Genomic DNA, 57,671 nt, shown 5'->3' on the forward strand with positions numbered 1-57,671 from the left:
CAGGTTCATATCGATCTGTTGCAGTTGTACCGCCATTTTTCCTCACTCTTGTCGCGCCCCTGTCGCCAGGGCTCGTCGAATGCCATTCCGACTTTTATTCTGAGTCCATCATCACCGCTGTGAATGATGGAATATTTACATAATAAACTTTGATGATCCAAATGGAATCGCTAGCTTTATCTCCCAGCGGGCCCCGGGATGGAATAACCCGGGACGTAATTCGAAACGGTCCAACCATCGTTTACTGTGCCAACCACGGGAGAGAGGCAGTGCCAGAGATCTTTGTTGTGCGCCACGGCCAGGCGTCATTTGGTAGCGACAATTACGACCAGCTTTCTGAACTCGGTTGGCAGCAGGCGCGCTGGCTGGGAGAGCACTGGGGAGAAGACGGGCACCAGTTTGACCACATTGTCAGTGGCGACCTGCAGCGGCACCGTGAAACCGCTCAGGGGATCTGTGAAGGGCTCGGCCTGGACAGGCACCGGGTGGAAGAGCTGCCGCAGCTGAACGAGTTTGATTTCAAGAAAGTCATGCAGGCCTACGGTGAGAAAGATCCGGATTCTGCGCCGGCCGCCAACGCGGAGCGCGCGGAATACTACCGGTTTTTGAAGCTGGCAATGCATGCCTGGTCGAGTGGTGAGATTAACGGTGCGGAAAGCTGGCAGCAGTTTGAGCAGCGAATCGAAGAGGTGCTCGGTGTACTCGCCGCCGGTGCACGGGGGGGCAGGACCCTGGTGGTCAGCTCCGGCGGTGCTATTGCGATGATGGTGCGACAGGTATTGGGGGCGCCGTCACACAGTGTGACCCAGCTGAACATGCAGATAAAAAACACCGCCGTCAGCCATTTTTTTGCCGGCCGCCGCGGATTGACCCTGCACAGTTTCAACCATGTGCCCCATCTGGATAACCGGCAGCGCCGCCAGTTCATTACCTACAGTTGACAGCGGACACCGACAACAACGCATAACGAAAAGAGTTGCCAATGAACTTTGAATATTCCGACAAAGTGCAGGGACTTCTGCAGCGCCTGAAGAACTTTATCGCTGAAGAAGTAATCCCTGCTGAGCAGACGTATTACGAACAGCTGGAACAAGATCGCTGGGGCGAGCCTTCGGTCATGGAGACCCTGAAGCGCAGAGCGAAGGAAGCGGGTCTATGGAACCTGTTTTTGCCGGACTCCGAACACGGCGCGGGTCTGACGAACCTGGAATATGCCCCGCTGGCAGAAGAGATGGGCCGGGTGCTGTTTTCTTCCGAGGTATTCAATTGCAGCGCGCCGGATACCGGCAATATGGAAGTGCTTGCCCAGTACGGGTCCCCCGAGCAACAGGCTCGATGGCTGAAGCCTCTGCTGGAAGGCGAGATCCGTTCGGCATTCGCGATGACAGAGCCAAAAGTGGCCTCCAGTGACGCCACCAATATTGAGACTGAAATCGTGCGCGATGGCGAAGACTATGTCATCAACGGGCACAAGTTTTATATCAGCGGTGCCATGAACCATCGTTGCCAGATCATGATCGTGATGGGCAAGACGGCACCGGACAGCGAGGATCGCTACCGCCAACAGTCGCAGATCCTGGTACCAATGAATACACCGGGTGTGAAGGTGATTCGTCCCATGACCGTGTTCGGATACGACGACGCGCCAGAAGGTCATGCGGAAATAATTTTCGACAATGTGCGGGTACCCAGAGAAAACCTGATTCTTGGTGAAGGCCGCGGCTTTGAAATTGCCCAGGGCCGCCTGGGTCCCGGCCGTATCCACCACTGCATGCGCCTGATTGGCCAGGCTCAGCGCGCGCTGGAAGCCATGTCCAGACGCGCAGAGCAGCGCGAAGTGTTCGGCCGCCCGATGATCAAGCAGGGCTCTGTGCGTGAAGATATCGCGCGCTCAGCCTGCGAGATTGAACAGGCGCGGCTGCTTACCCTGAAAGCGGCCGACCAGATGGATCGATGCGGCAACAAGGCAGCCCGGGATCTGATCGCCATGATCAAGGTCGTGGCACCACAGATGGCGTGCAACGTCATTGATCGCGCGATTCAGATCCACGGAGCCGCCGGCTTGGGACAGGACTTTCATTTGGCGCGGGCCTACAGCTATGCGCGAACTATCCGCCTCGCCGACGGTCCGGACCAGGTGCATATGATGCAACTGGGGCGCAACCTCGCGGCCGCTTACGCGGCGCAGGAGGACTAAATGTCGGAAGTGGAACAGAAACCGTCGCCGGATATATCTTCCGTGGATCAGCTGGACACAGACCGGCTGCTCGAATACCTGAAGCAGCAGGTACCTGGTTTCAGCGGGCCGATCACGGCGAGCAAGTTTTCCGGAGGCCAGTCCAATCCCACGTTCAAGCTGAAGACCGGTACCGGCACTTATGTATTGCGCCGACAGCCTCCCGGCAAGTTGCTGAAATCTGCCCACGCCGTTGACCGGGAATTCCGCGTGATGCGGGCTCTCGCCGATAGCGAGGTGCCAGTGCCCAGAGTTGTACACCTGTGCGAAGACCGGGATGTACTCGGCTCCATGTTCTACCTGATGGAATACTGCGAGGGGCGTATTTTCTGGGATGCCGCGTTGCCGGACCTGGATAATCGCCAGCGGGGTGCGTTTTACGAGGAAATGAACCGGGTGCTGGCCGCATTGCACCGCGTAAATGTTGAGGCGGTAGGACTTGCGGACTACGGACGTCCCGGGAACTACTTCGAGCGACAGTTTGGTCGCTGGCAGGGACAGTACCGTGCATCCGAGTTACAGAAAATTTCGGCGATGGATCAATTGATCCAGTGGCTCGCTGAGCACTTGCCGGAAGACGACGGCCGTGTGTCGCTGGTACATGGCGATTATCGTTTGGACAACATCATGTTCCACCCGACCGAGTCCCGCGCCATCGCAGTACTCGATTGGGAACTTTCTACCCTCGGGCACCCATTTGCCGACCTTGCCTACCAGTGCATGCAACTGCGTATGCCTGCGGAAAGCGGGAATATTTCCGGCCTGATGAATGTTGACCGGCAGAGCCTGGGCATTCCCTCTGAGCAGGAATATGTGGCGCGTTATTGCGAGCGTATGGGTATCGATCAGATCGACAACTGGGCTTTCTATCTCGCGTTCAGCTTTTTCCGCCTGGGCGCGATTATTCAGGGAGTGGCCAAGCGTGCCCACGACGGTAATGCGTCAAGCAAGAATGCCGCCGCGCTCGGCGCGCTGGTTGAGCCGTTGGCGATGATGGCACTCGATGTGATTAACACCGAACGTTAAAACGAAAAGTACAACGACTGTTGAGAGAAAATTATGGCGACTAATTTATTTGATCTGAATGGAAAAATTGCGCTGGTTACCGGTGCCAGTCGTGGCATTGGTGAAGCAATCGCCAAGCTGCTGGCCGAACAGGGTGCACATGTGCTGGTTTCCAGCCGCAAGATTGATGGCTGTCAGGCGGTCGCAGATGCGATTAACGAAGCCGGCGGAAAAGCGGAAGCCTTGCCGTGTCATATCGGCAATATGGAAGATATCGAGCAGGTGTTTAAGCATATCCGCGCGCAGTACGGCAAGCTGGATATTCTGGTGAACAATGCCGCTACCAACCCGTACTTCGGGCATATCCTGGATACGGATGTCGGTGCGTTCGAAAAAACCGTGGCGGTCAATATCCGGGGATACTTTTTCATGTCAGTAGAGGCCGGCAAACTGATGCGCGAGAACGGCGGCGGCTGCATCGTGAATACCGCTTCCATCAACGCGTTGCAGCCTGGTGTCGGGCAGGGCATCTACTCCATTACCAAGGCCGCAGTAGTAAACATGACCAAGGCGTTTGCCAAGGAATGTGCGCAGTTCAATATCCGTGTCAATGCGCTGCTGCCGGGCCTGACCAAAACCAAATTTGCCGGGGCGCTGTTCAGTCACGAAGAAATCTACAATACCGCCGTCAGTCATATCCCCATGCACCGTCATGCCGAGCCTGAGGAGATGGCCGGTACCGTGTTGTACCTGGTATCGGATGCCGGTAGCTACACCAATGGCGAGTGCGTGGTTGTGGATGGTGGGCTTACCGCCTGTGGAGGGCTGTAAACATGACGGACTTCAGACTCGACCCGCTACTGGATTACACCGGCAAGGTCGCCCTGATTACCGGCGCTGCCAGTGGTTTTGGTGCGCTGCTTGCGGAAGAACTGGGCCGTCGCGGTGCCAGCCTGGTGCTGGGTGATATCAATGAAGCGGGACTCGATCCGGTGGTGGACAAGCTCACCGCGGCAGGTGTCGCGGTGCAGGCGCTCGCCTGTGATGTCTCGTCCGAGACCGACTGTGCCGCGATGGTGGCGCTGGCGCGTGAAAACTTCGGCCGCCTGGATATTGCGGTGAACAACGCCGGCATCGCGCCGCCAATGCAGTACCTCGAAGATGTGGATGAAGAGACTTTTGACCAGCAGCACCGGGTAAACGTCAAAGGCGTGTTCTTTGGTATGAAGCATCAGCTAAAGCTGATGCGCAGCCAGGGGGGCGGCACCATTCTCAATGTGAGCTCCATGGCGGGTCTCGGTGGTGCGCCCAAGGGAAGCGCATATTCCGGTGCCAAGCACTCGGTTATCGGTCTCACCCGCACTGCGGCAGTGGAGTATGCCCGTCACAACGTGCGGGTTAACGCCATATGCCCTTTCTATACACTGACTCCGATGATTACTGAAATGGAGACACCGGAGGGCACGACGGTGGATCAGGTCCACACCCTGTTTGCAGCGGGTAGCCCGATGAAGCGCCTGGGCAAGCCGGAGGAAGTCGTCAGTGCGATGGTGATGTTGTGCTCACCGGCACTGAGCTATGTCACCGGCCAGGCTCTGGCGGTGGATGGCGGTGTATCCGCCTTTTGACGTTCCACGAAAAGATTACAGAAAACGTATAACAACTTTTAAGAGAGGGAGTTCACTATGCCCATAATCATTTCCCCCACGGATTTTGCCAGTGCCATCGGCACCGAAACCAAGGCCACTGACTGGTTCCAGATTGACCAGGATCGTATCAATGCGTTTGCGGACTGCACACTGGATCATCAGTTTATCCATGTCGACCCGGTCGCTGCAGCCAAATCGCCGTTCGGTTCCACCATTGCCCACGGTTTTCTTTCCCTGTCCATGCTGTCCTATTTCGCCGAGCAGCTGGAGGTCGTCATTGAAGGGGTGAAAATGGGCGTGAACTACGGCCTGGACAAGGTACGTTTTATCAACCCGGTCAAGGTGGATCAACGGGTGCGCGCGCGCGCCAAGCTACTTGATGTGACAGAGAAAAAGCCCGGGCAGTTTCAGCTCAAGCTGGAAGTCACGGTAGAAATTGAAGGCCAGGATAAGCCGGCGCTCATTGCCGAGTGGCTGGTCATGCAGTTTATCTGATCCACAGCCGACAACATTCAAAGATAACAAGCGTTAAAGGAGAGAACCATGTCTATTTCTTTCGAGGGTAAGGTGGCAATTGTCACCGGTGCCGGCAACGGTCTCGGCCGCTCCCACGCACTGGAGCTGGCACGTCGCGGCGCCAAAGTGGTGGTCAACGATCTGGGAGGTGGTCGCGATGGCTCTGGTGGCTCGCTGACCGCGGCCGAGACTGTGGTCGCAGAAATTGAAGCCGCCGGTGGCGAGGCGATGGCCAACGGCGCCAACGTAACCGATTATCAGCAAGTGCAGGATATGGTAAAGGCCGCTGCAGAGCGCTGGGGGCGAGTGGATATTCTGGTCAACAACGCCGGGATCCTGCGTGATAAATCGTTCGCCAAAGCGCCGATGGATGATTTCAACCTGGTAGTGAATGTCCACCTGATGGGCTCGGTAAACTGCACCAAGGCGGTTTGGGACATCATGCGTGAGCAGCAGTATGGCCGCATCGTGATGACTACATCTTCCTCCGGCCTTTACGGTAACTTCGGCCAGTCTAACTACGGTGCAGCCAAAACCGGTGTTGTGGGCTTTATGAATACCCTGTGCCTCGAAGGTGAGAAGTACGGTATCAAGGTCAACTGTCTGTCTCCTACCGCGGCTACCCGTATGACCGAAGACATTATTCCCGATCCAAAGGCGCTGGAACTGCTCACCCCGGAATCTGTGACCGCGGGCCTGATTGCCCTGGTCGCCGACGATGCGCCCAACCGTTTTATTCTGTGCGCGGGCGCCGGTGCCTATGCCAAGGCGCGTATTCTGGAAACCGAGGGTATTTATCTGCCTCCGGAGCAACAGACAGCAGAAAACGTACTCGCCAATCTCGATGCGATCAGCGACGAACGTGGCCAGCAAGAAGTTGTTGGTGGCCTCAATCAGACCGTGAAATTTATCCAGAAGGCTGCCGAGGGTACGGGCGTCAAACTGGACGGCTGATCAAACGGATATTGGGAGAAACTAAAATGAAAGAAGCTGTGATTGTTTCCACTGCCCGCACCCCGATCGGTAAAGCTTACCGCGGTGCGTTCAATAATATCGAGGGGCCGAGCCTGGCCGCGCATGCGGTGAGTGCCGCGGTCAACCGCGCTGGCGTCGACCCCAGCGAGATCGACGACTGCGTGTTCGGCGTCGCTCTTCAGCAGGGCACGACAGGTACCAATGTTGCGCGCCAGATCGCCTTGCGTGCGGGGCTGCCGGCGACCGTTGCTGGAATGACCATAGACCGTCAGTGCTCTTCCGGCTTGATGGCGGTGGCGACGGCGGCCAAACAGATCACCCAGGATGGTGTGCCGGTATCCATTGCCGGCGGAATGGAATCCATTTCACTTGTCCAGAACCAGCAGATGAACAGCTTCCGCGTTGCGGATCCGGCGCTGCTGGCTATGCACCCCGACATCTACCTGCCGATGATAGATACGGCGGAAGTGGTGGCAAAGCGATACGGGATCAGCCGCGACCTGCAGGATGAGTACGCGCTGCAATCCCAGATGCGTACCGCTGCGGCACAGCAGGCGGGCCTGTTCGCCGATGAGATTATATCGGTAACCTGTAACAAGATTGTGGTGAACAAGGAAACCGGCGAACAGTCCGAGCAGGAAGTGACCCTGGATATGGATGAAGGCAATCGACCCTCCACCACCATCGATGGTCTGCGTGGGCTGAACCCTGTGCGTGAAAATGGGGTGATCAGCGCCGGCAATGCGTCCCAGCTCTCAGACGGCGCCGCAGCCATGGTACTGATGGACGGCAAACTCGCAGAGCAGCGCAATCTCAATCCGTTGGGTATCTATCGCGGAATGGCCGTCGCTGGTTGCGAGCCGGATGAGATGGGTATCGGCCCGGTATTCGCCATTCCGAAACTGCTAAAGCGCACCGGCTTGTCGATGGATGACATTGGCCTGTGGGAGCTGAATGAGGCGTTTGCGGTGCAGGTGTTGTACTGCCGCGACAAACTGGGCATCGACAATGAAAAGCTCAACGTGAACGGCGGAGCGATTTCCATCGGTCACCCCTACGGGATGAGTGGTGCACGCATGGTCGGGCACGCACTGTTGGAGGGGAAACGCCGTGGCGTAAAGTATGTGGTGGTGACCATGTGTGTGGGCGGCGGCATGGGTGCGGCAGGCTTGTTCGAAGTCGTATAAAACGGGCGCTTGGAAAAATAACCAGAGAACAGGAGCGATCATGCGAGCATTGGTATGCGAGGCCTTCGGCCCGGTGGAAAACCTTAAAATCCGTGACTGGTCACTACCATCCCTGAAACCTCACGAAGTGCGGCTCGAAGTGCACGCCGCCGGGGTCAACTTTCCCGATGGCCTGATGGTACAGGGCAAGTACCAGGTGAAACCCGAACTCCCGTTTGTGGCCGGCGGCGAGTGCGCAGGCATCATTCGTGAGGTCGGTGACGCTGTAAAAGGCTTCAAGGTCGGTGATCGGGTTATAGCGATGCCAGGCCTCGCGGCCTTTGCCGAGTCCGTCAATGTGGACCATAAACTGTTAATGCCAATGCCTGCGGAGCTGGATTTCCCACAGGCGGCAGGTTTCTGTATCACCTACGCCACTTCTTATTACGCGTTCAAGCAGCGGGCGCAGTTGAAAGAGGGCGAAACCCTGGTGGTACTGGGAGCTGCCGGCGGGGTTGGTGTGACTGCTATCCAGCTGGGCAAGCTGATGGGAGCGCGGGTTATTGCCTGTGCATCATCGGACGAAAAACTCGCCTTCTGTCGGGATCTGGGGGCGGATGAAACCATCAACTACAGCAAGGAAAGCCTGAAGGATCGTATCCGGGAGTTGACGGATGGCAAGGGCGCAGATGTGATTTACGATCCTGTGGGCGGTGAGTTTACCGAACAGGCTTACCGCTCTATCGCCTGGGGTGGGCGCTACCTGGTCATCGGCTTTGCAGCCGGTGATATTCCGAAGCTGCCCCTGAACCTGCCATTGCTGAAAGCCGGCGACATTCTCGGTATTTACTGGGGTGGTTGGGCCGCGCGGGATCCCAAGGGGAACATGCAGAATTTCAGTGAATTGCTGGAATTTGTTCAGCAGGGTCAACTTAAGCCTCTGACGACCGAAGTCTATGCACTGGATGATTTCAACCAGGCATTTTCAGCCATTGGTGAACGACGCGCGCGGGGTAAAGTCGTGTTGACCATGGCGCAGCATCAATAAAGCGGACCAGTAATCCGTAGTAACGAAACGGCAGGCAAAAAAAGAGGGAGTGGCGCGGTATGCGCCACTCCCTCTTTTTTGTTCGACTGGACGTAAGTATTGGTTGTGGTCAGGGCAGAATACGGCAGTGCTGTCGCGCCCTGACAGCGAGATCAGAAGGCAGCTCTTTTTCGCCGGCATTGCGCTGCTGGCGACGCCACTGCGCACAGAGTTCCGTGTAGTTGCCGGCCTTGACGTCTGTACGCAGTGCATACCAGGCGTCACTCTTGGAGTGGTACATTCCCAATTTGGAGCGATATCGTTCAAGACCAAGTTCGCGGCTGTTGTTCTGCGGGCTGACTTGTTCCGGTGTGGCATTGATGTACTGCGCCGGGTGCAGGAGCACGATGGCTATCGCGATGGCGCTGAATCCCGAGGCGACCTTTGACAGCATTCGGCCGGTGCTATCGTTCACGCGGCGGAGTGGTTTGATGGCACGGGCACTCGAGAGTACTTTTTCATCCAGTGATGCCGGGGCCTCAAGTTGGGCTGTGGCATGCCGATAGGATGACTCCCAGTGGTTACTGTTCATGTTCAAGCTACCTCAACAGAACGGTGGGCAGCAGCGGGGGGGGCCGCCGCGGGATTCGGAGATTTTCCCCAGGGGAAAACCGGGTTGGACTCTTTCGGTGCAGGTTGCGGGCTACTGTCGCTCGCAGTCTGCGGCGTACCCGTTTCGCAGGTGTTCACAGCCGCTTCTCTAGCGAGGGTTGCGGCAGACTTCCAGGGCCTGCGCTCGCCGCCGTGTACCGTATGATCGATCTGCTCCCTGCTTTTTTGCAGGAGATCGCGGCAGGCCGACAGGGAGATTTGCTCGATGTCTGCCGCAGTCGCGAGAGACAGGCCACACTCGGTGAACAGAAGAAATACATTGCGCTGACGAAGCGGCAGTTGCTGAATCGCCTTTAGTACCGGGGAATTCTCCAGTACCTCGCGCAGGCTGGCATCGTTACTGGTGGACACCTGCTCGTCAGAGCCCGGTACACGCAGTCGTTTATTGATCTGAATATACAGCCAGTTTTTCAGCTGATGCTGATGCAGTTTTGGCGGGGCCTTCAGAAACGCTCCCCATAAGGACTCCATCAGGGGAATGCATCGTTGAGGCGCCATCTGCGCGCAGTAACGAAACAGTTCATCCTTGTAGCGTTGATAAATTTCCTGGAATACCTTGTGATTGCGTGTATCGCAATAGGTGGTCACCAGGTCTTCATCACTGAGACTGCACAACTTGACCGCAAACATGGGACTTGCCTCCTTGGCGTTACTTCCCAATGTCACTTACCCGGCTGCACATCTCCCGGAACATTCTGTTTCAGGCCGTCACTGGCCAGTTCAGGAGTACTTCGTAAATCGAGTAAATTATCTGTTAACGTTATTTTGCCCATTACCAATCGCGGGCAAATACCACACTTTGACTCAGTGTTTAACCTTGTTTTCGCTGGGATTCCGGCGTTTCTCCTGCGCCGGTCATTTTTTCTGCGGAGCCGGTTACGACCTTTTCCTGCCTGCCTTCACTGCTTTCGGTGGTGCTACCACTTTTTTTCCAGGAGGCAAGGAACAGGGTTCCCAGTCCGAGTAAAATTTCGTCCACAAACGGGACCAGGTCCGGAATGATCAGGTCAATTAGAAAGAATGCACAGATCCATTTGAATAGCTGTGGGTGCTTGAGCCCGTGGGCATATCTGAGGAACCAGCCCACCAGGGCGCTGGGAAGTACACGCTTCATATAAAGATTGAAACTGCTTTCGAGACCGTGTTGGGAGTATAGCCCGCGGCCGCTGGACCATCGGATACCGGAAAGGTTCCATGTGAAAAAATACGCAATGGATGGCGCAGTATTTATCTAACCGTATATCCGCAGAGGGAAGGGCAGGCGTTTCAGTAGTCTGAAAAGTGAGCAGTTTCAGGTTGTGGACGGGCGTTCGCCACGGAATGGCAAGGGCAATTGCTCCGGACCCAATTCGGCGCGTAAATCCTTGAGTTTGACGCCGACCCCGAGCAACCGGATGGGGTCGCTGCGCTTATCCCAACACTGCTGTAACAACTGTTTGAATTCGCTGATACGGCCGGCGCGGCTGGCACGCTCCTGGGTGGACTGGGAAAAATCCGCGTATTTCACCTTGAGGATTGCCGAGCTGATCTCATAGCGGTCGCCCAGGTTCTCAAGCCGTTCCTGAAGCCTTCCGTAAAGGCTTGTCATTTGTTCCTGCCAGTCTTCCCGGCTTTTCAGGTCTTCGCTAAACGTATGCTCCACACTCACGCTTTTGCGCGACCCATCGCCATTGACCGGCCTGTCGTCTTCGCCGCGGGCGAGGTAATAGAGGCGGTTGCCAAACTTGCCGTACTTCTGCACCAGCTCCACGAGGGTAAAACGCCGCAGGTCGCTACAGCTGTGGATTCCCTCGCGATGCATTTTTTCTGCAGTGACCCGGCCAACACCGTGGATTTTCTTAACCGGTAATCGCAATACAAAATCCTCCACCGCATTCGGGTGAATGACGGTAAGTCCATCCGGCTTTTGCCAGTCACTGGCGATTTTCGCCAGAAACTTGTTGGGTGCCACCCCGGCAGAAATGGTAATTCCCAGTTCCTTTTGTACCTGTGCCCGGATTTCCCGGGCGATCAGAGTTGCGCTGCCATTGCAGTGCGTGCTATCACTGACGTCCAGGAAGGCTTCATCGAGGGATAATGGCTCTATAATATCGGTGAAGGTTAGAAATATTTCTCGGATTTGGGCGCTCACTTCCCGATATTTTTTCATGTTACCCGGCACTACAATCAGGTCAGGACAGAGCTTTTTGGCCTGGGAGGTCGGCATTGCAGAGCGCACACCGAAGCTGCGAGCCTCGTAGTTGCAGGTGGAGATCACCCCTCTGCGGTCGCTGGAACCGCCCACGGCGATGGGGCGCCCCCGAAGATTCGGGTCGTCCCGCATTTCTACCGACGCGTAGAAACAGTCACAGTCACAGTGGATGATTTTGCGCATGCTGGGATTATATACAGTATTTTGAGGCGGGCCACTCCCCGTCCGCATGTCTATTCGGTCACTCTGATCACTGGAGGTGAAGAATGAGCCATATGCCCCTCGTGGATACCTGTGCTGAAGAGCGGGTATCGACGGTTCTGGAGGATATTCGAATTCAGCTGGGTATGGTGCCGGCAATCTTTCGCGCATGTGCCAATAATCCCACGCTGCTGAAACTGCTATGGGACAGGTACCAGTATGTGATGCTCACCGGTAGCCTTTCCCCCAAGCTGAAAGAGGGCATCGCCCTGATGGTAGCGGCCGATGAGCACAGCGATTACGGGATCGCGCTGCACAGTAAGGCGTTGCAAAAGCTGGGGGTCGACCCGAAAGAAGTACTGCGTATCCGCACGGATCCGGATCATGCGCATTATCGGCCCAAAGAGCATGCCCTGCTAGAGGTGGCACGACATGCGAATAGTAGCCCTTACGATCATGCTGGCAAGTTTACAGATGATGCACGGGCGGCTGGTGCGAGTGATTCGGAAATTCTTGAAGCAATCGCCGCTGCCGGACTGGCTTCCGAAGTAAGCAAAACCGCGGCTTTTCTTTCCGTCCCGTCCGACTGAATCTTGTTGCCGCAAAATGGTTTTTTCATTATTGATTGATATGCGCCGCAAACTCGAATGAGTACGACGAGCAAGCGCAAGGAATAATGCTCTTTAATACGAATACAAAAAAGCCGTCTTTGCGACGGCTTTTTTGTATTCGAAGTGGCGACGGGCTTTTAGCGCTCAAGCAACTCCAGCTTGCCGGTCTTGCCATCCCACTCCTCAGCATCCGGCAGCGGGTCTTTCTTCTCAGTGATATTTGGCCACACTTCGGACAGCTCCGCGTTCAGCTCGATGTATTCCTGCTGGTCGTCCGGCACTTCGTCTTCAGAGAAAATGGCATTGGCGGGGCACTCCGGCTCGCACAGGGCGCAGTCGATGCACTCGTCCGGGTGGATCACCAGGAAGTTGGGACCTTCGTAGAAGCAGTCTACCGGGCAGACTTCCACACAGTCCGTGTATTTGCACTTGATGCAGTTTTCCCCAATTACGAATGTCATGCTTGTCCCTCGATAATGCTGATGCGATGCCGCTGCACGGTCGGCCCCGTACGCCGGAACCGGACCTTATTCTTGAAAGCTGCGGATTTTAGCAATAACTGGCGCGAATTGTAGTGGCTTTTGAGTCGAATTGGTTGGGTGCTTATAACAGTTTGCGCAGGGCGTAGAGCTGCTCCAGCGCCTGCCGCGGGGTCATATCGTCCGGGTCCAGTGTTTCCAGGGCCTCTACTGCGGGGTGCGGCGCGCTGCCGAACAAGTCCACCTGGGCCGGCGCTGCGGATTTGGTCTTTGCTGCAGACGGTACTGGAGCTGGAGCCGGTTCGGGCTGCGGCGTTGCTGCGGCCTTTACGCCGGGTCCCGAGTCGCGGGTGGTATGCCCGGCTTCCAGGGCGGCAAGCCGCGCCTTGGCTTCTTCGAGAACCTCCTGGGGAATACCCGCAAGCTTGGCTACCTGCAGGCCATAACTCTTGGAAGCGGGTCCTTCCTGGATGCGGTGCAGGAACACGATGGAGTCCCCGTGCTCGGTGGCATTCAGGTGGATGTTGGCCGCCTCCAGGCACTGTTGGGGAAGCTCGGTGAGTTCGAAATAGTGAGTGGCGAACAGGGTGAAGGCGCGCACCTTTTCAGCCAGAAAATGCGCGCAGGCCCAGGCAAGCGAAAGGCCGTCGTAGGTGCTGGTACCACGGCCAATCTCGTCCATCAGGATCAGACTGTGCTCGCTGGCGTTCCGCAGAATGTTGGCGGTCTCGGTCATTTCCACCATAAAGGTGGAACGGCCACCGGCCAGGTCGTCGGCGCTACCAATACGGGTAAAGATACGGTCCAGCAGACCGATGTGGGCGCTGTCGGCGGGCACGAAGCTGCCGCAGTGGGCGAGTAGGGCGATTAGGGCCGTCTGACGCATATAGGTCGATTTACCGCCCATGTTCGGGCCGGTAATCACCAGCATGCGGCGGCTGTCGTGCAGCTCGATATCGTTGGCCACAAATGGGTCGTCCAGTACCTGCTCCACCACCGGGTGGCGGCCGCCTTCCACATGGATGCCGGGTTGCTCGGATAGCTCGGGTTGCGTCAGGCGCAGCTGGTCGGCGCGCTCTGCCATATTCGCCAGAACGTCCAGTTGCGAGACGGCGGCGGCAGCGGTCTGCAGTTCCGCGAGGGATTCGTTCAGGGTGGTGAGCAGTTCTTCATACAGGAACTTCTCCCGCGCGAGGGCGCGACTCTTGGCCGATAGCGCCTTGTCTTCGAACTCTTTCAGCTCCGGGGTGATAAAGCGCTCGGCATTCTTGAGGGTCTGGCGGCGGATATAGTCTGCCGGTGCCTTGTCGCTCTGGCCGCGGCTGATCTCGATAAAGTAGCCGTGTACCCGGTTGTAGCCCACCTTGAGGGTGGGGATGCCGGTGCGCTCCTTTTCGCGCACTTCCAGTTGCACCAGATAGTCGCCGGCGTTTTCACTGATGCCACGCAGCTCGTCCAGCTCTTCGTCAAAGCCGTCCGCTATCACTCCACCATCACGCAGTACTACCGGTGGGTTTTCGACCACGGCCCGTTGCAGCAATTCGACCGTCTCCGGCCACTCGCCCATTTCCTGGCTGAGCTGTGCCAGCAGGCCCGCGTTCGCGTCAGCGAGTTGCCCCTGTAACTCGGGGAACTGGGACAGGGACATGCCGAGGCGGGACAGGTCCCGCGGTCGTGCGGAACGCAGGGCAAGGCGACCGAGAATGCGCTCCATATCGCCGATGGGTTTCAGCGCTTCCCGCAGCGGTTCAAAGCGGTAGTCCGCGATCAGCGCGCTGATTGCCTGCTGGCGCTGTTGCAGGGTGTGCAGGTTGCGCAGCGGGTTGTTCAGCCAGCGGCGCAGCAGGCGGCTGCCCATGGCCGTTTTACAGGCATCGAACACGGACAGCAGTGTGTTGTCGTCGCCACCGTTCAGGTTGGTATCGATCTCCAGGTTGCGGCGGCTGGCCGGGTCCAGGGCCACGGTGTCTTCGCTGCGCTCGGTGCGCAGGGTACGGATATGGGGCAGCTCCGTGCGCTGGGTGTCGCGGGCATACTGCAGCAGGCAGCCTGCCGCGCACAGCGCCGCGTGCATGTGGCTGCAGCCGAAAGCCTCCAGGTCCATGGTGCCGAACTGGCGGTTCAGCAGGCGCAGGGCGCTTTCCAGGTCGAATTCCCAGGGCGCGCGGCGGCGCATGCCCGGACGGCGTTCTATCTCTGCGGGCAACGACAGGTCTTCGGACACCAGCAGCTCGGTAGGGCTGTAGCGCTGTACCTGTTCTGCCAGCGCTTCCAAGGACTCTACTTCCTGCACCGCGAAATGCCCGGTGCCCACATCCATCAGGGCCAGGCCGAATTTGTCGCCCACCAGCACCGTTGCCGCCAGCAGGTTGTCCCGGCGCTCGTTCAGCAGGGCCTCATCGGTGACGGTGCCCGGGGTGACGATGCGCACTACCTTGCGCTCTACCGGGCCCTTGGACGTGGCGGGATCACCGATCTGCTCGGCAATGGCAACCGATACCCCGGCCTTGATCAACCGCGCCAGGTAGCCTTCCGCGGCGTGGTACGGGATTCCCGCCATTGGGATCGGTTGCCCCCCCGACTTGCCGCGGGCGGTCAGGGTCACATCCAGCAGTTCCGACGCCCGTTTTGCGTCGTCATAGAACAGCTCATAAAAGTCGCCCATACGGTAGAACACCAGCTCCTGTGGGTGCTCGGCCTTGATCTTCAGGTATTGCACCATCATCGGCGTGTGTTCGGGCTTGGTGGAATTGGCAGCTGTTGCGGGCATTTGTAAGAAATTCTTTTTAAATCAGTGGGTTATGTGTGGCCTGTGGGCGGGCTGGGCTCCGCGAGTCCCGTTGCAGGACGGTGGAAACAGGGGCGCAAGGATACCAAAGCGCCACCGATCAGACTATCGGGAAGCGGTGGAGAGATCGGCGGACGGTGAGTTTCCGTTTTGGGGGGAAGTCGGCAGAGAGCAACCGTGATGACAGAGGTTCTGCGGTGTCTTAGCTTTCGCCTGTCCAGGCTGAGGGCTTGAGGCTGGCTTCTCCAGTCGCGACCTTTTAATCTGGCGGAACCTCGAGCCTGTGTCCCAAGGAGATGCGCTATGTTGAATAGCCCGAAAGCAAGTTCCCGATCTGCAAGGTCGGCCCTGTGGTTGATGATTGCTAGTGTTGCGATCGTATGGAGTGTTAACGGGGTAGCGCAGATCCCGGAGAAAAGTGGGCAGCTGTTGTTGACCGTGAGTGACGACTGGAACGCGACCGTCGGCAAGCTGTACGTTTATGAGCGTGTTGACGGGCAGTGGCAGCAAACACTGACGCCAATCCCGGTCAATCTGGGCCGCACTGGTCTCGCCTGGGGCATTGGCCTGCACCCCGACAATACCGGTAGCGAAGGTGACCCTCGTAAACGGGAGGGGGATGGCAAGGCGCCGGCTGGAATTTTCAGGCTGGGGGATGCCTTCGGTTATCCCCCTGAGCTGACGACAGGACTTGGATATCAGCCCATGCGTGAATCCCACTACTGTATGGATGTGCCGGGGTCACCGCTTTACAACCAGACCGTCGACGCGGAACGTGTCGGTGATGCTGCGGTGGAAGGCTCCTCCGAAGGCATGCGACGGGACATTCACTACGGGGATCAACAGTACAAGAAAGGCATATTCGTCGCGCACAACCCGGCCAACCTGTCGGGCGCAGGCAGTTGTATTTTTATGCACTTGTGGAAAGCCCCGGGCAGCCCTACCGCAGGTTGTACCGCGATGGACGAGACTCAGATGGACCGGGTGCTCGCCTGGTTACATGAAGATAAGAATCCCGTATATGTCGCATTGCCTGCGGCACAGTATCGCAGTCTGCGCGCATTGTGGGGGTTACCACCGCTATAGGATACCCATCTCGCAACTATCGGCGCCGTCGATAGTTGCAAACTGTCCCTCTGCCGGGGGGCGCTTACACTGAGCGCAACTTCCGCCTGAAACGGCTGGCGGATTACCATTTCGGCAGAGAGCAGAACCATGAGCAGTAAAAACTGGCAGGCGGACAAGCGCCACTGGATGCATCCCTGGACGCACTTTGACTCATTCCGCGAGGAAGGCTCGCTAATGATGACCCGTGCCAAAGGCGCGCGGGTATGGGATGAGCAGGGAAAGACCTATTTCGATGCCGTGGGTGGTCTCTGGTGCACCAACATCGGCATGGGACGTGAGGAAATGGCGGAGACCATTGCGGAGCAGGTACGGGAAATGGCCTACGCCAATCCATTCGTGGATATTTCCAATGTGCCCGCGGCGCAGCTTGCCAGGAAACTTTCGGAGCTGGCACCGGGCGACATCAATCGCGTGTTTTACAGCTGCGGCGGGTCCACCGCCGTTGACACCGCATTCCGGCTGGTGCATTTCTACCAGAACTGCCGTGGCAGACCACAAAAGAAGCATATTCTGGCGCGCAAGGGCGGCTATCACGGCAGTACCTATGCGGCCATGTCCATTACCGGAAAGTCTGGCGACAAAATTCCGGAGTTCGATTATATCCAGGATTCCATTCACCACCTGAGTTGTCCCAACCCTTATCGTGCCCCCAATGGTATGGATGAACAGCAGTTCTGTGACTATCTGGTGGAGGAGTGCAAGCAGAAAATTCGTGAGCTGGGCGCCGACAATATTGCCGCATTTTTCGCCGAGCCCATTCTCGGCTCCGGTGGTGTGATTGTTCCACCGGAGGGCTACAACCGCCGGATCTGGGAGCTGTGTCAGGAAAATGACATTCTGTTTGTCGCGGACGAAGTGGTTACTGCCTTCGGTCGCGTAGGCCACTGGTTTGCATCCAAAGACCTGTTCGGCATCCAGCCAGACATCATCACCTGTGCCAAGGGTCTGACCTCAGGTTACCAGCCCCTCGGTGCGACGCTGTTTACCGATCGTATCTACGAAGTTATTTCGACCGGCGATGCCGACCGCTATTTTGCCAGTGGCTATACCTATTCCGGCCACCCTGTGGCCTGCGCTGCGGCGCTGAAAAATATCGAAATCATCGAGCGCGAAAACCTGCTGCAAAGAGTGGTGGAAGTCGGGGCTTACTTCGAGCAGCGACTGCAGACCCTGCGAGACCTGCCGCTGGTGGGCGACGTGCGGGGCAAGCGGTTTATGATGTGCGTGGAAAATGTGATGGAAAAGTCGAGCAAAAGACTGTTTCCGGAAAGCACAAACATCGGTAAGTGGATTTCAGACCGGGCGGAGCAAAATGGCTTGATTGTGCGGCCAATTGTCCACCTGAACGTGATGTCGCCGCCTCTGACTATGAGTCGTGACGAGGTTGATCTCGTGGTGGAGAGGCTGGGTGCGGCGATCGAACAAACACAGCACGATCTGAGGAAGGCCGGCCTTTATACGCCAACTCCGCAACCCATGATCGCTTGAGGCTGCGATGAGACCGCTCAAGCGGCCTCAGTTCCCTCCGTCGAGAGGCTATGGGATATCTCATCGATGAGCCGCCTTCCTGCCGGACCCAATGTTTTGCGACGAGACCAGATCAGGTCCGTACAGTAGGGGTATGGGGTTAGCTGAAAGTCGGTGTTCAGTACCGTAATGGCTCCAGACTCAATGTATGGCCGCGCGATATGTAGCGGCGCAAACGCCCAGCCCAGCCCCGCGGTGAGCATGGCCATACACAGCGAATAGCTCTCCAGGTACCAGATCCGGTCGCTGAGATCGTTTTCCGGGAGGGAGGCTGGGTCACTATTCGCACTTATGCGCAGGTGAAGATGGTTGTGTAGATCCTGGATGCTCACTTTTTCCAGCGCGGCAAGTGAGTGCGACTTACCGGATACCAGGACAAACGAGCAGCTGCCGACCCCGCGAAAATCAAAGTCCTCCGGGTAATCACTCTGGCTCAAGACAATACCGACGTCCGCTTTTCCTTCGCGCACCAGTGCAGCGGCACTTTCTCCGGAAGCATGTAGAAGTGACACGCTTACCGTGCCAAATTCTGTGTAAAACCTATCCAGGCTCTGTACTAACTGGCCCAGGTCGATTGCGGATTCGTCAACCGCAATCGTAAGGGATTCTTCCAGGCCGGCGTTGAGGCTGCGACTCTTGGCTTCAAAGCGGGAGTAGGAATTGAGAAGTGAGCGTACATCGTGGAGCAGGGAGCGCCCCTGCGCAGTCAACTTCGGCTCGCGGCCAGAGCGATCGAACAGGGTTAGTCCGGTATCGATTTCTAGATTGCTGATCAACCCTGAAACCGTCGATTGTGCTTTACCCAGGCTGCGGGCAGCGGCAGAGAATGACCCGCTGCGGGCGGCCGCTTCGAAGGCCTCCAGTTGCTCTGGAGCAATAAAAAAACGGGATTCCATAGTTCACCTGATTATTGTTTCTTGCTGGTGCAAGCAGTGCCTTTCCTGACCGTGAAAAACGAGTCAATGCATTGCCAGTGGATCACGAACTCGACTATACCTCGTATCGGCAAGGCCGATAAATAGGCGCAATCTGGAAATTGCCATCCGCCACACGGCTTCAAATATGTGATGCCCCTGAGTGACTTGAATTAACCACTGCGGAGTCCCAATTTAACCGAATTTGATATCGAAGGGGCCCCTAAAACGTATTTTCCAGCCAGCGCTGAACGCCTGGTATTGATACGATTTGATACATTTTTCCGGATGTTTTCAATACAAGCCGGGTAGGTTCTCGCGGGATTGGACGGTTCCGCCGCACTTCTTTAGTGCGTGAGTTCCAGGCTGCGATATACGGCTGGGCGGTGTTGGTGCGCTCGGCAAACCTTCAGGTGGTTATTTCCTTTCTGTATATTTATTGGTCAGCCAACTATCGTTGTCGCCGATGGTTTATATTTTTCAAATTCTATTGATCGGAGCCATCCTGAGTTCAGGGTAGATGAGTTCGTGCGCCCAAAAAATTCATCTCAATAAAAAGGATCCAGGGTATGTTGCCATTCAATAAGAAACCGCTCGCCTGTCTCGTTTCAACATTTGCGCTCAGTGGGGCTCCAGGGGTTTTTGCCCAAGAAGCTACCGAGGAACTGAACGAGAAGGCAAAATACGAAAGTCAGCTAGTGGAAAATGTGGTCGTTACCGCTACGCGCCGGGAAGCTTCCGTGGAAGATATTCCAATCAATATCTCTGTGATTGATGAGAAAACGTTGCGTCGCAAGAATATTACCGATGCGAAAAAATTCATTGAACAGAGCGTCGCCATTAGTGCGCCACAAAACAGCGCCCGATTCAATGACTCAGTGACGGTGCGCGGGCTAAACGTATCTCGTGTTGACGCCAATAACCTGGATCAATTCATTCGGTCTACGCTGTCGTACTATCTTGATGAAACTCCATTGCCACACCTGAGATATCGAATTAAGGATATCGCACGCGTAGAAACATTGTTGGGTCCTCAAGGTACGCTATATGGTGCGGGCTCACTCGGTGGTACCGTTCGCTACATTACCAATCAGCCCAATCTTGATGAATTTGAGTTCGCAGCTAACACGAGTGTTTCGCAAACTGCAGAAAGCAGTGGGTTGAGTTCTGATACCGATTTTGTTGTTAACCTGCCGCTTTCAGAAACCGTTGCGCTGCGCGCGTCGATGGCGCATCTGGATGAAAAGGGTTATATCGATCGTGCGGTCAACCCAATTTGGCGGACCGGTGAGGCTGCATGGGAAGGTGATCCAAATCCTGAACAGTTACTTTATAAGGATGATGACTCGCATGAGGCCACTAGCGCCAAAGTAGCGATGCTGTGGAAACCGAATGAAGACCTGGCATTAACACTGACACATATCCAGCAGTCTGAACTGGCGCACGGTATCAATGGCGCGAGCAGAATGCCGGTCAGCCGCTTCTGTGATGGCGACAACGCGTGTCTGGATACCACTTTCCGTGAGGATACCCCTTACCAGTACGATGCATTTACCGTCGTATCCCGCTATGAAGAGTTCTCCGATCGTGATTTTGTCCTTGACTCCCTGAATTTCGAGCTAGCTTTGGACGTATTTGATATCGCAAGCTCAACGTCTGTGTATAAGGATCAGGCCAAGGGGCAGGGAGACTACGCCGATTACGGGAATATTTACTATGGATGGATTTCTCCGGAAATTTCGCTGGAAGGTAGCAACAATAGTGCATATATCACCTTCGATAACCTTTATAAGGGGCTGGTCCACGAGACGCGCCTTGTTTCAAATGGGGATGGTTCGCTGAGTTGGATTGTCGGCCTCTATTACGGGGAGCAGGAAAAGCGTCTGAGGTTTTCAGAATGGATGCCTGAACTGGACGGGAATGTGTCCTGGCTCAATCGCGAAGAGGCCGGTGGTCGGGTAAATGAAGGGTATGCCGAAGATCTTGGCAGCGTATACAGCGAGGTAGCCGCTTTTGGTGAGGTTACTTATGCACTTTCGGATCGATGGGATGTAACTCTGGGCGCTCGTGTCTTCAATTATGAGGACGACGTAGATGGAGAGGTGACGGATTACCTGGGCTTTACCAGCGGTGAGCGTCTCTCGAATATCAAAGGTACTGGCGAATCCATTTACAAGGTCAACACCTCTTACGATATAAACGAGAATGTGATGGCATACGCGACCCTGTCTCAAGGTTTCAGACGTGGCGGGGCAAATGCGTTCAAAGAGGAAGGGGGTAATATCCCCACTGACCAAATTCAGTACTACAAGCCTGATACCGTAGACAATTACGAAGTTGGTGTGAAAGGTAATCTGTTTGACGGTCGTCTCTTCGTGCATGCTGATATTTATCAGATGGACTGGAAGAATGCGCAAACATACTGGGATCAAACCGTGGGTGGTTACCTGCCGATCAATGGCACAACCAATGGTCCTGATTCCCGTACCCAGGGTGTGGAGATCATGACCAAGCTGCGTCTGACTGACAGCGTGTCTCTTACATACGAGACTATGACGACGGATGCTGAGTGGGCCGAAACTAAAGAAGTTTGTACCTACTCAGGGGCCGAAGACAACGATTGCTATACCTACGAAAAAGGTGGTGAGCTTGGCGGCTCTGCTGACTGGAGACACAATTTCGGAGCCACGTATGACACGGTATTGGGTAATGGTGTTGGAATTTATGCGAGCCTGAATGGTCGCTATTTTGGCGCAACTCCGTCGGATCGAGTTGATAAGGACGGTCAGGGTGTCTATGTGCGCGACTCCTACTCTGTATTCGACGCATATGTTGGGCTGGATTACCAAAATTACGCTGCTGCACTGTGGGTCAATAACCTGGCCAACAATGACGCCGAAGTGTCCGGGCAGCGTGGTGGCAGCATGGGGTACCGCGCAATTAACCTGCGTCCCCGTACCATCGGCCTCAACCTCTCTTACGATTTCTAACGATAAAGTCGTTATCTTGTGGATTATCGGGGGCATTAATGCCCCCTTTTTTTTCCTTTTGCGCAGCTATCTATTGCACTACGGCAGTAATTGTGAAGAATAAATTATTCTAAAGTTTGCCGACCCAAGAAATTGGTTATTTTTTATGCTGACATATGCTTCCTTGTCCAGGGCCATAATATTCTGCTCCCTCACCGCGACGGCAGTGATGCTTGCCGCGTGTGGTGCGCCGGAAACGGGGACTGAACAAGCGGTGAGTCCGGAGTTGGACCTGCGCCAGAAAATTGCGCAGAAGCTGATGCTGGATATCCGCTACTACTGCCCACAAATGCAGCGCCCGGCGGAGGGCAAGGCCGGTAACAGCCACTGCGATCAGGCGGTGACGGCTCTGCCTCAGGACCTGCGGCGCATGATCGCTGACAACGATATCGGCGGCATTATTCTGTTCGCTGATAATTTGGCAGATAGCGCGCAGATGGTGCGTCTCAACCGTCAACTGCAGGGCGCGGCGGCCAGCGCCGCGAGCGGCCTGCCGCTGCTGATTGGTATCGACCAGGAGGGTGGACGTGTCAATCGTTTGCCGCGGAATGAGGCTGCCGCTTTCGCCGGCAATATGGCTATTGGCGCAACCTATCCTCGTCACGGTGAACATTTCGCAGCAACCACTGCCACCGCGATGGCAGAGCAATTGCAGGCACTTGGGTTCAATGTCAATTTTGCACCCACGCTGGATGTGAACAGTAATCCGCAGAACCCCGTGATCAATGTGCGCTCGTATGGTGAGTCGGCGCCAATGGTTGCCGATCTCGGAACCGCTGCGGTGGCAGCGTTCCAGCAGCAGGGCATTGCCGCGACAGTCAAACACTTCCCCGGTCATGGTGATACCAGTGTGGACAGCCACACCGGCTTGCCGCGGGTCGAGCGCACGCTGGAGGATGCCCACGCGATTGACTTGCTGCCGTTCAAGCAGGTGATAGCCAATGCGCAACCGGCGCTGACCATGACCGCCCACATCCAGTATCCCGCGCTCGATGACACTGTCCTCAAGTCAAAAAATGGTGACGAAATTCTGGTGCCAGCGACCCTGTCGCGAAAAATTTTGCACGGAATTCTGCGGAATGAAATGGGCTATCAAGGGGTTATCGTTACCGACTCGCTGAATATGGCCGGTATCAGCGACTATTTCTCTCCTGAAGATGCGGTGGTGAAAACCTTTCAGGCCGGTGCCGATATTGCCTTGATGCCAATCAAAGTTCGCTATCCGGAAGATATTCCTCGTATTAGTGCTTTGATTGAAGTTGTGGCGGAAGCGGTGGAGGCAGGTGAGCTCTCACAGCAGGAGCTGGATGAATCCTTCGCCCGTATACTGACGCTGAAGCAGATGTTCGCGCCGGCCACCAAAACAGAGCAGGACATCGAGACTGCGGTAGAGGCGGCACGCGTCGCGCTGTCAGCGCCGCAGCATCGTGCGCTCGCTTCCGAGCTGGCATCTGCGGCGCTGTCCAGCGTGTTCCCGCTATCGGCGTCGACACTCCCGGTAATAGACGAGCACGTTTCGCATATTCAGGTTTTGGCACCCAACCGGATGATCGGCGAAGCATTTCGTATCGCGCTGAAGGACGTGACCGAGGCGAACGTTTCTGTGCTTGAGCCCGAGAGCGCTGTCGCCGACATTGCCGCAGCCGCCGCAGATGTGTTGTTGGTGGCCAGTATCGTGCCCGCGGAGAGTGCGGTTGAGCTCGGCGGTATGGAGGATTTGCAGACACTGCAGCGTCGCCAGTTGGACATTCCTTCGCTGTATGCGATCTACCGGCAGTCCCTGCTGTCTGCACGCGCCCAGGATGCGAAAACGGTCTTTATCTCCATGCGCTCTCCATACGAGTCTGCCGTGTTCGAATCCCTGGCGGATGTGCATCTCGCGAGCTTCGATTACAAGGCATTTGTAGGCCCGGATCAGAATCTCGAGGGGCCGGTTTATCACGCTATCGCCAGGGCGCTGGTAAATTCCGGTGAGCCGACAGGGCGGGTCCCGGTCACTGTCATGTCCGCGACAGAATTGCAGGCGCAGACTACTGATATGGATGGTGTCGACATGTCCAGCGAAGGGTAGGGCGAGCGCCCAGAGCGTTGGTATCAACGGCCAGATTTGCGTCGCTATTTCTATCGGTTGCGCCTGTGGTTAGTCATTTAATTCTCACGGGCCCGTCGTTCACACTTGCGGGTATCGAAGTTAGAAAAATAACAGGTGCACCATGCGAACGGATTTGTGTTACCTCGACGCCTGCGAAGTACTGCAGCGCTATCAGCAGCGCGAAGTTTCTCCGGTAGAGGTACTGGCCGCGCAGATTGAACGCTTTGAGCAGATTGGTGGTGAAATCAACGCGTTCACCCGGAAAATGTTTGAGCGCGCGCGAGGGCAAGCCCGCGCTGCGGAGCAGGCATACATGGACGGTACTGCGCGCCCGCTGGAAGGCCTGATTGCCGCAATCAAGGATGAGACTTACATTCGTGGTGAAGTCACCACGAATGGATCGCATTTGCTCAAAGACAATGTGGCGGATGTTACCGATCCGGTGCCTGAGCGCTTGCTGGCAGCCGGGGCAATCTTTCACGCCCGCACCGCCACGCCGGAATTTTCGGTGGCTTCCTATACCTGGTCAGACTTGTGGGGCGTCACCCGCAATCCCTGGAATACCGCTATCACTCCGGGTGGATCGTCTGGTGGCTCCGCCGCCGCATTAGCCGCTGGGCTCTGTACCATTGCCAATGGAACGGACATGGGTGGGTCTGTGCGAATTCCTGCCTCGCAATGTGGGCTGCTCGGGTTAAAGGCTTCACACGGAAGGATTCCGGAAATCCCGCCATATAATGTGGACCCCTATGTACATCACGGCATGCTGACGCGAAGCGCACGTGACATGGTGATGCTCTACAACCTTCTTTCGGGCCCTCATTCGGTCGACCTCATGTCACAGCTGCCCAAAGAGGCGGTATCTGACACGCCGCTGGACTTGCGTGGGCTGCGTATTGGTCTGTCTCTCGACCTGGGCTTCTTCCAGCTCGATTCCGATGTACGTTTAAATACGCTGGCTTTTGCCAAGCGCCTGCGTGACCAGGGGGCGCAGGTGGATATGGTGGAGCTCGACTGGGACGAGCGCTGTATCCGCACGGCACAAATTCACCAGGGCGCACAAATGGGGCAGATGTTGCGTGATAAATTTGATCACCCGCAATATCGTGAAAAGTTGACCAGCTACGTGCGCCACTACTTTTCACTCTCGTCGGCGGCTTCACCTCAGCGGATACTCGAGGCCAATGACTACGCCCAGCACATGTGGCAGTCGTTGGAGCAGGTGTTCCGTAACGTCGACTTCCTGCTTTGCCCGACCGTATGTACTACCCGGGTCAAGGCAGACTTCGACTACAGTCGCGATCGGATCGAAATCGGTGGCGTCGAAGTCGATCCTGTAAAAGGCTGGTTTATGACGTACCCCTTCAACACCCTGAGTCGGTGCCCGGTGCTTTCAATGCCCAGTGGTATTGCCGACAACGGCGTGCCTACGGGAGTGCAGTTGGTAGGCCACCCCTATGCAGATGGTGCCCTGCTGCAGCTGGGACTTGCTATCGAGTCTGCGCAGGGAATGTTTATCCGGGCGGACAATGCGCCGCTGTCAAAACAGGCAATCAGTGCATGATCAAGCAGTGTGCGAAAGTGATTCGATCAGAAATACGTGCCGGTCGCTTCTGCGGTCCCACATCGGGACTGGCGGCGGGGTATGTCCAGGCAAATATTGCAATAGTACCTGCGCAAGTTGCGGACGAATTTGCTGAATTCTGCGCGCTGAACAAGCGTGCCTGTGCACTTTTACACCGTGCGGATCCGGGGCAATTCCTGTTGCCTGCGCTGGGGGAGGGCATTGACATACGCACCGATGTACCCCGCTACCTGATTCATCGCGCCGGGGAGAGCGCACAGGAAGTGACCGACGTGCGCGACTACTGGCGCGAAGATCTGGTTACTTTTGCCCTGGGTTGCTCGTTCTCTTTTGAAGAGGCGTTGATTAGCGCAGGCCTTGAAGTGCGCAACATCAGCGAGGGTCGCAATGTTCCCATGTATCGCACCAACCGCAATTGCAGTGCTACTGAAAGGTTCCATGCGAATCTGGTGGTGAGCATGCGTCCGTTTAGTGGCGAAGGTATTGATCGTGCTTGCGAGGTATCTGGCCAGTACCCCCTGGTGCATGGTGCACCGGTGTACGCAGGAGACCCGGCTGCTCTCGGGATCCGGGATATCGCCGCGCCGGATTATGGCGACGCTGTCACGGTCAATCCGGGTGAGCTCACCGCGTTCTGGGCTTGTGGAGTGACCGCGATTGAAGCGCTGCGCAATGCAGGGCTGGATTTTTGTATCACGCATGCGCCGGGCCATATGTTGATTTCCGACCGACAAAACACGGAAATGGAGTCGGTAACGGACATCCGCGCGTTGGACTGGCACTGAGTGAGTCCACATGTTTCAGATTGTGGATGCCGGCGATACCTCGATTTGCGTCTATCTCGCTGAGCGCGCGGATGAATCCACGCTCACACGGGTACTCGCCTTTGTGGACAGGGCAAAAATGGCACTGGGAGACCTGCTGCTTGATGTAGTGCCTTCATACTGTAGTGTCACGGTGTACTTTGACCTGCTCCGTACCGACTACTTCAGTGTCTGCAGCGTGCTTCGCTCGATAGCGGACGACCTCCCCGTTGAGCCGCTGGCGCAAGCGGCCTCGGCTGACGGCAAGCTGATCACATTGCCGGTTTACTATGGTGGTGATGTTGCACCCGATGCGTTGCGCGTGGCGCAGGCCGCCGGTATGTGTATTGAAGATGTAGCCCACCTGCACGCCGCCGAGACTTATCGGGTATTTGCTCTGGGTTTTCGTCCGGGGTTCGCATTTATGGGAAGCACTCCGGAACCGCTGCGGTTGCCTCGCCTGGACACCCCACGCAAGCGGGTTCCGGCGGGTGCTGTCGCTATCGCTGGTACCCAGGCCGCAATTTACCCGTCGGCCAGTCCGGGCGGCTGGAATCTGATCGGACGCTGCCCCACACCACTGTTCTCATGCGTGAATGGCGCACCCAGTGTACTGCTCGCGGTCGGAGACCGGGTGCGATTCAAGCCGGTAGAAAGAGAGGAATACCTGGCCCTGGGAGGGCAGCTGGATGCGTGACGACACCGCAGAATCGAAAGCACAGGGTACCGTGCAAGTGATATCCCCGGGGCCGTTAGCAATGCTTCAGGATAACGGACGCACTGGTTATCAGCATCTGGGCGTTGGCGTCGGCGGTGTTGCCGACAGCCATGCAGCGGGGTGGGCAAATCGGTTGCTGGGTAATGCAAGCGACGCGGTTTTAGTGGAGATTTTTCTCGGCAACTTCCGTGTGCGTTTTGATTACGCCAGTGAATTTTCTGTTGCAGGTGCCGAAGTACAGTGGAGATTGGATGGGCGTCCCATCGCGAATTGGCAGTCTCACCGCGCGCAGCCGGGCAGCCTGCTGGAGGCATCGATGGCGAGCGCAGGGCTACGCGCCTATCTCGCGTTCCCTGGAGGTGTCGACGCACCGGGGATCTGCGGTAGCAGTGCGACCAGCGTGGGCGAGGGGCTGGGAGGGTTGCTTGGCAATGGAAGTCCGTTAAAGCAAGGGGACGTACTGAAGTTTTCACCCCACCAGGCTGCAGCGGGGGTAATCCGGCGGGTGCCCACGCAGTTTTGTCGTGTGTATGGCAATGCTATGCGGCTGCGGGTGGTGCCATCAAACCAGTTCAATAAATTTCCCCCAGCAAGTGTGCAGCAGTTCTTCGCTTCCCGCTTCCAGGTTGCCGCGGAGTCAGACCGTATGGGCGTACGGCTACAGGGCCGTCCTTTGGAAAACCCACCGGGCAGCCTCACTTCGGAGGCGGTGAGTAGCGGAGCGATACAGGTCCCTGCCAGTGGCCTGCCTATCGTGCTGATGCAGGATTGCCAGACCATCGGTGGTTATCCAAAGCTCGGACATGTGTACCGGGTGGATCTGGACCTTTTGGCACAGGCCCGATCGGGTGTGGAAGTTCAGTTCTCACTTGGTGATGCGGCCGAGTCCCGACACGAATTACTACTGCAAAAACAGTTTTTTTGCCGATATAGAGAACGCAATTATGGATAATTTGGTTCTGGATAGGTTTCACCGTGCAGACACTATGCACCTCTCCGCGCAGCTGGAATCTTTAATGGTGGCGTGCAACCTGCGCGGAATGGGTACAATTCGCGACAGCGGATATCGGGGATATTTGCAGTCGGCCGTAGAGACACTATTGCGAGACCGGCAGCGAGTAGCGATTGTCAGTGGTTTCCCCATGGGCAACAGCTTTGAAACCGACGGACCGGCCGGGGCCATTGCTCTGGCGCACGGGCTGCGGAAGATAGGCTCGAAAGTTGCGCTGCTGGGTATCACCGAGTACGCGCAGGCGATGGCGAAGGCACTACCACAGGCAGTGCCGGATGGTGAAGGGCTGGCGGCCAGTATCTTTGCGGTTGATCCAAAGAACACAGCCGCTCAACTGAAAGCTTTCAGTGTTGATTTCCGCCCGACTCTGGTCATTTTTATTGAGGTGCCCGGCAGTGGATCTGATGGTCGCTACCGCAACATGCGCTTCGAAGACATCAGTGCGAGTACACTGGAGTGGGAGTTGCTACTGAGAGCGGTGGAATGTCCTACCCTGGCTATCGCCGATGGTGGCAATGAGCTCGGAATGGGAATGCTGCGGTGCAGGCTGGAAGATATGCCGATCGCCTGCGCTCATGCATCAACTGACGAGTTGGTGATTGCGGATGTGTCCAATTGGGGTGCATACGCGCTGCTGGCACAAGCGTCTGCTTGTGTAAGACGTCCGCTATTGGATGGTTTTTCCCTCGCACAGTGTCTGCAAGCATTGGTAATGGAGGGGGTGGTAGACGGGGTGACCGGAGCCGTCACGGCTACCGAAGATGGATTACCCTTGTCGCGCAGTCTTTCGTTTATAGAGGGGGTCAAGGCTCTGTCTCACCCATTCTGTGTGAGCGAAATTGAAAGCCCTGCCGTATCGCAAGACCCTTTGGCCGAGGCTCTGGCCTAAGCTCTCCGGTATTGCCTTTCTTCCGCCGGGACCACAACCGTGATGGCCCCGGCGGATATCACTATCGCACCTTTCTGTATCAGGTATCAGGTATCAGGAATCCTTCACCGCCAGTACCCTGGTGTTGATATCCGGGTAACCACTCAGCTTGTCCGGAAAATATTTTTCAAGCAGTGCAAGCAGGATGGCACGGGTTTGGTTGTCCACTTCACCGTCGACTTTCCACGGCCTGAAATGATACTGAAACGCACGCGTGTAGAGCGAAATCTCGTCTTCTGTCGCAGCTGCAGGGTCTATTCCGTAGCCATAATCCCGCAACCATTGTGCAAATCGCTGGCGTACACTATCGCGATCACTGGTGGTGTTCCCGCTCAGATAATCCAGGTGTCGCTTGACGGTCTCGTCATCATACCAGGCGCCGATACCAGCCTCCGCCAGTTGTTGCCACGGAAATTTGGGGCCCGGATCGATTTTCCATTGCGGGATGATATCGCCGTGACCAATAACCCGTGTCGGCGTTATGTCAGGGTAGCGGGCAAGAATATCCTTGGATAGTGCCGTAACCAGCTCAATCTGTTTTGGATCAAAATCCGGAAAAAAGCAGACCGCTTCCTCCTCGGCTTCCGGAGTGGATTCTGCAGGAGGATGGCAGTGGCTCTTGTTTACGATCTCGATACCAATAGAGTGATCGTTCAGCTGACTGCGGTCTTCCCACAGGCTGGGCCCGGCATGCCAGGCGCGGCGGGTCTCGTCTACAAGCTGGTACACCCGAAGATCATCGTGGGGGTAGCTAGGATCGTCGCTTTCTGGCACCAGGTAATGTGAGCTTACCGGCGCCGAGCTCGGCTGGGTCAGTACCCGTAGGGAGGTGTCAAAGTCGATGGCCGTGAAATGCATAACCAGGAAGCGCACTCGCTCGCTGGCATTCTGGGATTTTACCACTTCGATCTCGTAGTCTTCACTTTCGTGGTTCAGGCCGGCACTGGTGCTGACACAGGCCGTCAATAATCCAGTGCTGGCAAATGCTGCGAGAAGGCCGGCGGCGCGCTGGACGCCTTGCATTATTGGGTTTGACATAGTGAGTCCTTCAGTCGAATACCAGAATCAAAGTCTGCAGTGGGAATGGAGTCAATCTTTACCAGTCCATCATTGGAAGTCATGCGGTGAATATAACGGCCATCGCCGAGTGCAATACCCACATGAGTGAGTACGCCTTCCGCCCAGTCACCGTAGGTGTTCTTAAGAAAAACCAGGTCACCCGCTTGCAGCGCATCAATGGCCTTCACCTTCTGCCCAAATTCATCGGATGCGAGAGAGTCAACATGTTCCGGTAACAGCTCATCCTCTGGCCCCAGCAGATGGCCGTCCCATGGGGATTCTGTTTCCAGAGTGGCAAAGTGTTCACCGCAGGCTGCGACCAGAATTTCCCGCGTCCAGTTCATGCACTGTTCTGCCTCGCCGATGCGATACTCTCTGTTTTCCCAGGGTAGGGCCTCCGCCACCAGCTTCTCCCCCAGGACAAGACGCGTTGACTGCTGGGGTGAAATTACGTCTGTCTGACCGGAAAGAGACGCTTTGGCCATATCGGCTGAGTGCTGTCGTTCAGCGATATCAGAGTCTTCACAGGCTGAGAGTTGCACTAGCCCGGCCAGGAAGAAAGGTAAGAACGCTCTATTCATGGTGTTTTAATTTCCACGCAATTATTGTTTCTTTGGGTATCCGGTAACAGCCAGAGTGGATCGATGCACACAGCATCAAGTCTTTTCTCGAGTGGTAGCTGCAGGGTCAGCTGCTGGCGCTGTGCACGCATCCAGGCCTGTGCCGGTACCTTGAGGTCATGTCGTGAGCCATCTTCCAGCTCGAGCTGTAATGGAATCGGCAAGATCCCCCCGCCACGGTTCGCCAGCACTAATGTGTACCATTGGTGCTGGTCGCCAACGTTAAGGGAAAGCGGGGCATTCCTGGTAGGGATCGGGGGAAGTCCACGACTGTATTGATCTGCCAGAGTAGTATCGCGCTCGACCACGAATCCATTGATGCCGCCTACGGTAAGTGCCAGTGGCGGGGGCGGCGAAACGTCGGAGAAGGTGAGGGCGAGGTCTATGTCATCACTGCGGACATGTCTTATTGCCAGATCAATACTCGCACTTTCATAAAACCAGCTGCGCCAGAACCAACTGAGATCGGTAGCTGCTGCTGTCTCCAGCGCCCGGAACAGGTCGCCCGGTACGGGACGCTTGCCCTGCCAGGCGTGGGCAAAGTCCGCAAGTGCCGCATCAAAAACTTCGGGCTCCAGTACCAGGTGCCGCAATATATTCAGAACGCTGGCGGTTTTGTTGTAGGCGTTGTCGATCTTGCCGTGCAAACTATCAGCACTGCTCATGATCGGCTGGTGAATGGCGCTCGCGGTGTAGTCCACAATAGAGCGGGGCTCGCCATAGATTACGTCAAAATTTGGTTCCCAGCTGTGCTCGGCGCGGTACTCGATAAAGCTCACCAGGCCCTCGTCCAGCCACGCCCACTCCCGTTCGTCAGTATTGATTTGCATGGGGAGATAGTTGTGGCCAACCTCGTGAATGACACTGCCGATAAAATCGTATTTGGTTAGCGCATCCCATGGTGGCCGCGCTGCAGTGGCGGAGACGCGCTCCGGGCGCGTGGCAATAGTTGCTAGCCCCGGGTATTCCATACCAATACCGGCCGCATTGACAATGCTCACGCTGGGCATTTGCAGTGGCGCCAGAGCGTGATCAAAAGTATCGAGTGTATGCGCTATTGCCGGTAGCCCGAATCTTTCCCACAGCGGTCCTGCTTCCACGGGAAAAAACTGCTGTAGTTTGCGTCCTTGTTGATCGACGGTTAGCTGCCACTGGAATGCTGCAGAAGTTGCGAACGCGAAATCCCGCAAGTCCTCCCCGGAGAACTGCCAGCGCTTGCGGCCGTGACGATCCTTACGCACGCGGTTTGCTATTGCCGCTTGTGGATCAATCATCCAGACGGGCGTTTGTGACTCGCTTTTCCATTGCTGTAACTGCACGTCGTCCAGTACTTGCGCTGCATTTTGCAGTATGCCGCTGGCTGCTACCGTATAGTGGCTGGGTGCTTCAATGGTAACCTGGTAGTTGCCAAATTCGGTGGAAAACTCTCCCTGCTGGAGAAACGGCTTGAGCTGCCAGCCAGCGTAATCCGTATACGCCAGTGCGCGCGGGAACCATTGTGCGGCGACAAAAATTCGGGCGCCATCTGCCAGCGACTCGTAACCACTGCGGGCGCCGGTGGCGACTTTATCGGTAAGTGTTAGAGACCAGTCAATCTTGAGCGTTGTGGACTTTCCCGCATCCAGGGACTGGGGGAGAGATACTTGCAGTATCGTATCGCGAACATGCCATTCAAGAGGGTGACCCGCGCTATTGGTTACTGAAGAAACCTCGAAACCGCTCGCAGGCATGCGTGCCAGGCTGCGCTTGCGACTGCGTTCGTTTCCAGTCGCCAAAAGATTGTAAGCGGCTGCACTGTCCTCTTGCAGGGCATTGTGGTCGAGCGCAAAAAATAGCTGTGGTAGTTGATCCGGGGAGTTGTTCTGATAACGGATCTGGGCGCTGGCCCGGATTCGGTTGTGGGCAGGCTCCAGCGTGGCGGACAGTATGTAATCTACCTGCTGCTGCCAGTAGTTTTCCGCTGGCAGACCATTGCGACTGCGATACACCCCGAGGCCCAAATCGGACTGTGTCAGTTTAGAGAAAGGATCCTTGGTCGCCAAAGGGGGTAGGGCGACTGACTTGTTTGCCCAGAAACCCGTGGCGGAAAGCAGCAATACGGGAACCAGAGCGCGCACGGCAACAAGGTGGGCCCTTGGTGGTGATGGTGTTACCGCAGTTGCTCGACCGTGTCGGCGCGCTCTGAATAGATTCATGCGGGGCTCACCGCTGGCTGTGCCACGGGAATTTGGCGGCGCTCAGTGATGGCTGCCATCATAAGCGTGAGAGCCATGCAGATAATGCCCAGTATCAGCACAGGTACAAAATTGTTGTTGATGATCAGGGCTGCCGCCAGGGGTGGCCCGACAATTTCTCCCACCTTGAAAGCGCTGGCGCACAGTACGATAAAACGCCCGGTATCATCCACACGGTTGAACTGATCCATCAGCAAAGGCAGCGAGAAACTCCAGAAGAACTGGAATACGATCGAAGTGGAGGCATAAAGCAGGTAGGCATCCAGGGTGTTGCCGCCGATCAGTGCGGCCATGGTGGCGATCTGCAACATCATGGCTAAGGTAAGGGTGGGCACTCGGCCAATGCGAGCGGTCAGCCAGGGCGTCGCGAGAGAACCCAGACCACTGATGGCAAAACCAATGCCGAGGAGGTCCCCGACGCGCGCGCTTTCAAGCCCCATTTCCAGTCCAATGCGCTCGAGATAGGCCCAAACCGCGGATACGCCGCAGTAATACACCACTGTGGTGCCGAATACGAGCAGTGAACGTCCATTTAACAGGGTGCCGAACACTGTCTCCTGCGGTAAGGCCTCGGGCTTTTGTGACCTGGGAAATGCCAGCATACAGCTGAGCAGTGTCAGTACCAGCCAACCATTCAGGTAGTGAAAGAAGCCGTCGATCTGCAGTTGCGCCATGATGCGCGGCACCGCAAAAAAGCCCACGGTGCCGAAAAATACCTGTGCCGCGACCATCAGGCCAAAAGCCATTTGCGGATTCCGGTGATCTCCGAGGGCGGCGAGCGCAACAGCGTAGGCAGAGCCACACCCGATACCCGCGATGATGCGGATCGCCATCAGCGTGGTGAAATCCTCCGCGCCCAGACTGGCGAGGTTGCCCAGCAGGAAACATGTCAGGCCAGATAGGACGACGGCGCGCCACGGCACTTTGCGCACCCAGAAAATTGCCGACGCAGAGCTGACAAATATCCCAATCACATCAGCGGCGGCAAGCCAGCCGGTTTGTTGCTGAGTGAAAAGCCCCCTGTCGCTCAACCCTCCCACCCATAGTGGCAGCAAGGTGAGAATGGAAGCTCCCATCATCGCCACCAGTAGCAGGCTTGTGAGATTGGCGAAGCTGTCGGGACGGTATGAATGGCTGTCTTTGGTATGCATGGGTTGTGCTTATTTTTTGTGACGGTGCCGGATATCGGGCGGTGCAAGCTGACCGGTCAACACCGCAAATGTCCGGATCAATAAATGTGCGTGATCCAGTGTACGAGTCAAAAAAAACAGAGCCAGTTATTGCCAATCGGCCTGGGCGATAGGTGCACGTTTTTTTATGCAGTTGAAGGGCGTGCTTTGCCCTACAAGTGTTCCGTACCCCCGACTGGTTAAATTTCCTCCCGTATGTGATTGCAGGATACGGGATTCAAGGTGGCGTAAAAAATGTGCTTTTAGGCCGTTTAATGCGCCGTGCTGTCAAATGCCTCCCCATTTTACAAATAAAAAATTCTTCGTGTGTGTTTTTCTTGGAATTTTTTAATTGGCGTTGAATGGTGCCCGGTCATACTTCCTACTTTCATCTTTTTTTCACCGCTGGATTGTGAAACCGGTGCAGAATTTATTGCCCGGGTAGATGCATGTCGTCGGGGCGTGCGGTTATCGCCGTCCCGCATGGGGCGCGGTGTTTGGCGCATAATGCTTCTCGCATGCGGGAATATCTTCGATATTTTATTCGTTCCCTTTTTTTCCTCTGTCACCGTTCACTTCTCTCTTTGTTGGTATTCGCGCCATACAAGCTGTCAAAAGTGTCTTTTTGTCATTTTCCGGATATTTTTTTGAATTTTTTATGATTATGTTCTCGCGTCAGAAGAATTTTTTCAGCAGAATGGCTTCAGGAATATCTTATTCCGTGCGGTAGGTGCCAAGGGTATAAATTATCGGTTCGACCGATAGGTTGAGCGACTTTTCTAAAAAATAAGAGTGCACCACCGCTGGCGCTGATAGGGAGCTCCGGTCACAGATCGAACGTTTCCCGATTGGGGACCAACACAATAAAAGCCTGGGAGGCCATCCATGTTTCAGAAAACGAAATTGAGTTCCTCACTCCAGAGTGCAACCTCAACAACACTTTCACGCTCGGCTGCGGCAGTTGCAGGCGTGTTGTTCTCAGTGTCTGTTGCGGCTCAGCAGTCGGGGAGTATCGAGGGTACAGTTTACCTCGACGAAAATGTCGAAGCGGCTGGTGTGAAGATCACCGCAACCAGCCCGGTAATGCCGAAAAAAAGAACGGTTGAAACCGATGCTGACGGCGATTTCAGGCTGCCTGCCCTGATTCCCGGTACCTACACGCTTACTCTGACTACTGAAGACGGCATCACCCGCACGGTTAAAACCCGAGTGTTGCTGGATCAGCGCTCCAATGTCCAAGTGATGATGGCACCGGACGCGACAGCCGAGGAAATGGAAGAGATTGCCGTGTTCGGCCAGCAGGTCGAAGTTGTAGGCGGGGGCGCATCAGTCTCCAACGCGATTGGGGCGGATGTAATTGGTGCGCTGCCGGTTGGCCAAAGCTATCGCGACCTGATGAAGCTGCTTCCCGGGGTGCAAGTTTCCCAAGACTCCGTCCGCGGTCCCAATGCGGGCGGCAGTGGCCAGGACAATACCTATGCGTTTGACGGCGTAAACGTGACGCTGCCAATGTTCGGTACGCTCGCTGCAGAGCCTTCAAGTCAGGACATTGAGCAGGTTGCGGTCGAGCGTGGCGGTGCCAGGGCGATTGGCTTTAACCGTGCCGGCGGTGTGAGCGTGGATACCAAGTCAAAATCTGGTACCAACGAATTTAAAGGCAGCGTTAATTACAGGTTTCAGCCTGCGAATCTGCGTGCAGAGACCGTTGACGGTGTGAGATCTCAAACCGAATATGACTGGACCACTGCAAATTTCAGCGGTCCGCTGGTCGAAGATACCCTGTTCTTCTACGGCTCTTATTACGGGCCCACCGTATCTCGTGATAACAAAGAAACCGCCTACGGTCCCACCAAAGACTATCTGAGCGAGCGTGACGAGTACTTCGGTAAGCTGACCTATGCGGTGACTGAGGATATTCTGCTGAATGCCAGCTACCGTACCTCAGAGCGAGTCGGTGAGGGTCTCTCAGTCGGGTTTAATGAGGCAGATTCAGTTTCCTCGGGTGAAAAATCCAATCAGGATATCATCACCTTTGATGGTTCGTGGATTATCAGCGACAGCACCACCTTTACTTTCCAGTACAGTGATTACGCTCTGGAGACGGTGGGTGGCCCGGATAATTACCTCTCAATTCAGCCTACCTATGGCGCTGCTCTGGATTTAGCCCAGCTGGACCAGATGGGTTACTTCAGTGTTCCCAATCTGGATCCGGACAACCCCGACTACGACAATGATCTGGCTCAGGATCTGATTGACGCATACGGTTATGTAAATGATGACGGTGAGCTTGTTGGTGGTGGCGGCGTTGGTGGCTATAGCTCCATCAATGATCAGTCCTTCTATCGCAAAGGCTTTGAAATGGCGCTGGAGCACAACTTTGACGTTGGCCCAACCAGTCATCAGCTGCATATGGGCTATCAGTGGTCCGAAGGTACAGAAGACCTGTCGCGGATGTCGAACGGCTGGGGTGCTATTTACTATGTCGGCGGTGAGGAAACCACCCCGGATGGTGACCCGATCTATTTCCAGTCTTACACCGAGCAGATGAGCCTCGTGGATGCGTCTGGCACTTCCGTGCCGAACATCGTATCGAGCACGGTAACTCACAACTTTGAGATCAATGACTCTATTGAGTGGAATGATTTCACCTTCAATGTTGGTTTCCTGATCAGCCAGGATACTTACTTCGGTCAGGGCTTGAAGAAGAATTCCAGCAACTATTCTGGCTTTGAAACTGCGCCGGGCAACAAGTACGAGATGTATGAGATCGACTGGAAGGATATGATCCAGCCTCGATTGGGCGTTACCTGGGCGTACAACGGGGAAGACACCGTATTTGCGAACTTTGCCCAGTACAACCCTGCTGCCAGCTCGCTGGCCCGCGCTGCCTCCTGGGATCGTAATTCCGCTCGCCAGTTGGATGTTTGGTGGGATGAGGATGGCAATTACCTGGGTAACCAGGGCCGCAGAGGTTCATCCGGTAAGATCTTCCAGGACAATCTGACGCCGCGCCGTGTTGATGAGCTCACCATCGGTACCACTAAAGCCTGGGGTGACAGTATCAATACTCGCGCGCATGTGCGTTACCGCGAAGGCTCCCACTTCTGGGAAGACGTTTGGAACTGGGCGCGTTCTGATGAGGGTTGCTACGGTGACTTCGATGGCGATGGCATCAATGAGCATTGTGTGCCTGCGGATATCGAAGCGCTCGGTCCGTATGTTCCTGACCTGCAGGAATACCGCGATGAGATTGGCGGCTCCTCTTACGTTATCGCGGAAATGGATGGCGCTTACACGAAGTACTGGGAGATGTCTCTGGAAGCGGAGTGGTATGGCGAGCGTAGTTACCTGAATGCATCTTATGTATACAGTGAGTACACCGGTAATATCGACCAGGACAACACTTCCTTTACCAATGACCTCAACCTGTTCCTCGGCTCTTCGAGCTATGCGGATGATTACGGTCAGTACACCTGGGACCTGAAGGAAGGCACCATGCGTGGTGACAGGCCGCATCAGCTCAAAGTGTTTGGATACTACACTCTGGACTGGAATGCGAATGTCGGTGCGTTCCTGACCTATCAGTCTGGTCAGCCTTGGGAAGCGTGGGATGGCTCTATCTACGGACGTAGTTCTGACACCATGCGTTATGCAGAGCCTGCGGGCAGCCGTCGTACCGGTAGCCACTGGCAGATGGATTTGAACTATACCCAGGACTTCAAGGTGTTGAGTGATTACACCGTTAAGTTCAAAGCGGATATCTTTAATCTGTTCGATCGCCAGACTGGCTATAACCCGCAGCCTTCAGTGGATAGTGAGCTATTTGGTGAGCCGCGCAGTCGTTGGAGCCCGCGTCGAGTCCAGCTGTCGCTGGGTGTGGACTTCTAACTGCGAAAGTATCGACAAGAACTCTATTGGATCGTATGTACTTGCCCCGGCTTAGCCGGGGCTTTTTTTTGCGGCGCAAACACAGGAGGTCGCTGTGGTTTTGTGCTGCGGACTAAGCTGACTAAATAATTTTTGAGCGCGTGTATTATTCTGAATAAATTATTCGTAATTGAGCGTCAAAGTGGATTAAAATGGCGCTATTCAGAGAAGAATAAGTAGTGGAGTTTTGGATTGAGTCTGATGAACAGCCTGAATTGGTTCGTGCGGGCAGCCAGTGCTGGACTGGTGGTCATTTCGCTTGTCGCGTGCGATACATCGACGGACAGCACGGCCTATTCCCGACAGTCCGTCGATGCGGAAAAGCCCGTTGATGCCGCCGTCGATTACGTCACAGATGTACCAATGTTGCGCGAGCCGATGCTGGCGGCAGCCTTCTGGCAGCAACGGTTGCAAAGTGATGAGGTCAGGCTGGATGCAGCCGGGATCCGTGACCTGAATAGTATCAGCCTCGCCCGTGACCCAAACCTTCACAACCTGGATGAATTTCCTTCGCACCTTTCACGAGAACAGGTGCTCACCCTGATTGATGGCATCAGCCGCTCCGCATCATCCCCGCGATATTTTTCCGACGGCCGTGAGGTGAGTGCTGAAGACTATGCGGCACTGGAGGCGTCTGTACATCGCTCCTCCGTGGAAGACTCGGTAGCCGTGCAATGGGGTGTGGTGGTGGAGCGTGCAAGTATGCGCAGCTACCCCACGGACGTCCGTGTGCTGAAAAGTGTGGAAGACCGGGATCTGGATCGCTTCCAGGAAACAGGTGTGTTCCCCGGTCAACGCCTGGCGATTTTGCACGAAAGTGCTGATGGTGAATGGTGGTTTGCGGTGAACTATCACTACGCCGCGTGGCTGCCGAAGCGTGCCGTTGCCATCGGCGAGCGGGCGCAGATTAATCAGTGGTTCAATCGCTCGCCGCGGTTGACCGTCACCGGTGCACAAGTGCGTACCAACTTTAACCCGGACGACCCGCGTACATCGCAAGTCGTGCTGGATATGGGCGTATCACTGCCGGTGCTGAGTGCGGCGGAAGTCGGGCACCGGATAAACGGCCAGAACCCTCATGCCAGCCACATTGTCTCGCTGCCCGTGCGCACTGAAAGTGGTGCTTTGGAGTTTGAGCCGACACTGATCGGGCGTGCGCAGGACGTCACGCTGGGGCATCTGGAGTATCGTCCTTCTCTGGTGTTACAGCAGGCGTTCAAGTTCCTCGGAGAGCGTTACGGCTGGGGCCATGATTACAACGGGCGCGACTGCACCGGCTTTGTGGGCGAAGTGTATAAATCTTTCGGTATTCTGATGCCGCGCAATTCCGGTCAGCAGGGAAACAGTGAATTCGCTCCGACCAAACGTTTTGCTGCGGATGATCACGTTGCGCGCCGCGAGGCGCTGGCGGAACTGTCGGTGGGGGATCTCATCTATATACCTGGCCATGTAATGATGTACCTGGGAGACGTAGAGGGTGAGCCGTATGTTATCCACGATGTAACCGGCCTGAGTTATTACACCGAGGAAGCCGCTGCGGCCGCTGAAGAAGCAAGCTTTTACCGGGGCACTTTGTCGGGTGTCTCTATCACGCCATTGACGCCTTTGCATCTCTCCCGTGAGAAGAGCTTCGTAGAGGCAATTTACGCAATAAAATCCATTATCTGACCGGTATTGCCATGAAAATAGTCGACGTAAAACTGGGTATGTTGCGAGTCCCGCTGGTGACTCCTTTCAAAACCGCGCTGCGCACGGTGGAAGCTGTGGAAGATGTGGTGGTCATGCTGGAAACGGATACCGGGCACATAGGCTACGGTAATGCACCTGCCACGGCTGTGATTACCGGGGATACCCACGGATCGGTAATCGAGGCCGTACGCACCGTTTTCACGCCGTTATTGCTGGAACAGAATGTCGCTGACCTTAACCGCCTCACCCGGCGGATCCAGGGCGCAATGATCAATAACACCAGTGCCAAGGCCGCGGTGGAAATCGCGCTTTACGACTTGTTTGCCCAGAGTTACAAAACACCGCTATACCGCCTGCTGGGTGGGGGCGATAACAGTCTCACCACCGATATCACCATCAGCGTGGACTACATCGACAAGATGGTGGCGGATGCTGAAAGCGCGGTTGAACGCGGGTTTGAAATCCTGAAATTGAAAGTTGGTAAAGATATCGGTCTGGATATCGAGCGTATCAAGGCAGTCTTTGCCGCTGTAAAAGGGCGCGCACTACTGCGGCTCGATGCCAATCAGGGCTGGAGTCCCAAGCAGGCAGTATTGGCGATCCGTGGTCTGGAAGAGGCCGGTGTGCTGCTGGAGCTCGTCGAGCAGCCAGTCAAGGCCAATAATCTCGAAGGTATGCGCTATATCGCTGAGCGTGTGCGGACACCGATCATGGCCGATGAAAGTGTTTTTGGGCCACGTGAGGTCATGCATGTAATCGATCGCCGCGCGGCAGATATTATCAATATCAAGCTGATGAAGACCGGTGGCATTTCGAATGCGCTAAAAATCGCGGATATCGCGGATTTGCATGACCTGGAGTGTATGGTGGGCTGTATGCTGGAAACCAGTATTGGGGTCTCTGCTGCTGCGCACATGGCTGCGGCCAAGGCGCCGGTTGTCTCCAAGCTGGACCTGGATGTACCCTCCCTGTGTAAGTTTGACCCCGTGGTCGGTGGCGCTGCATACAAGGATGCGGATATCATTCTGAACGAAACCCCGGGACTCGGTATCGAAAAGATCGAAGGCCTGCAGCTACTGGCGTGATCGCCGGCTTAACGCGGAGTGATACAGCACCCCATGACCTGTCTTTTGAAAATGCGCGCAATGCGCGACCAGATGTCGGTCAACGAGCGAAAGCTTGCGGATTTTATTCTGGAAAACACGCAGTTATTGCGCGACTACTCGTCTTCCCAGCTGGCGGATGCGGTGGGTGTAAGCCAATCCAGTGTGGTGAAGTTCTCACAAAAGCTCGGGTACCGTGGCTACCCCAGCCTGAAGCTGGCTGTATACGAATCATACGCCGGCGCGGGTATGGAAAAAGACGAGGAGCAGCCCCGTCATTTTACGCAGTCGGACAGCCCACTCAGTATCCTGGGTCAGAAGAAGCTCGAAGTATTGGAGAATACGGTCAGTATCAACGAATCGGAGCAGTTGGCGGAGGCGATCAAAGCGATCCGGAATGCGCGCTGTATCCAGATTTCCGCCTGTCCCGGTTCGGTTTCTGTCGCGCGCTATCTGACGCATCAGTTACTCGAGCTCGGATGTTGGGCGGTGTTCGATGAGGGTGGTCAGCTACAGCACAGGATTGCGGACTCACTGCGCGATGAGGACCTGCTGTGCATTTTGTGTGATTTCGGTGGCGAGGAGTCGCTGGTAGATGTGGCCAATCGCGCACGGGAACATGGCGTCAAAGTGTTGAGCCTGACGCGCTACAACTACAATGCGGCCAGTATTCACTCGGATATTCGACTGTACGTAGTGCCGTCAGAGGATGACGAGGCCTTGCAGCGCCTGCTGTTCCGTTCTGCGCAATTGCATGTGATTGAGGGGCTGGTCAGCGGATTGCTGGAAAGTACCACCTAGCTATCGGCGGGCACCGCCAAAAGAAAAAGGCCGCCCGGCTTTGCCCGGCGGCCTTTTTTATCCGTGCGATCTGGAGCGGGAGGGTAATGGGGCTAGTTGCCGGCGGTGTTCAGGTTTTCCCGTGGTGTCCACTGCATCTCGTAGTCCCACTGATCGAAATACAGGTTGCCGCCGCGCCATTCCACTTCTCCACGCTGGCTGTCGACGGTTTCCGAGCGGAAGTGCTGTTTGGCAGGAACGAAAGTGCGGCTGTAATCTGTGTTGAAAATCAGTCGATAGCTATCCAGTCCGCCAAGATAGAACCAGCGTAGCGCTTCATCATCGCTGTCGAGTAGACCGTGGGTGACATCCATTGGAAGCCAGCCATAAGGGGCCAGGTAGAACTCGCCCCAGTCATGCATGGTGTCGAAAGTCTCCGGTGAGAACTCCCAGCCAGACTGCCAGCGGGCAGGGATGCCATTCATCCGCATCAGGGTAATCAACAGTAGCGTTTGCTGGCCGCAATCTGCATGCCCCGCCTGTGCGGCATACTGGCTGATATTGCGAATGGTGGAATACTCCCGGGCGCCGGCCCAGGGAATCTGATCCACGTGTGCGAAAAGCTTCTGCGCGATGCGATACGGATTGGACTCGTTACCGACAATGCGCTCCGAGAGTGCGCGTAGCTCGGGTGTGAACTGGATGTGAGGGGGGCGCTCGGACTTGAATGGTGCGAGGGCTTTGTCCTCAACCGATGTAACAGCGGCCGCATCAATGCGCGTGTGGCGGGACAGGCTGTCGAACGCGTACTGCACTTCAAATTTTGTAGGGGTGCCGGCTTGCGCAGTCTTTTCAAGGTAAATGGTGCGCTGTGGCGTCGCAGTCGGGGCGAGAACATGCTTGGCGGGCTTGCTGTCTATCAGGCGGACATTCTCCTGGCGTCCTCGCAGCTCCTTGGGAAAGGGTAGCCAGGCACGTACGGTTTCGCCGGCAGGTACTGCGTCAGCGTCTACGGTCAGTGAGTAGGTGATTTCCAGGTGCTTGCGCAAAGGGGTCGCGCCGTCTTTATGGGCGGCGATCACGGCCGAGTGATGCGGGTGCAAACTGTAAAGCGGTGCCTTGTCGGTGAACCGGCGGTAGTCGCTGGTGCGCGCCGCGGCGGCATCGGAGATATGGACCAGGTTATATGCAGCCTTGTTGAAATAGCGCTGCTCACCGTCAATGATTTTGTACTCGAGAAGCCCGGCTTTGTTCCAGCGCGCCACATCCTCTTCGGAAGCGTCGGGAATATATCGCTGGATCGAGGCGAGTAAATCTTCTGGTTTGATGGTGAATTCCATCTCGATACGGCGCATGCGCTCCGATTCAAATGCGAGCGCTTTGCTGTCCGGGGCGTCCGGTGATTGTTGTTGCATTGCATTGATGTCCAGTTTTGCCTGCCGGAACTCCCCCTGGTCTACGTGTGCCTGGATAGACGGCAAGCTGCTTTGCGCGGACTGCGCAAGCGGAGCGCTCGATACGCCAGTTGCGCTGATAAGTGCGCTGGCGAGCAGGCAGAGGGAGAAAGTTGAGCGGCGGGGCCGGTTGGTTCTGGCCGTTTTGGGTCGATGCACGGTGCGCTCCATTTATTACCGGTAACTGATACCGTCGAAGAAAGTGGCTTCTCGATTTGGGGAGTGCAGAGTTGAGCTCGGCCTCCCAAATTTAGGAATAGTTTATTATTTACTTAAAGATTCATGGTTGATAAATTATTCTGATGAGCGCGCCGCGTCAAGCGTGCGCTGATATGAGATCGCGCTAATAAGGAGACATTTGTCACATGGGCCGTATCAACGCAACTGCTGTATTTATCTGTTGGGCAATCGGCCTGAGCCTGATGGTGGGTTGCCAGCGGGAGCCCTTGAGTGCGAGTGAAGCTGCGACTTACGTACAGCGTGTAATAGCAGAAGAGCAGGTGCCCGGAGCGGCCGTGGCCATCTGGCATCGGGGGGAGCCGGTGCTTTTGCGCGGTTTCGGTGTGACCAATGTGGAAGACCCCAGACCAGTCGATGGCGATACACTGTTTAAACTCGCATCGACGACAAAGGCGTTCACCACGGCCGGGTTGGGTCTTTTGGTGGAAGAGGGCAAGCTGGAGTGGGAAGGGCGTGTAGTGGATTACTTGCCGCAATTCCGCTTGGGCGACCCCTGGATCAGTGCCGAGTTTCGTGTGGTGGACCTGCTCACGCACCGCTCCGGACTGGGCCCCGGCGCTGGCGACCTGATGCTGTGGCCCCAGCCCAATGCTTACACCCGTGCGGATGTGCTGAATAGTCTTGCGCACCTGCCGATTACCCGCAGCTTTCGCGCGGACTATGCCTACGACAACCTGCTGTACATTGTCGCCGGCGAGTTGATCGCCGAAGTGTCCGGCCTGTCCTATGAGGATTTTGTTCAGCAGAGACTGCTCGCCCCAATGGGCCTCGAGCATTGTTATGCGGGACCGGTTCCTGCCGAAGCGCGCACAAACCTGGCTGACCCACACCGACTCGAGTCTGAAGGTCTGGTGGTGGATACCCCCAATCTAGCGGGACATGATCCCATTGTCCTCGCGGCAGCTGGCGGCATGCATTGCAGCGCCGCAGATATGCTCACCTGGCTGCAGGTTTTGCTGGCCGGTGGGGAGTTGGCTGATGGCAAGCGTCTGTTCAGCGAGCAGACTCGCGACCGGCTATGGCGGCCGGAAACCCTGATGCCGTTCTCCCGTGAGCGTGCCGAGCGTGATGGTGGTCATTTTTACGCCTACGCATTGGGGTGGCGGGTACAGGACATGCATGGCAAAAAAGTCATCCACCACACCGGCTCGCTGTCGGGCATGTACGCCTGGGCAGCGGTGGTGCCGGAGGAGGAGCTGGCGGTCGTGGTGTTGATGAACCGCAGCGCGGGTGCCGCCAGGCAGGCACTTATTTACGGATTGCTGAAACCTTACCTGGGCGCACCTGAGCGGGACTGGCTGGCTTACTTCCAGGATCTGTATGGTACGCCCGCCGAGGCGGTAGAGCCGGAAGCGTTGGCGGCCCCGGTCGGCTTTGCCCGGGTGACAGATGAGGTGCTTGCGGGGCGCTACCGCGACCCCTGGTTCGGGGATATCCAGATCTCCCATGATGGCGATGCGCTGCGCTGGCGCGCGCTCAAGTCGCCGCGGCTTACCGGAACGCTCACCGCGGCCAGTGACGGCGTATGGGCTCTGCATTGGGATGACCGTAGCCTGAATGCGGATGCCTGGGTGGTAGCGGACCGCAGTGAAGCCGGTGCATTGCTACTTACCATGCAGGCAAAGTCCCGCGGGACCGATTTCAGCTACGACTTCCACGACCTGCGCTTTGAAAAACTTGAGCAAGCGGTGCAGGCTGAAAGTGAAGCGCTTGCCGGTGCCATCAAACAATAATATTTATTAGAAAGACGTTTTCATCAGAGGAGCCTGATATGCAGCGGCGCACATTGATCCAATCCCTACTGTCGGCACCATTACTGGGTGCGGCTGCAGCCAGTGCCGGAAGCAAAGTTCGCCCTCTGGCTTCCAACGGCTACAGCCAGGGGGGTGCCGATGACGGCAGTCAGCTGTTGCGCCCGCGTAGACTTGAGCAGGGGATGACCGTGGGGCTGGTGACGCCCGCCAGCAATGCCTGGGAGGACGAGGATATCCGTTTCGCGGGTGACGTGGTGCGCTCTCTCGGGTTTGAAGTCAAGGAAGGTAAGCACCTGTACCGGCGTACCCAGTATCTTGCCGGCCCGGATGAGGCACGGGCGGAAGATATGAATTACATGTTTGCCGACCCGGATGTGGACGCGGTGTTCTGTCTGCGCGGTGGTTACGGTACCCCGCGTATTTTGCCCATGCTCGACTACCAGCTGATTCGCAACAACCCGAAGGTGCTGTTGGGATACAGCGATATCACTGCGCTACTCAATGCGATCTATCATCGCAGTGGCATGGTGACTTTCCACGGGCCCATTGCCGCACAAAACTTTACCGATTACACCCTGGCAGAATATCAAAAGGTGCTGGTGCACGGCGAACGGCCGGTGCCGCTGGGTACACCGCCACCTTTCGAGGCTGCGCCTGGTCGTGTTGAAAACCGCAACCGGATTACGCGCTTCGCCGGTGGCCGTGCCCAGGGGCGCCTGATTGGTGGCAACCTGTCGCTGATGGTAAGCCTCGTTGGTACGCCATTCGAGCCGGATTACCGCGGAAAAATCCTGTTTCTGGAAGATGTGGGTGAGGCACCTTATCGGGTGGACCGGATGCTTACCCAGTTATGGCTTGCGGGGAAACTGCAGCAGGTGGCGGGGATTGTATTTGGCAAGTTCACCGAGGCCGATAGTGACGGTAATACGTTCAGTATGGAACATGTCTTGCGCGAGCGCACCGCAGACCTTGGTGTGCCGGTAGTGCGTGGGCTGATGATCGGTCACGTGAAAGATCAGACTGTAGTACCTGTGGGCGCGTTGGCGGAACTTGACGGCGACGCTGGTACACTGCTGTTGCGTGACGCGGTGGTTTCCTGATCTGCTTCCCGCTGTTTCACACTTCGATGGTGCCATGGCTTTGCTTCCTGCTCAGGGGCGCCTTTGCACGGCGGCTATCGGTCGCGGCGATAACTGCCGCCATTTCTCCGTGGGCGACAACTGCTAGCATGGTGCAAGCGGCCGCCTGATCACAAATATAACAATAGCTAGACCTTCGTATGACAGAACTCTCTTGGCTCACACTGCTGCCCCCGTTTATCGCCATTGGCCTTGCGCTGCTGACGCGCCAGGTATATCTCGCGCTGTTTGCCGGGATCTGGCTGGGATTTTTCCTTCTGAATGATTCCGGCTTTTTCCCATCCCTGGCACAGGCACTGGATGGTGTGCTGGCGGTATTGGCGAACCCCGGAGATGCCCGGGTAGTGATGTTCACCCTGGTGATTGGTGCTTTTATTATCACCCTGGAGCGCAGTGGTGCAGTCAGTGGTTTTGTGCGGTTCCTCGAACGCAGTCGCTGGGTCACCAATGGCAAGCGTGCACAGTGGATGGCGTGGCTCATCGGTATCGTTATCTTTATCGAGTCAAACATTACCGTTCTGGTCGCTGGTACCGTTTCCCGTCCATTATTTGACCGGTTTCGGGTTGCAAGGGAAAAGCTGGCGTACATCATTGACTCCACCTCCGCGCCGGTATGCATGCTGATTCCACTGAATGCCTGGGGCGCTTTCAATCTCGGGTTGCTCGATGGTCTCGGAGTTGAGGACCCTCTGAAAGTGCTGCTTGCCAGCATTCCGCTGAATTTGTATGCCATCAGCGCGGTGGCATTGACGGCGTATACCATTGCGCGGGACTACAACCCTGGACCCATGGCAAAGGTTCAGGGACGCACCAGTGGCGGCAAGCTGGATGGGCTCGATATCAGCGCGAGCACTGGGGAGAAAAGCCACATCAAGCCGCGTGCAGTCAATATGCTGCTGCCGGTTCTGGTTTTGATTCTGGCGATGCCGCTCAGCCTGTGGATTACCGGTGAAGGAAAGATCTTCCAGGGCTCTGGTTCTACATCGGTACTTTGGGCCTCGCTCGCGGCTCTTACCTGTATATCGGTGATGGTGTTATTGCAGCGCAGTATGTCGTTGGATGAGTTAAGCCACACATGGATGGAAGGCGCCGGACGCATGCTGCCACTGGCGATCATTCTGGTGCTTGCGCTTGCACTGGGCTCCATCTCGAAAACCCTGGGTACCGGGCAGTACGTAGCGGGACTCGTAGGGGATTCGATTCCTCTGGCCCTGCTGCCTACTGTTATTTTTCTGGTATCCGGGGTGATTGCGTTTTCAGTGGGTTCCAGCTGGGGGACCTTTAGCATCATGCTGCCCATTGCCATTCCGGTAGCCAGTGCCCTGGGCGCGGAGCCCGCCCTGTTTGTTGCGGCGGTATTGTCCGGAGGAATCTTTGGCGATCACAGCTCGCCCATTTCCGATACCACCATCGTATCGTCGCTGGCCTCGGGCACCGAGCACATCGACCATGTGCGTACCCAGATTCCCTATGCATTGCGTGCGGGTTTGGTGAGCGCCCTTGGCTTTGTTGCGCTCGGTTATCTGATGCTGTAAAGCTCGGGAACAACTCGCGTATTCAAGATTTTAAATAATTGACCGACATGGTCTGAGCGTAATGACTCTGGAATGGCATTGATGAAGAAAAGTCCCTGTGAAATCGTGTTGCTGACCGCGGACAGCGGGTTTGCCAACCGCTGGGTTTCCGAGCTGGGCCCATTGGCCGAGCACGATACCGGCGCGCCAGTGTCGCTGACATTTTCCTACACCGACGGCGACGGGCTGACAGGTACACTGCAGCGCGGCACAGTGCAGATTCTGGTGGTGGATGACTGCGGGCTTTCCGCGAGCGACGTCGCAAGCACCATGGCCGCAGCTCGTCAGCAGCGCGCCGAGGTTGATGCCGTTTTATTGACTGGTGCCGATGAGGCCAGCGGCAAGGGCTTTGAATGTGTTATTTCGCGCGGGGAGTCCAATTACGGTGTTGTGTACCGTACTTTGCGGCGGATAATACTTGAGCGAATTGCCACTCCCTTCGCCGATGCACTACGGGAATATGTCTACGCGGCAAGGGATTCCTGGCATACCCCGGGACATTCCAGTGGCGACAGCCTGAGTACCAGTCCCTGGATCGCAGATTTCTACCGGTTTATGGGCGAGCATATTTTTAATACGGATCTATCGGTCAGCGTAAAGATGCTGGACTCTTTAATGGATCCCATCAGCGTGATCCGGCAGGCGCAACAGCTCACCGCAAAAACGTTCGGCGCCCGCCACAGTTATTTTGTCACCAACGGTACCTCTACCTCGAACAAGATTGTTTTGCAGCACCTGTTGCGACATGGCGATCGGGTGATCGTTGATCGCAACTGCCACAAATCAGTACATCACGCGATGATTATGAGTGGCGCGCTGCCGGTATACCTGGAGTCCGCTGTCAATCAGCACTATGGGATATATGGGCCGGTGCCGCGTCAGCAAATCTTTTCCGCCATCGACGCCAATCCCGGCGCCCGTTTGCTAGTGCTGACCTCCTGTACCTATGACGGATTACGTTACGACCTGCGGCCAATCATTGAATATGCTCACCGCGCGGGTCTCTTCGTGCTGATTGACGAGGCCTGGTATGCACACGGCCGCTTTCACCCCGAGCTACGCCCGACGGCACTGGAATGTGGCGCGGACTTTGTAACCCAATCCACGCACAAAATGCTCTCGGCCTTCTCTCAGGCCAGCATGATTCATGTGGGGGATTTTTCCTGGCGACAATCCGGCCACGGCGAGGCCGATGATCGGTCTTGCTTCGCACTTGGCACAGGTACCGGTGTCAGTGATTTTGATGCGGCCGGTTTCCGCGAAGATATCAACATGCATACCTCCACCAGTCCCCAGTACGGAATGATTGCCAGCCTGGATGTGGCGCGCAAGCAGATGAGCATCGAAGGGTATACGGTGCTCGACCGCACGCTGGGGTTTGCCGAAGAGATCCGTGGCTTTGTCGACCAGTGTACGGCATTCCGTAGCCTTGGCGTGGCGGACCTGTGTGACACCGTGCTGGCACAGGACGGTATTCGACTGGATCCCACCAAGGTAACCATTGATGTCGGTTGTGCGGGCCTGAGTGCCCCGTCTGCGCAAGCGCGGCTGTTTACCGGGTTTGGTATTCAGGTAGAGAAGAACACGCATAACACGCTGTCTTTTCTTGTAACCATCGGCACTACCGAAAGCAAGGTGCTGCGCTTGAAGCAGGCCTTGCGCCAGCTCTCGCAGGAGGCACCGGGCAGGTCAGAGGGTGCGAGTACCGACGCAGTCACCGGCGCTGCGGATATGCACGGGCAGGAACTGCCGGCGCTAAGCGATATCGTTGCACTTCCGCGTACTGCATATTTTTCTCGTGGAGAAAAGCTCAGCTGGCATGGGGTGGGGCGCGAGGCTCTGGTGGGGCGGGTTGCGTGCGATGAAGTCGTCCCATATCCACCGGGAATTCCATTGTTGGTGCCGGGGCAAGTGATTACTGCAGAAATTCTCGATTCGATTATCGCTTTTACCAGCGAGCGTGCGGATCTGGAGATGCACGGCCTGCGACAGGTTGGTGCCACACCGGCACTGCGTGTATTGACGAAAGCAGAGGCAGCCGCCGCTGCGATGGAGTTTCAAGCATTATTCGAATCTGCGTCGTCGAATCCGCCCTTATCACCCAGAGGTACATCGGCATCGTGTGTACTGGACAATGCTCAGGAGGCGTTATGAAACAGGTATGGGTACAGTGCGTGGCACTGATCATGTCGAGTATTGCGCTGGGCGCCTGCCAGGAACGTATCGACCAGCCGCTGCGGGCTGAATCGAACGACCCTGAATTCGTTGCAGTCAGCGGTGATCACCTGAAAATCGCCATGCGCTATGTCACCCCGGAAAACCTGGTGGGACAGCCGCTGGACGGGTATCGCGAGAACCTCTGTATGCTGACGCCGGTAGCGGCGGAAGCACTGAAAGAGGTGGCTGCGAACCTGGCACAGGACGGGCTGGGCCTGGAATTGTTCGATTGCTATCGTCCTCAGCGCGCGGTCGATCACTTTGTGCGCTGGGCGGCCGCACCGGAAGATCACACCACCAAAGCGGATTTCTATCCGCGTGAAGAAAAGTCCAGGATGTTCGAGCGCGGCTATATCGCCGAGCGCTCCGGCCATAGCCGGGGCGCCACCGTGGACCTGACCCTCTATCGGCTCGATAGTGGTGAGGCTCTGGATATGGGCACCGGGTTCGATTTTATGGACGAACGCTCAGCCACGGAGTATCCGCTGAGCGACACTACTGCGCGGGCCAATCGTCTGCGCTTGCGCGCGGCGATGGAGGCGGAAGGCTTCACCAATTATGCCCAGGAGTGGTGGCACTATACCTTCAAGCCTGAGCCCTATCCGGATACATACTTTGATGTGCCCGTGACGAAAACATCGCTGACCGGGGAGGTATCACCAGCACAGCGGGATGAGCCTATCGCTCGCGCTGACAGGTTGCGCGTGGGTGCCGAGCAGCCGGAACAGTATTTGCCACTACTGCGCAACCAGAGCGTGGGTCTGGTCGTCAACCAGACTTCCCGTGTGGGAGCGTCACACCTGATCGATTTTCTGCGCGAACGTCGGGTGGGCCTTGAAAAGGTATTCGCACTTGAGCACGGCGTACGCGGTAACGTTGAGAATGGTGGCAAGGTAGATGACGGGATCGACGGCCCCAGTGGGCTACCCATCGTTTCCCTGTACGGCGGACAATATGCCCCGGCAGCGGAGGATCTTGCCGGCCTGGATTGGCTGGTGTTCGATATTCAGGATGTGGGGGTGCGCTTTTACACCTATATAAGCTCACTGCATTACCTGATGCAGGCCTGCGCGGACCATCAGGTGCCGCTGCTGGTGCTGGACCGCCCCAACCCCAACGGCGACTACATTGATGGGCCGGTGCTGGAAAAAGAATTCCAGAGTTTTGTCGGCATGCACCCGATACCGTTGGTGCATGGAATGACAGTGGGTGAGCTGGCGCAGATGATTAATGGCGAGGGCTGGCTCGAGGACGGTGCGCAATGTGCACTTACCGTAATCCCGGTGGCCGGCTATCGCAAAAATATGGCATACAGCCTGCCGGTACGTCCGTCTCCCAACCTTCCCAATGATCTTTCCATTCGCCTTTACCCCTCCCTGGGCTTGTTTGAGGGAACAACGGTGAGCGTAGGGCGGGGCACCGAATTTCCGTTTCAAGCATTGGGACACCCGTCGGATAGCCTTGGCGAGTTTGCGTTTATTCCGGCGCCGGTCGCTGGCGCCAGTGAAAATCCCAAGCACAATGGCAAGCAGTTGCACGGGGATGATCTGCGCGAGGCAAGCCCAGACATCCGGTTCACTCTCGAACCGCTGGTGTCCTGGTCCCGGCGCACCAATGAGTCTCCCGAGATGTTTTTTTCCCGTGCAGATTTTTTCGACAAACTCGCGGGTACTGATCAATTGCGCGAGGCGGTAATGGCCGGGTCGAGTGCCAAGCAAATTCGTGCATCCTGGCAGCCTGGCCTGGTGGCATTTCGCCAACAGCGCCAGCCCTATCTTCTGTACCCGGAGGACTGAGCAGTGCAGCGACATATCAGGGATATCCTGGATCAGGTTCCCAGTGGTCGCCTGATGTCGGTGGATCTGCTGCGGGGGCTGGCGATTGCGGCTATGGTTCTGGTCAACAATCCAGGCAGCTGGTCCTATGTGTATGCGCCCATGGCACACGCGCAGTGGCATGGCTGGACGCCTACCGACGTGATTTTCCCGCTGTTCCTGTTCGTCGTTGGTTTGTCGATGGTACTTTCCTGTGGCCGCGGTAAGCCATTTCCTGCGGTGGGGTGGGCGCAGTGGAGTCGGGCACTGAAGCTTTTCGCACTGGGGCTTTTCCTGGCAGTGTTCTTTTACAATTTCCGCGATGATTCCTACAGTTGGCTACAGGACCGTGTGGAAGGTATCCGTTGGATGGGGGTATTGCAGCGGATTGCACTGGTATACCTCTTCTGTAGCTATCTGGTGTACTGGTTGCGGGCCCCCGGTTTGATTGTCGCTGCGGTGTTGTGCACCCTGGTTCCATGGTTGCTAATGTTGTTTGTTCCCTACCAGACTGCAGCGGGGGAAACTTTTCAGGGGCAACTGGTGTTTGGCAATCACTTTTCCGCCTGGCTGGATCAATGGTTGCTGGGCGCTGATCACCTGTATTACCGAGCTGCCGAACCTCTCGCGTTTGACCCGGAGGGGATTCTCACTACGTTTTCTGCTGCCTCCACCTGTCTCCTGGGAGTGCTTGCCGGCCTTGCCTGGAAACACAGTAAAACCGATGCCGTAGCGCAACTTCGGCTGTGCCGCGATTGGTCGCTGGCCGGCGGAGTGATGTTGATACTCGGGCAGCTGTTGCACCCGTGGGTTCCAATTAACAAGGCGCTTTGGTCACCCAGTTTTGTATTGGTTACCGCCGGTGTATCGGCGCTACTGCTGGCCGGGCTTTTCTACCTGGTCGATATTCGCGAACGTCGCCGGGCATTCGCGCCACTACTGGTCTTCGGGGTCAATGCGATCGCACTGTTTATGCTGGCCGGTGTGGTGGGACGGCTGCTAATTATGGTTCCCGTGGGCGATACCACGCTCAAAGGGTGGCTCTTCCAAACTGTATTCCAACCCTTGTTCGGCAATTACGCTGGCTCTCTGGCGTTTGCCGTCGCCAGCCTGGCGGTGTTCTACCTGGTGATGTGGCAGATGTATCGCCGCCGAATATTCTGGAAAGTGTGAGATCGGGTACATGCGAATTTTTCATTTGCGGATTGGGGGATGAGCATGTGATGGGGCTTCCGGACGCCAGTCGCGAGTCATTCCTGACGGCGCTGCGCAAAATTTTTCCCGGGGAAAGGCTTCTCTGCGGGCGCGAAACGATCGCGCCTTATGAGTGCGATGCACTTCCAGTCTACTGTGAGCGGCCATTGGCGGTGGCGCTTGCGGCGAGTGAGGAAGAGGTGGCCTCGGCGCTGCGTTTGTGCCATCAGTTTGGCGTACCGCTGGTATCCCGGGGTGCCGGAACCGGTCTCTCTGCTGGCGCCAAGCCAATGGCGCAGGGCCTGTTGCTGGTGACTGCACCAATGAACCGGATTCTCGACCTGGATCCACAGGCGATGACTGCGCGGGTGCAGCCCGGTGTCATCAACCAGCAGATTTCCACGGCGGCAGCTCCCCTCGGCCTGTATTACGCGCCGGACCCCTCGTCACAGATTGCCTGCTCCATTGGGGGCAACGTGGCAGAAAATGCGGGCGGCGTGCACTGCCTTAAGTACGGCGTTACTGTTCACAATGTGCTGTCGGTACGCCTGGTCTCAGCCTCTGCTGAATGCGTCGGAGAGATTCTCACCCTTGGTGGCGATTGTCTCAGCCAGCCGGGGTATGACCTGCTGGCGCTGGTACATGGCAGTGAGGGGGGGCTCGGCGTGATCACCGAGGTAACCGTCAAGTTGACCCCGATACCTGAGCAGACGCGAACCCTGATGGCGGATTTTGCCAGTGTGCGGGCAGCGGCAGATGCGGTTTCTGCCATCGTGCGTGCGGGTGTCATTCCCGCGGCACTGGAGATGATGGACAAGCTTGCGATCTCCGCCACCGAAGCGTTCTGCCACGCTGGATACGATCTTGAGGCCGCCGCGATTTTATTGATTGACCTGGATGGGCACCCGCAGGAAGTGGACGTGGAGCTGGCTGTTGTCGAGCAGGTATTGAAAGTGTCCGGGGCGACTCGCGTGCAGCGTGCCGCGGACGATGGGCAACGTGCGCGCTGGTGGAAAGGGCGTAAAAGCGCCTTCCCGGCCATTGGTCGACTCAGCCCCGATTACTACTGCATTGATGGCACCGTTCCGCGGCATCGCATCGGCGAAGTGCTTGAAGCCACGGAGCGCTTCTCCGAGAAATACGGTTTACGTGTGGCCAATGTATTCCATGCTGGTGACGGCAACCTGCACCCGATCATTATGTTTGATGGCTCAGAGCCCGATGCGCTTGCGCGCACAGAGAAACTGGCCGCGGATATCCTCGAGTACTGTATCGCCGTGGGTGGCACCATTACCGGGGAGCATGGTGTGGGTCTCGAAAAAATCAACCAGATGGCAGTGCAGTTCAACGATGCGGAACTGGAACAGTTCCGCGCGATCAAGCGTGCCCTCGATCCCTCCGGACTTCTCAATCCTGACAAACAGATTCCCACCCTGGCCCGTTGTCAGGAATACCGTGCATTGAGGCGATCCGGTGACTGAGAATTTTCACGCGCTAGCAGCGCAGGACCATGCAGAACCGCTTGCTGCGCAGGTTGGGGTGCTGTATGCAGCAGCCCTAAATGATGACCTGCCTGGGCGACACCTTACGCTCGGTGGTAATGGCAGTCGCGCCACCTTTGGCCTGCCGACGGGGGCAACCCTTGCCCTGGGTGCACACCGCGGCGTGGTGGATTATCAGCCGGAAGAACTCACCCTTTGTGCCCGCGCGGGTACGCCCCTGAGTGAGCTCGAAGCACTGCTCGCTGGGCACAACCAGAGCTTTGCCGCTGAGCTACCGCAGCCATCGGCACAGAGTACGCTCGGCGGTGCCATAGCCACAGGCTGGGACGGCCCTGCGCGCGCTTTTGGCATGTCGTTGCGGGACAGTGTTCTGGGCTGCCGTGTAATCAATGGTCGCGGTGAAATTGTGCGTTTCGGTGGCCAGGTAATGAAAAATGTCGCGGGCTATGATCTGGCCCGGCTTCAAGTTGGCGCGCTCGGAACCCTGGGTGCGATTCTGGATGTCACACTGCGGCTGCAACCCCGCGCCGAACACAGGGCGGCGATAAGTTTCGAGATCGCCCCCTCTGAGCTACCACAGTGGTGGCAGCGCACCCGTGCGTTGCGCCCGCTACTTTCCGGTACCTGTTATCTGGATGGGAAGCTGCATCTGCGCTTTAGCGGCCGCGCTGTCGCGGTGCATGATTCGGTGAGGGAGTTGGGCGGCGATGCCTCGGACCTTGACTGGACGGCACTGACGAATTTGCAGCTGCCATTTTTTGGTGGCGATCGCCTGGCCTATGCGTGCTTGCCGCGGTTTTCCCAGTTGCCGCTCAGCACTGGCGAGGGATTGATTGAGTGGGAGGGGGCACGCGTGTGGGTGCGCGATGGCGATCACCACGCGTTGGCACGAGACGCCGCCCGACTTGGTGGCTTTGTGCGGGTACTGCGGGGGCCCGGTGTTCCCTCCCTGGTGGATGCACCCGGCTGGCACCGTGGACTGCGCGCCGCGCTCGACCCTCTCGGGCTGTTTAACCCGGTGCAGTTCAAGGCGGTATTCTGTGCTGCGGAGGACCGCTGATGCAGGTTAATTTGATTGAGGGGCTATTGCCGCAGACGGAGATGCGGCGCGCGGAGGAGGTCTTGAACGCTTGCGTGCACTGTGGCTTTTGCACGGCTACCTGCCCTACGTATTTGCAGGGCGGCAATGAGCTGGACAGTCCGCGCGGGCGCATTTATCTGATCAAGGAAATGCTGGAGCAGGGCAGCGCCTCGGCAGTCACGCGTACCCACCTTGACCGCTGTGTGACCTGCCTTAGCTGTGAAACGACCTGCCCATCCGGAGTGGAGTATCACAAACTGGTCGCCATCGGCCGCAGTGCCAGTGAGCGGCTTGCACCACGCGGGCTGTGGCAGCGGGGGCTGCGTTGGGGGCTGCGTAAATTGCTGGTGACTCGAGGCTTGTTCGCGGCATTGATCAGGATGGGGCGCTGGTTTTCGGTTCTGTTACCCGCCCGAGTCCGTCGGGTGTATTTTCCGGTGGGTGCACACCAGTTTACCCGCCCCCGAAACCACACTCGCTCTAACGGGCAATCGACCCCGGTGCAGCCCGGGCTCCGCTCCGGTACATTCACGCAACAAGTTGAAGCCGGGACGGTCCTGCTGGTGCGCGGGTGCGTACAGCCATCCCTGCGTCCACAGACTGATGTGGCGCTGGAGAAAATACTGCAACACAGCGGTATTCCCGTGCTGCACAGTTCCGCTGCAAACTGCTGCGGTGCGGCCAGTTTTCATACCAGCGGAGAAGCGGAGGCGCGCGATCTTGCCCGCACAAACATCGATGCGTGGTGGCCCTTATACCAGCAGGGGCAGGATGGAAATACGTCCTTGCGCGCTATCGTATCCACCGCATCCGGTTGCGGTGTACACCTGAAAGATTACCCGCACTTGCTGGTGGATGACCCAGAATACCGTGAAAAAGCGGCAATACTGGCAGCATTGATCTGTGATCCTGTGGAATTACTGGAAAGGGTTTTTGCTGAAGTGCCCCCCGTGTTTGGCAACAGGTTGCGCGACCTGGACCTGGTGTTCCACTGTCCCTGCACCCTGCAGCACGGGCAGGGGCTCAGTGGCCGGGTTGAGAGGCTGTTGCAGGGGCTCGGTATAACACTTCCGCCGGTGACAGACAGCCACCTGTGCTGCGGGTCGGCGGGCACATACTCGATCCTACAAGCGGGCATGTCCAAACGCCTGCGTAGTGAAAAACTGCGACATTTGCAGGAGCATGACCCAAAATCCATTATCACTGCCAATATCGGATGCCAGCTGTATTTACAGGGGGGTACCGACAAACCCGTGTGTCACTGGCTGGAAATTCTGGCGGATGCTCTGCCGGATTCCTGAGTGGCACATCACGTTTTTCCGGTAAATACCGGGTCTCTGCGCGCAAACCTTTACGACCATAGCCCTGACCGATACCTGCCAACTGGTCGGGTCCATCATGAGCCGCTGTGATGGACCCGTGATGCGTTTTTCTCTCCCCGTTCTAGAGAGTGCATTACCCAACAATAATTGTTAACAGGTAATCACATGTCTTTACGTAATTTACTTTTGTTGCCCCTGCTGGCACTGGGGGCGCTTGGATCGATGCAGGCCGATGCGTTGTGCCCGGATGGTAGCAGTTTCGATGCCGGCCTGGATTTTTGTGCTAATGAAGTGGACGTATTTGGCCCTTTTACCGGTCAAATGGTGGAAGGGTGTGTCAGCTATGGTGGCGGGAGTGCCTGTACCAATAGCTATACCTACCCGGTGCAGGGCACGAATATCCAGGTGCTGCGGTGGTCTCGGTCTTTTGCTCAGAATCTGCGCGGCAATGGTGATTGTCCGGCTGGCTCTGTGCGCTCCGCCACATATGGTAACCATTGCTATGAAGAGGTGGCTGGAGCGGAAAACAATATATATGGCAATTTTT

General features: G+C 56.6%; 47 protein-coding genes and 1 pseudogene (2 of these 48 cut by a window edge). 34 read left to right on the forward strand and 14 right to left on the reverse strand.

The features are described from left to right. Positions 1-36: the start of a LysR family transcriptional regulator gene (locus GTQ55_RS07025; protein WP_161858091.1), read on the reverse strand. 861 nt of this gene lie to the left of the window's left edge; only the first 36 of its 897 coding nucleotides appear in the window; the start codon lies at positions 34-36; the stop codon falls past the left edge of the window. A gap of 233 nt (positions 37-269) precedes the next feature. Here GTQ55_RS07025 and GTQ55_RS07030 point away from each other — a divergent pair, with 233 nt between their 5' ends. From GTQ55_RS07030 to GTQ55_RS07070, 9 genes are read left to right on the forward strand one after another with little or no spacing between them, the layout of a single operon-like run. Then, on the forward strand, positions 270-941 hold the full coding sequence (locus tag GTQ55_RS07030) for a histidine phosphatase family protein (protein WP_161858092.1): 672 nt from the start codon (positions 270-272) through the stop codon (positions 939-941). A gap of 41 nt (positions 942-982) precedes the next feature. Beyond that, complete coding sequence (locus GTQ55_RS07035; protein WP_161858093.1) at positions 983-2,197, forward strand: acyl-CoA dehydrogenase family protein; 1,215 nt, start codon at positions 983-985, stop codon at positions 2,195-2,197. Continuing rightward, on the forward strand, positions 2,198-3,262 hold the full coding sequence (locus GTQ55_RS07040) for a phosphotransferase (protein ID WP_161858094.1): 1,065 nt from the start codon (positions 2,198-2,200) through the stop codon (positions 3,260-3,262). It abuts the gene before it with no gap. A gap of 33 nt (positions 3,263-3,295) precedes the next feature. Beyond that, positions 3,296-4,072, forward strand: coding sequence for an SDR family oxidoreductase (locus tag GTQ55_RS07045; protein ID WP_161858095.1), 777 nt, complete (start codon positions 3,296-3,298; stop codon positions 4,070-4,072). A 2-nt stretch (positions 4,073-4,074) separates the two neighbouring features. Continuing rightward, the gene (locus tag GTQ55_RS07050) at positions 4,075-4,869 is read left to right on the forward strand and encodes an SDR family NAD(P)-dependent oxidoreductase (RefSeq protein ID WP_161858096.1); all 795 of its coding nucleotides are present in this window, start codon (positions 4,075-4,077) and stop codon (positions 4,867-4,869) included. A gap of 57 nt (positions 4,870-4,926) precedes the next feature. Then, the gene (locus tag GTQ55_RS07055; RefSeq protein WP_161858097.1) at positions 4,927-5,385 is read left to right on the forward strand and encodes a MaoC family dehydratase; all 459 of its coding nucleotides are present in this window, start codon (positions 4,927-4,929) and stop codon (positions 5,383-5,385) included. Positions 5,386-5,433: 48 nt separating this feature from the next. Beyond that, complete coding sequence (locus GTQ55_RS07060) at positions 5,434-6,360, forward strand: SDR family NAD(P)-dependent oxidoreductase (protein WP_161858098.1); 927 nt, start codon at positions 5,434-5,436, stop codon at positions 6,358-6,360. Positions 6,361-6,386: 26 nt separating this feature from the next. Further along, the gene (locus GTQ55_RS07065) at positions 6,387-7,568 is read left to right on the forward strand and encodes an acetyl-CoA C-acyltransferase (protein ID WP_161858099.1); all 1,182 of its coding nucleotides are present in this window, start codon (positions 6,387-6,389) and stop codon (positions 7,566-7,568) included. A gap of 40 nt (positions 7,569-7,608) precedes the next feature. After that, entirely contained in the window at positions 7,609-8,595 is a 987-nt protein-coding gene (locus GTQ55_RS07070; protein WP_161858100.1) for an NADPH:quinone oxidoreductase family protein, read from the forward strand. Positions 8,596-8,704: 109 nt separating this feature from the next. Here GTQ55_RS07070 and GTQ55_RS07075 read toward each other — a convergent pair whose 3' ends face one another. From GTQ55_RS07075 to dinB, 4 genes are all read right to left on the reverse strand, one after another. Further along, the gene (locus GTQ55_RS07075; RefSeq protein ID WP_161858101.1) at positions 8,705-9,166 is read right to left on the reverse strand and encodes a hypothetical protein; all 462 of its coding nucleotides are present in this window, start codon (positions 9,164-9,166) and stop codon (positions 8,705-8,707) included. Between the two features lie 2 nt (positions 9,167-9,168). Then, positions 9,169-9,876, reverse strand: coding sequence for an RNA polymerase sigma factor (locus tag GTQ55_RS07080; protein ID WP_161858102.1), 708 nt, complete (start codon positions 9,874-9,876; stop codon positions 9,169-9,171). 181 nt (positions 9,877-10,057) lie between these two features. Continuing rightward, positions 10,058-10,360, reverse strand: coding sequence for a DUF6116 family protein (locus GTQ55_RS17765; RefSeq protein ID WP_202620671.1), 303 nt, complete (start codon positions 10,358-10,360; stop codon positions 10,058-10,060). Positions 10,361-10,537: 177 nt separating this feature from the next. Then, entirely contained in the window at positions 10,538-11,620 is a 1,083-nt protein-coding gene (gene dinB, locus GTQ55_RS07090) for a DNA polymerase IV (protein WP_161858103.1), read from the reverse strand. Positions 11,621-11,703: 83 nt separating this feature from the next. Between dinB and GTQ55_RS07095 the strand changes: the two genes are divergently transcribed. After that, positions 11,704-12,228 (forward strand): carboxymuconolactone decarboxylase family protein, encoded by a 525-nt coding sequence (locus GTQ55_RS07095; protein WP_161858104.1) that lies wholly within the window; start codon positions 11,704-11,706, stop codon positions 12,226-12,228. A 158-nt stretch (positions 12,229-12,386) separates the two neighbouring features. Here the strand turns inward: GTQ55_RS07095 and fdxA are convergent, their stop codons facing one another. Then, the gene (fdxA, locus tag GTQ55_RS07100) at positions 12,387-12,710 is read right to left on the reverse strand and encodes a ferredoxin FdxA (RefSeq protein WP_161858105.1); all 324 of its coding nucleotides are present in this window, start codon (positions 12,708-12,710) and stop codon (positions 12,387-12,389) included. 142 nt (positions 12,711-12,852) lie between these two features. Beyond that, a complete protein-coding gene (mutS, locus tag GTQ55_RS07105; protein ID WP_161858106.1) occupies positions 12,853-15,498 on the reverse strand; it encodes a DNA mismatch repair protein MutS in 2,646 nt (881 codons plus the stop codon). A 375-nt stretch (positions 15,499-15,873) separates the two neighbouring features. Here mutS and GTQ55_RS07110 point away from each other — a divergent pair, with 375 nt between their 5' ends. Continuing rightward, positions 15,874-16,602: a L,D-transpeptidase family protein gene (locus tag GTQ55_RS07110; RefSeq protein ID WP_237567868.1), complete on the forward strand. Its 729-nt coding sequence runs from the start codon at positions 15,874-15,876 to the stop codon at positions 16,600-16,602. Positions 16,603-16,731: 129 nt separating this feature from the next. Beyond that, a complete protein-coding gene (locus GTQ55_RS07115) occupies positions 16,732-18,132 on the forward strand; it encodes an aminotransferase (protein ID WP_161858108.1) in 1,401 nt (466 codons plus the stop codon). A 17-nt stretch (positions 18,133-18,149) separates the two neighbouring features. Here the strand turns inward: GTQ55_RS07115 and GTQ55_RS07120 are convergent, their stop codons facing one another. Continuing rightward, the gene (locus tag GTQ55_RS07120) at positions 18,150-19,067 is read right to left on the reverse strand and encodes a LysR family transcriptional regulator (protein WP_161858109.1); all 918 of its coding nucleotides are present in this window, start codon (positions 19,065-19,067) and stop codon (positions 18,150-18,152) included. A 587-nt stretch (positions 19,068-19,654) separates the two neighbouring features. On the opposite strand from GTQ55_RS07120, the gene GTQ55_RS07125 reads away from it, so the two are divergent. The 7 genes from GTQ55_RS07125 (at position 19,655) to GTQ55_RS07155 (ending at position 29,213) form a co-directional block, all read left to right on the forward strand. Then, positions 19,655-22,075, forward strand: a complete 2,421-nt coding sequence (locus tag GTQ55_RS07125) for a TonB-dependent receptor (protein ID WP_161858110.1) — start codon at positions 19,655-19,657, stop codon at positions 22,073-22,075. 253 nt (positions 22,076-22,328) lie between these two features. After that, on the forward strand, positions 22,329-24,185 hold the full coding sequence (locus GTQ55_RS07130) for a glycoside hydrolase family 3 N-terminal domain-containing protein (protein WP_161858111.1): 1,857 nt from the start codon (positions 22,329-22,331) through the stop codon (positions 24,183-24,185). Positions 24,186-24,327: 142 nt separating this feature from the next. Beyond that, positions 24,328-25,770: an amidase gene (locus GTQ55_RS07135; RefSeq protein ID WP_161858112.1), complete on the forward strand. Its 1,443-nt coding sequence runs from the start codon at positions 24,328-24,330 to the stop codon at positions 25,768-25,770. After that, positions 25,767-26,576 (forward strand): putative hydro-lyase, encoded by an 810-nt coding sequence (locus GTQ55_RS07140; protein WP_161858113.1) that lies wholly within the window; start codon positions 25,767-25,769, stop codon positions 26,574-26,576. Before GTQ55_RS07135 ends, GTQ55_RS07140 begins: the two co-directional genes overlap by 4 nt. 10 nt (positions 26,577-26,586) lie before the next feature. Beyond that, complete coding sequence (locus GTQ55_RS07145; RefSeq protein ID WP_161858114.1) at positions 26,587-27,291, forward strand: 5-oxoprolinase subunit B family protein; 705 nt, start codon at positions 26,587-26,589, stop codon at positions 27,289-27,291. Further along, positions 27,284-28,264: a 5-oxoprolinase subunit C family protein gene (locus tag GTQ55_RS07150; protein WP_183946562.1), complete on the forward strand. Its 981-nt coding sequence runs from the start codon at positions 27,284-27,286 to the stop codon at positions 28,262-28,264. Before GTQ55_RS07145 ends, GTQ55_RS07150 begins: the two co-directional genes overlap by 8 nt. Continuing rightward, positions 28,257-29,213 (forward strand): glutamate cyclase domain-containing protein, encoded by a 957-nt coding sequence (locus GTQ55_RS07155; RefSeq protein WP_161858116.1) that lies wholly within the window; start codon positions 28,257-28,259, stop codon positions 29,211-29,213. Before GTQ55_RS07150 ends, GTQ55_RS07155 begins: the two co-directional genes overlap by 8 nt. A 93-nt stretch (positions 29,214-29,306) precedes the next feature. Here the strand turns inward: GTQ55_RS07155 and GTQ55_RS07160 are convergent, their stop codons facing one another. From GTQ55_RS07160 to GTQ55_RS17930, 5 genes are all read right to left on the reverse strand, one after another. Further along, complete coding sequence (locus GTQ55_RS07160; protein WP_237567869.1) at positions 29,307-30,290, reverse strand: N-acetylmuramoyl-L-alanine amidase; 984 nt, start codon at positions 30,288-30,290, stop codon at positions 29,307-29,309. Further along, positions 30,275-30,892 carry an NlpC/P60 family protein gene (locus tag GTQ55_RS07165; RefSeq protein WP_237567870.1) on the reverse strand — a complete coding sequence of 206 codons (618 nt, stop codon included), beginning with the start codon at positions 30,890-30,892 and terminating at the stop codon, positions 30,275-30,277. The genes GTQ55_RS07160 and GTQ55_RS07165 overlap by 16 nt, the downstream gene beginning before the upstream one ends. Beyond that, positions 30,889-32,919, reverse strand: a complete 2,031-nt coding sequence (locus GTQ55_RS07170; protein WP_161858117.1) for a M1 family metallopeptidase — start codon at positions 32,917-32,919, stop codon at positions 30,889-30,891. Before GTQ55_RS07170 ends, GTQ55_RS07165 begins: the two co-directional genes overlap by 4 nt. A 203-nt stretch (positions 32,920-33,122) precedes the next feature. Then, positions 33,123-34,316, reverse strand: coding sequence for an MFS transporter (locus GTQ55_RS07175; RefSeq protein WP_161858118.1), 1,194 nt, complete (start codon positions 34,314-34,316; stop codon positions 33,123-33,125). A gap of 323 nt (positions 34,317-34,639) precedes the next feature. Beyond that, the gene (locus tag GTQ55_RS17930) at positions 34,640-34,903 is read right to left on the reverse strand and encodes a hypothetical protein (protein WP_237567871.1); all 264 of its coding nucleotides are present in this window, start codon (positions 34,901-34,903) and stop codon (positions 34,640-34,642) included. A 412-nt stretch (positions 34,904-35,315) separates the two neighbouring features. Between GTQ55_RS17930 and GTQ55_RS07180 the strand changes: the two genes are divergently transcribed. The 4 genes from GTQ55_RS07180 (at position 35,316) to GTQ55_RS07195 (ending at position 41,854) form a co-directional block, all read left to right on the forward strand. Beyond that, positions 35,316-38,222 (forward strand): TonB-dependent receptor, encoded by a 2,907-nt coding sequence (locus GTQ55_RS07180; RefSeq protein ID WP_237567872.1) that lies wholly within the window; start codon positions 35,316-35,318, stop codon positions 38,220-38,222. 240 nt (positions 38,223-38,462) lie between these two features. Then, positions 38,463-39,929: an SH3 domain-containing protein gene (locus tag GTQ55_RS07185; RefSeq protein WP_161858120.1), complete on the forward strand. Its 1,467-nt coding sequence runs from the start codon at positions 38,463-38,465 to the stop codon at positions 39,927-39,929. Positions 39,930-39,940: 11 nt separating this feature from the next. Then, complete coding sequence (locus GTQ55_RS07190) at positions 39,941-41,035, forward strand: dipeptide epimerase (RefSeq protein WP_161858121.1); 1,095 nt, start codon at positions 39,941-39,943, stop codon at positions 41,033-41,035. A gap of 33 nt (positions 41,036-41,068) precedes the next feature. Beyond that, positions 41,069-41,854 (forward strand): MurR/RpiR family transcriptional regulator, encoded by a 786-nt coding sequence (locus GTQ55_RS07195; RefSeq protein WP_161858122.1) that lies wholly within the window; start codon positions 41,069-41,071, stop codon positions 41,852-41,854. 92 nt (positions 41,855-41,946) lie between these two features. On the opposite strand, the gene GTQ55_RS07200 is transcribed toward GTQ55_RS07195, so the two are convergent. Then, positions 41,947-43,446, reverse strand: coding sequence for a transglutaminase-like domain-containing protein (locus GTQ55_RS07200; protein WP_237567873.1), 1,500 nt, complete (start codon positions 43,444-43,446; stop codon positions 41,947-41,949). Positions 43,447-43,652: 206 nt separating this feature from the next. Here GTQ55_RS07200 and GTQ55_RS07205 point away from each other — a divergent pair, with 206 nt between their 5' ends. The 11 genes and pseudogenes from GTQ55_RS07205 to GTQ55_RS07250 form a co-directional block, all read left to right on the forward strand. After that, positions 43,653-45,260, forward strand: a complete 1,608-nt coding sequence (locus tag GTQ55_RS07205) for a serine hydrolase (RefSeq protein WP_161858124.1) — start codon at positions 43,653-43,655, stop codon at positions 45,258-45,260. 38 nt (positions 45,261-45,298) lie between these two features. Further along, positions 45,299-46,381 (forward strand): S66 peptidase family protein, encoded by a 1,083-nt coding sequence (locus GTQ55_RS07210; RefSeq protein ID WP_183946560.1) that lies wholly within the window; start codon positions 45,299-45,301, stop codon positions 46,379-46,381. A gap of 179 nt (positions 46,382-46,560) precedes the next feature. Next, positions 46,561-47,955 (forward strand): Na+/H+ antiporter NhaC family protein, encoded by a 1,395-nt coding sequence (locus tag GTQ55_RS07215; RefSeq protein WP_161858125.1) that lies wholly within the window; start codon positions 46,561-46,563, stop codon positions 47,953-47,955. 81 nt (positions 47,956-48,036) lie between these two features. Continuing rightward, positions 48,037-50,148: an aminotransferase class I/II-fold pyridoxal phosphate-dependent enzyme gene (locus tag GTQ55_RS07220; protein WP_161858126.1), complete on the forward strand. Its 2,112-nt coding sequence runs from the start codon at positions 48,037-48,039 to the stop codon at positions 50,146-50,148. A gap of 143 nt (positions 50,149-50,291) precedes the next feature. Further along, positions 50,292-50,840: pseudogene (locus GTQ55_RS18110) on the forward strand (M15 family metallopeptidase); the annotation flags it as partial. Between the two features lie 156 nt (positions 50,841-50,996). Further along, positions 50,997-52,007: an exo-beta-N-acetylmuramidase NamZ family protein gene (locus GTQ55_RS18115; RefSeq protein ID WP_420028976.1), complete on the forward strand. Its 1,011-nt coding sequence runs from the start codon at positions 50,997-50,999 to the stop codon at positions 52,005-52,007. A 3-nt stretch (positions 52,008-52,010) separates the two neighbouring features. Next, positions 52,011-53,198 carry an acyltransferase family protein gene (locus tag GTQ55_RS07230; protein WP_161858127.1) on the forward strand — a complete coding sequence of 396 codons (1,188 nt, stop codon included), beginning with the start codon at positions 52,011-52,013 and terminating at the stop codon, positions 53,196-53,198. A 50-nt stretch (positions 53,199-53,248) separates the two neighbouring features. Continuing rightward, positions 53,249-54,700 carry an FAD-linked oxidase C-terminal domain-containing protein gene (locus tag GTQ55_RS07235; RefSeq protein ID WP_161858128.1) on the forward strand — a complete coding sequence of 484 codons (1,452 nt, stop codon included), beginning with the start codon at positions 53,249-53,251 and terminating at the stop codon, positions 54,698-54,700. After that, positions 54,693-55,781 (forward strand): FAD-binding protein, encoded by a 1,089-nt coding sequence (locus GTQ55_RS07240; RefSeq protein WP_161858129.1) that lies wholly within the window; start codon positions 54,693-54,695, stop codon positions 55,779-55,781. The genes GTQ55_RS07235 and GTQ55_RS07240 overlap by 8 nt, the downstream gene beginning before the upstream one ends. Beyond that, complete coding sequence (gene glcF, locus GTQ55_RS07245) at positions 55,781-57,103, forward strand: glycolate oxidase subunit GlcF (protein ID WP_161858130.1); 1,323 nt, start codon at positions 55,781-55,783, stop codon at positions 57,101-57,103. The genes GTQ55_RS07240 and glcF overlap by 1 nt, the downstream gene beginning before the upstream one ends. 186 nt (positions 57,104-57,289) lie before the next feature. Further along, a protein-coding gene (locus tag GTQ55_RS07250; protein ID WP_161858131.1) for a C39 family peptidase crosses the window boundary here: on the forward strand, positions 57,290-57,671 show its beginning. Its footprint extends 1,487 nt past the window's final position; the window shows 382 of its 1,869 coding nt (coding positions 1-382); its start codon is at positions 57,290-57,292; its stop codon lies off the right edge, out of view.

The sequence above is a fragment of the Microbulbifer hydrolyticus genome, from assembly GCF_009931115.1.
GTDB lineage: Bacteria > Pseudomonadota > Gammaproteobacteria > Pseudomonadales > Cellvibrionaceae > Microbulbifer > Microbulbifer hydrolyticus.

Bases quoted from the DNA above. Each gene is read 5' to 3' on its own strand.
- GTQ55_RS07080 (WP_161858102.1), bottom strand. From the start codon at position 9,876: ATGTTTGCGGTCAAGTTGTGCAGTCTCAGTGATGAAGACCTGGTGACC.
- GTQ55_RS07145 (WP_161858114.1), top strand. From the start codon at position 26,587: ATGTTTCAGATTGTGGATGCCGGCGATACCTCGATTTGCGTCTATCTC.
- GTQ55_RS07035 (WP_161858093.1), top strand. From the start codon at position 983: ATGAACTTTGAATATTCCGACAAAGTGCAGGGACTTCTGCAGCGCCTG.
- GTQ55_RS07135 (WP_161858112.1), top strand. From the start codon at position 24,328: ATGCGAACGGATTTGTGTTACCTCGACGCCTGCGAAGTACTGCAGCGC.
- GTQ55_RS07235 (WP_161858128.1), top strand. From the start codon at position 53,249: ATGGGGCTTCCGGACGCCAGTCGCGAGTCATTCCTGACGGCGCTGCGC.
- GTQ55_RS07065 (WP_161858099.1), top strand. From the start codon at position 6,387: ATGAAAGAAGCTGTGATTGTTTCCACTGCCCGCACCCCGATCGGTAAA.
- GTQ55_RS07215 (WP_161858125.1), top strand. From the start codon at position 46,561: ATGACAGAACTCTCTTGGCTCACACTGCTGCCCCCGTTTATCGCCATT.
- GTQ55_RS07070 (WP_161858100.1), top strand. From the start codon at position 7,609: ATGCGAGCATTGGTATGCGAGGCCTTCGGCCCGGTGGAAAACCTTAAA.
- GTQ55_RS07140 (WP_161858113.1), top strand. From the start codon at position 25,767: ATGATCAAGCAGTGTGCGAAAGTGATTCGATCAGAAATACGTGCCGGT.
- GTQ55_RS07155 (WP_161858116.1), top strand. From the start codon at position 28,257: ATGGATAATTTGGTTCTGGATAGGTTTCACCGTGCAGACACTATGCAC.
- GTQ55_RS07050 (WP_161858096.1), top strand. From the start codon at position 4,075: ATGACGGACTTCAGACTCGACCCGCTACTGGATTACACCGGCAAGGTC.
- GTQ55_RS07190 (WP_161858121.1), top strand. From the start codon at position 39,941: ATGAAAATAGTCGACGTAAAACTGGGTATGTTGCGAGTCCCGCTGGTG.
- fdxA (WP_161858105.1), bottom strand. From the start codon at position 12,710: ATGACATTCGTAATTGGGGAAAACTGCATCAAGTGCAAATACACGGAC.
- GTQ55_RS07040 (WP_161858094.1), top strand. From the start codon at position 2,198: ATGTCGGAAGTGGAACAGAAACCGTCGCCGGATATATCTTCCGTGGAT.
- dinB (WP_161858103.1), bottom strand. From the start codon at position 11,620: ATGCGCAAAATCATCCACTGTGACTGTGACTGTTTCTACGCGTCGGTA.
- GTQ55_RS07115 (WP_161858108.1), top strand. From the start codon at position 16,732: ATGAGCAGTAAAAACTGGCAGGCGGACAAGCGCCACTGGATGCATCCC.
- GTQ55_RS07150 (WP_183946562.1), top strand. From the start codon at position 27,284: ATGCGTGACGACACCGCAGAATCGAAAGCACAGGGTACCGTGCAAGTG.
- GTQ55_RS07120 (WP_161858109.1), bottom strand. From the start codon at position 19,067: ATGGAATCCCGTTTTTTTATTGCTCCAGAGCAACTGGAGGCCTTCGAA.
- mutS (WP_161858106.1), bottom strand. From the start codon at position 15,498: ATGCCCGCAACAGCTGCCAATTCCACCAAGCCCGAACACACGCCGATG.
- GTQ55_RS07185 (WP_161858120.1), top strand. From the start codon at position 38,463: ATGAACAGCCTGAATTGGTTCGTGCGGGCAGCCAGTGCTGGACTGGTG.
- GTQ55_RS07210 (WP_183946560.1), top strand. From the start codon at position 45,299: ATGCAGCGGCGCACATTGATCCAATCCCTACTGTCGGCACCATTACTG.
- GTQ55_RS07110 (WP_237567868.1), top strand. From the start codon at position 15,874: ATGATTGCTAGTGTTGCGATCGTATGGAGTGTTAACGGGGTAGCGCAG.
- GTQ55_RS07220 (WP_161858126.1), top strand. From the start codon at position 48,037: ATGAAGAAAAGTCCCTGTGAAATCGTGTTGCTGACCGCGGACAGCGGG.
- GTQ55_RS07060 (WP_161858098.1), top strand. From the start codon at position 5,434: ATGTCTATTTCTTTCGAGGGTAAGGTGGCAATTGTCACCGGTGCCGGC.
- GTQ55_RS07195 (WP_161858122.1), top strand. From the start codon at position 41,069: ATGACCTGTCTTTTGAAAATGCGCGCAATGCGCGACCAGATGTCGGTC.
- GTQ55_RS07045 (WP_161858095.1), top strand. From the start codon at position 3,296: ATGGCGACTAATTTATTTGATCTGAATGGAAAAATTGCGCTGGTTACC.
- GTQ55_RS07095 (WP_161858104.1), top strand. From the start codon at position 11,704: ATGAGCCATATGCCCCTCGTGGATACCTGTGCTGAAGAGCGGGTATCG.
- GTQ55_RS07160 (WP_237567869.1), bottom strand. From the start codon at position 30,290: ATGTCAAACCCAATAATGCAAGGCGTCCAGCGCGCCGCCGGCCTTCTC.
- GTQ55_RS07125 (WP_161858110.1), top strand. From the start codon at position 19,655: ATGTTGCCATTCAATAAGAAACCGCTCGCCTGTCTCGTTTCAACATTT.
- GTQ55_RS07055 (WP_161858097.1), top strand. From the start codon at position 4,927: ATGCCCATAATCATTTCCCCCACGGATTTTGCCAGTGCCATCGGCACC.
- glcF (WP_161858130.1), top strand. From the start codon at position 55,781: ATGCAGGTTAATTTGATTGAGGGGCTATTGCCGCAGACGGAGATGCGG.
- GTQ55_RS07075 (WP_161858101.1), bottom strand. From the start codon at position 9,166: ATGAACAGTAACCACTGGGAGTCATCCTATCGGCATGCCACAGCCCAA.
- GTQ55_RS07165 (WP_237567870.1), bottom strand. From the start codon at position 30,892: ATGAATAGAGCGTTCTTACCTTTCTTCCTGGCCGGGCTAGTGCAACTC.
- GTQ55_RS07175 (WP_161858118.1), bottom strand. From the start codon at position 34,316: ATGCATACCAAAGACAGCCATTCATACCGTCCCGACAGCTTCGCCAAT.
- GTQ55_RS17765 (WP_202620671.1), bottom strand. From the start codon at position 10,360: ATGAAGCGTGTACTTCCCAGCGCCCTGGTGGGCTGGTTCCTCAGATAT.
- GTQ55_RS07205 (WP_161858124.1), top strand. From the start codon at position 43,653: ATGGGCCGTATCAACGCAACTGCTGTATTTATCTGTTGGGCAATCGGC.